Source organism: Actinospineispora eucalypti (assembly GCF_039543365.1).
GTDB classification, from domain to species: domain Bacteria; phylum Actinomycetota; class Actinomycetes; order Mycobacteriales; family Pseudonocardiaceae; genus Pseudonocardia; species Pseudonocardia eucalypti.
This window is the reverse complement of record NZ_BAABJP010000007.1, coordinates 453,975-508,660: the sequence shown is the minus strand read 5'-3', so window position 1 is coordinate 508,660 and position 54,686 is coordinate 453,975. Positions and strand designations below refer to the sequence as shown.

Genomic DNA, 54,686 nt, shown 5'->3' with positions numbered 1-54,686 from the left:
CCAGGCGCGCAGCGAGCGCGGGCTGACCGCCGAGGCGGCGGCCTCGCTGGACGACCCGGCCCGGCCGGCGGCATCCGCCATGGCCGGTCTGGCGGCCGCGCCGCCCGGAGCGCTGTCGGCGGGAACCCGGTCGGCGGGCGAGAGCGCCCAGCCACCGGCCTGGGACCCGCTCGGGGTGGCCCCGTTCGCCTGGGACCTGCCCGACCCGTCCCCCCAGCCCAGCGAGCCGCCCGCCCGCCGCCGGCGCCCGCTGGTCACGCTGGTCACCCTGGCGCTGGCCGTGCTCGGCGGCGTGATCACGGCATCCATCGCCTTCCCCCTGGCCGGCCCGGGCGGGTTCCGCCTGGTCGTCGGTGTGATGCTGGCCGTGGTCGCGCTCGGCCTGTTGGTCGGCGCGTTCCTGCACCAGGGGCGGGGCCTGCTGGTCGCCGCGCTGCCGCTCATGCTGGCCGGTTGGACCAGCGCGAACGCCCCGCTCGGGCCGCGTTGGGACGGCATGGGCGACCTGTCCGCCGCGCCCCGCTCGGCCACCGAGCTGCTGCCTCAGTACTCGCTGTCCATCGGCTCGGTCACCCTGGACCTGCGCCAGCTCAACGCGGGCGCGCCGGGGACGCCTTCGACCACGACCCCGCCTTCCCGCATGACCCCGCCGTCACCCTCGACCGCACTGACCCCTCCCGGTTCGCCGAGACCCGCCGCACCAGGGCCGGCGGTCCCGGCGGCACCGGCGGTTCCAGGGGTACCGGCCGCTCCGGGGGCGCTGGACCCCGAGGACGCTGAGCCCCTACGGACCTCGGTGAACGTGGAGGTCGGGGACGTGACCGTGCTGCTGCCGCCCAACATGGACGTCCGCGTGCACTGCCACACCGACCTCGGCTCGGTGGACTGCCTGGGCAACGAGGGACGCGAGGAGCGAGGCCCGACCGCGGACGCCGTGGTCGAAGAGGTGGCGGCGGTGCGGACGCCGGGCGCCCCCCGGCTGGAGCTGGACATCAACGTCGGTACCGGATCCGTGGAGGTGGAGCGTGACTGAGCCGCAACAGACCCCGGAGCGCACCGGCCGGCGCGCACCCGACGTGCTGAACCTGGTGGTGGGCGTGGTGAGCCTGACCATCGCCGTGCTGGCGCTGGCCGGATGGTCGCCCGCGCACCCGGTGTTCGACCCGCGCTGGCTGTTCTCCGCGCTGGCGGTGCTGCTCGGTGTACTGCTGCTCGGCTTCAGCGGCCGGCGGAACCGCCGGGCCGGTGTCTCCCGCGCGCGCCGAACTGGGCGCACGCCCAGCTAGCGCGTCCCGCGCCAGGACTAGGTCGAAAGACCCAGTCGCTCGTTGATCTCCAGCACCGAGCGCGCCTTGTTCAGCGCGTAGAAGTGCAGCCCGGGTGCGCCACCGCGCAGCAGCTCGTCGCACTGCTCGGTGGCGTACTCGATGCCCATCCGCACCGCCGCCTCGGCGTCGTCGCCGACCTGGTCCAGCCGCCCGGCCAGCCGGTCCGGGATGCGCGCCTGGCACAGCGCGGTGAACCGCCGGATGCCGGACACCGACACGATCGGCATCACGCCCGGCACGATCGGCGCCTCGATGCCGATCCGCCGGGCGTCGTCCACGAACCGGAAGTAGTCGTCGTTGTCGAAGAACAGCTGGGTGATCACCACGCGGGCACCCAGGTCGACCTTGCGCTTCAGGTGGCGCAGGTCGGACTCCCGGCTCTCCGCCCTGGGGTGCACCTCGGGGAAGCCGGCCACCGCCACCGAGAACTCCGGGTGCGCGTCCGCGACCAGCTCGTCGGCGTGCGCGAAGCCCTCCGGGTGCGGCGCCCACTCGACGCCGGGGGCCGGGTCCCCGCCCAGCGCGATGATGTTCCGCACCTGTGACTCACGCAGCCGGTCCAGCACCGATCGCACCTGCGCCCGGGACTGGTCGACCACGGTGAGGTGGCACATCACGTCCACCCCGAACTCCCGGTGCAGCGCGCTCACCAGGTCCACCGTCCGCTCGCGGGTGGACCCGCCCGCGCCGTAGGTCATCGAGCAGAACGCCGGGTTCAGGTCACCGACGATCGACTTGGCCTCTCGGCGCAACGCGGCCTCGCCCGCCTCGGTCTTCGGCGGCCAGAACTCCACCGAGAGCACTGGGGCGGGCGCGGAGTAGATCTCCTGGAGCGTTCTCATTCCCATTCGATGGTCCCCGGCGGCTTGCTGGTGACGTCGAGCACGACGCGATTGACCTCCGCTACCTCGTTGGTGATCCGGGTGGAGATGCGTTCGAGCACGTCATACGGCAGTCGCGTCCAGTCGGCGGTCATGGCGTCCTCCGAGCTGACCGGCCGCAGCACCACCGGGTGGCCGTAGCTGCGCCCGTCGCCCTGCACTCCGACGCTGCGCACGTCCGCCAGCAGCACCACCGGGCACTGCCAGATCGCCTTGTCCAGGCCGGCCGAGGTGAGCTCCTCGCGGGCGATCGCGTCGGCCGCGCGCAGCGTCTCCAGCCGTCCCGCGGTGACCTCGCCGATGATCCGGATGCCCAGGCCGGGACCGGGGAACGGCTGCCGGCCGACGATCGTCTCCGGCAGCCCCAGCTCCGCGCCGACCCGGCGCACCTCGTCCTTGAACAGCGTGCGCAGCGGCTCGACCAGCGCGAACTCGATGTCGTCGGGCAGCCCGCCCACGTTGTGGTGGCTCTTGATCGTGGCCGTCCCGGTGCCGCCACCGGACTCCACCACGTCCGGGTAGAGCGTGCCCTGCACGAGAAACCCGACATGCTCCGCCCGCGCCACCTCGGCGGTGGCGTTCTCGAACACCCGGATGAACTCCCGGCCGATGATCTTGCGCTTCTGTTCCGGCTCGGTCACCCCGGCCAGGGCGCCGAGGAACCGGTCCGCCGCGTCCACGGTGTGCAGCCGGGCGCCGGTGGCCGCCACGAAGTCCCGCTCCACCTGCTCCCGCTCGCCGGTGCGCAGCAGCCCGTGGTCGACGAACACGCAGGTCAGCCGGTCCCCGATGGCGCGCTGCACCAGTGCGGCGGCCACGGCGGAGTCCACCCCGCCGGACAGCGCGCAGATGGCGTGCCCGTCGCCGACCTGGGCGCGCACCGCGTCCACGGTGTCCTCGATGATCGACGCCGTGGTCCAGGACGGGGAGACGCCCGCCACGTCGCGCAGGAACCGGCGCAGCACCTCCTGGCCGTGCGGCGAGTGCCCGACCTCCGGGTGGTACTGCACGCCGGCCAGCCGGCGGTCCAGGTCCTCGAACGCGGCCACGGCGGCCCGCTCCGAGGAGGCGGTCACGGTGAACCCCTCCGGGGCGCGCACCACCGAGTCGCCGTGGCTCATCCAGACCGGGTGCCGGCCGGGCAAGCCCTGGTGCAGCCGGCCGGCCTCGGCGCTCACGGTCAGCTCGGTGCGGCCGTACTCGCGGGTGCCGTCCGGCGCCACCTCGCCGCCCAGCGCGCGGGCCATCGCCTGGAAGCCGTAGCACAGCCCGAGCACCGGGATGCCCACGTTGAACAGCTCCGGGTCCACGCTCGGCGCGCCCTCGGCGTACACGCTGGACGGACCGCCGGAGAGGATCAAGGCGGCCGGCTTGCGGGCCACGATGTCGGCCACCGGCGTGTCCGACGGAATGATCTCCGAGAAGACCTGCGCCTCACGCACCCGCCGCGCGATGAGCTGGGCGTACTGCGCCCCGAAATCTAAGACCAGAACGGTTGCCGGCTGCACCGCTTCACCGTACCCAGCCGCCCCGCCGGATCCAGCACCCGGCGCCGCCGCCCGTGACGAACACGACCGTCCCGGCGCGACGGCCCGCCCCGCCGGCGCGCCCAGTCGGAAGTTCACCCTTCAGAACGGTGGGTCGCGTCGAGTTCGGGAAATGGGCTCGGGGCCCGCCCGCACCCCGGCCCACGGCAAGCGGCTGTATGCGTGGCACCCTTCGTCACGCAGCGTCGCCAACCGCCGAGCCCGCGCGGGCAATTCCACGGCGGGTCCTCATCGAGTGCGACAGCATTCTGCTTCGATCTTGAAAAAACCAGACTCGTGTCGACCTCGAGGAACCGAGCGGGCCGAACCCGACCGACACCGGTCACACCCCGTAGCAAAGCCGGCGGCTCGGAACGGGAACCGCGCCAGGGCGACCACCGCGCCGCGATCCACGCCATCTTTCTCAGTGGCTGCTTACCGCGACGCGGAGGCCGAGGGCGACCAGTACGGTGCCGGTGACCGCCTCCAGCCGGCGGCGGATGCGCGGGCGCCGGAACCACTCGCCGGCGCGGGCCACGCCGGCGGCGAACGCCAGGTAGACGGCGGTGTCCAGGACGATCTGCAGCGCGGCCAGCCCGGCGGTGGTGGCGAACAGCGGGCGTTCGGCCGGCACGAACTGCGGGTAGAAGGCGACCATGAACACCGCCGCCTTCGGGTTGGCCATCTGCACCATCAGCCCCTCGCCGAACGCCCGCCAGCCACCACCGGCCGTCGGTTCCGGGCCCGCCTCGAGCGGGTCCGGAACCAGCCGACCCCGGCTCCGCCACGCCGCGAGCAGCGCCTTGCCGCCGAGGTACACCAGCACCGCGGCGCCGACCACCCGCAGCACCAGGTACGCCACCTCGGACGCGGCGACCAGCGCGGCCACCCCGGCGGCCGCCAGCAGCGCCCACAGGTACAGGCCGAGCTCCAGCCCGAGCACCACCGGAACGGTCGGCCGGAAGCCGCGCAGCGCGGCCCGGCGCAGCACCAGCGCGGTGGCCGGACCCGGCGAAGCGGCAATGATCAGGCAGGCGAACACGAACGCGGGCATGGAGGTGAGCAGGTCCACGTCCGGATGTCTACCCGTCCGGGCCGCTCAAGGCGAGGGAGTTAGCTGGGACAGCCGCTCCACGACCTCGGCCGGAGCGGGCATCTCGGCCACTTCGGCGGCCAGCCGGGCGGTCGCGGCGCGAACCGCGTCGTCGGCCAGCAGGTGCCGCGCCCGGGCGGCAATCTCGTCGGCGGAGACTCCAGGCCGGCCGCCGTGCCGGGTCGCGCGGGTTTCCCAGGAATGCCCCGCCGTGCCGGCCCGTTGATCACGTCCATGGAACTCGGCATCGTGCTGCCCCAACCCGCCTCGGACGCGCCCACCCCGGCGAACCTGGTGGAGACCACCATCGAGCAGGCCCGGCTGGCCGTCGGGCTGGGCGTCCGCTCGGCCTGGTTCGCCCAGCGGATGGACTTCGACGCGATCGCGCTGGCCGGCCTGGTCGGCCGGGAGTTGCCCGAGCTGACCGTGGGCACCTCGGTGGTGCCGATCATCGGACGGCACCCGCTGGTGGTCGCGGCGCAGACCCGCACCACCCAGGCGGCCACCGGCGGGCGGTTCCAGCTGGGCCTGGGCCTCGGCGCGCGGAACTTCCTCGAGCCGCTGTTCGGCGTGACCGAGCCGCGCACGATCACCCAGCTGCGCGAGTTCCTGACCGTGCTGGACCCGCTGTTGCGCACCGGTGAGGTGGATTTCGCCGGACAGACGCTGACCGCCCGCACGGCCTGGTCCGGCCACCTGCCCGGTGCGCAGCCGCCGCCGGTGCTGGTCGCCGCCATGGGACCGAAGGCGCTGCGGGTCACCGGCGAGCTGGCCGACGGCACGCTCCCCTATCTGGCCGGCCCGAAGACGCTGGCCGAACACGTGGTGCCCACGATCACCGAGGCCGCGTCGGCCGCCGGCCGGCCGGCGGCCAGGGTCGCCACACTGGTGGCCACCGTGGTCACCGACCGGGCCGAGGAGATCCGCGCGCGGGCCGTCCAGGAGATGGCGTTCTACGAGACCATCCCGTCCTACCGGGCGATGCTGGACCGCGAGGGTGTGGCGCGGGCCGGCGAGCTGGCCGCGATCGGCAGCGCCGAGCAGGTGGCCGAGCAGCTGCGCGCCTACCGGGACGCCGGCGCCACCGAGCTGGTGCTCAGCCAGACCACCCTGGGCAACACCGAGGAGCAGCTCCGCACCTGGCAGCTCGCCGAGCAGGCCCGGGACTGGTGACTCAGGACCCGGCGTGGGCGGCGCGCAGCGCCGCGAGGTCCAGCTTGACCATGCCGAGCATCGCCCGGGAAGCCCGGGCCGCCTTCTCCGGATCCGGGTCGGTGACCATGTCGATCAGCTCCGCCGGCCCCACCTGCCAGCAGACGCCGTAGCGGTCGCGCAACCAACCGCAGGCGGTGCCCTGCCCGCCGCCGTCGGTCAGCCGGTCCCAGTAGTAGTCGATCTCCGCCTGGTCCGCGCAGTCGATCTGGAACGAGACCGCCTCGTCAAACTTGAACTCGGGGCCGCCGTTCAACGCCACGAACCGCTGGCCGTTGATCTCGAACTCCACGGTGACCACCGTGCCCACCGGCCCCGGCCCGGCCTCGGTGTACCGGGCGACCCGGCCGACCTTGCCGTCCTTGAACACCGAGCAGTAGAACTCGGCGGCCTCCTCGGCCTTGCCGTCGAACCACAGGCAGGTGGTGAATCCCTTGATCATTGCCGTCTCCTCGCTCATCGGGGTCGATGCAGGTACCGACCAGGCGTCGCGAGAAAACTCATCGCGGGGTGTGGCGCAGCGCTCCTTTCGCGCGAAGGTCGGCGAGCGTGGGGTAGCCGTCCACGGCCATGATCAGGTCGGCCTCGGCCAGCAGCGAGCGGAGCACGTGCACGACACCGTCGGCGCCCTCCAGGGCCAGGCCGTAGACGTAGGGGCGGCCCACGCCGACGGCGGTGGCGCCCAGTGCCAACGCCTTGATCACGTCGGCGCCGGTGCGCACGCCGGAGTCGAAGAGCACGGGCAGGCCGTCGGCCGCTTCGACCACCTCCGGGAGCGCGTCCAGGGCGGCCAGCCCGCCGTTGGCCTGGCGTCCGCCGTGGTTGGAGCAGTAGATCCCGTCCACGCCGCCGTCCCTGGCCCGGCGCGCGTCCTCCGGGTGACAGATGCCCTTGAGGATCAGCGGAAGGTCGGTGAGCGACCGCAGCCAGGGCAGGTCGTCCCAGGTCAGCGGGTTCCCGAAGATCCCGACCCACTCCAGCACGGCGGCCCGGGGGTCCTCCTCGGGCGGTTTGGCCAGCCGGGCGCGGAAGACCGGGTCGGAGGTGTAGTTGGCCAGGCAGTGGCCGCGCAGCTGGGGGAAGTTGCTCGCCGCCAGGTCGCGCGGGCGCCAGCCGGTGACCCAGGTGTCCAGGGTGACCACGATCCCCTTGAACCCCGCTTCTTCCGCGCGGCGCACCAGGCTCTCGGCCAACGCCCGGTCGGTCGGGGTGTAGAGCTGGAAGAAGCCCGGGGTCTCCCCGAACTCCGCCGCGACCCGCTCCATCGGGTCCACGGTGAGCGTGGAGGCCACCATCGGCACGCCGGTGCGGGCGGCCGCGCGGGCGGTCGCCAGGTCGCCGTGCCCGTCCTGGGGGCACAGCCCGATGACGCCGACCGGGGCCATGAACAACGGGGTGGGCAGGCGCAGGCCGAACAGGTCCACGGACAGGTCCCGCTCCGCCGCGCCGACCATCATCCGGGGCACCAGCCCCCACCGCTGGAACGCCGTCACGTTGGCGCGCTGGGTGAACTCGTCCCCCGCGCCGCCGGCGATGTAGCTGAGCAGCGACGGAGCGAGCGCCGCCCGCGCCCGGGCCTCCAGCTCCTCGTAGGTCATCGGCATGCTCGGCAGCACCCCGGACAGCCCGCCCAGGTAGATCTCGATCTGGTAGTCCCCGAACCTCGGGCTCATCGCGGCTCCCCGTCGGCCACCAGTACTCCCTCGGCGAAACACGCGGCCACCGCCGCACCGTCCCCGGCGTTCCAGGCCTGCGCCACCGCGGCGACAATCTCTTCGGCCGTCATGACCCCACCGAACCGCCCGCGCGGCCGGCACGGAAGTCACCCGATTGTGAGCCTCGGCACTTACGGGCGGTCAGCGGTTTTACGCGGTGCATAATATTACGCAGCGCGTAAGCCTATCGGTCAACTCAACGAGGAGATGAGACGGATGAGTCGCCGGACGAGCGCCACATTGGCCGGTCTGAGCCGACGGGACCGCGCCATCCTGCGCGCGGTCGCCGAGGGTCGTTGCACGATCTCCGCCGCGTTCGGCGCCCCGCTGACCGTCGACGGCTACGCCATCTCCGACCAGTTCACCGTCGCGCGGCTCCGGAAGGCCGGCCTGATCACCACTCGGGGACCCCGCGCACTGCTCACCCACCAGGGACTGGAACTACTCCAAGCCGCCTGAGCAGCGCAACACGTTGAAGCGGAACTCGACCACACGTTCCGGCACAGGGAAACATTGCGGCGGCAGCTCCGATCAATAGTCCGTGAACTCGACCGACATCGACGACGAACCTCGCAGTGGCGCGATCCACTCGGTCTCGGCCGTGAGCGCCTCTTGGTGATGGCCGCTCAGAGCCTCGAATGCCCACCTCCGCCAGCTCATCGTCGAGCAGGCTCCACCATGGATGGACGTCCCCTGCCTGCACGGGCGCGCAACGTCAGGCCCCTCGCAGCACGACCGCCAGGAGCTCGGGCGCACTGAACTCTCGCGGGTAGGCCGTTTCGTGTTGCCTCAGAATTCCGAGCTCTTCCAACTGCCCGATCAGCTTGTGAGCGCGGGCATTGCTCACCCCCAGGTCGCGCGCGGCCTGCTTCGTGGTGAAGATCGGGCGCGCCAGTGCGAGGTCGACAAGTCGCATGGCGGTCTCGGCCCGCATCTTGCTCTCTCGGATTCGCCGCTTGAGCTCGGTCTGCACACCCAGTAGCTCCCTGAGCTGCTGGTCCGTCTGGCGCGCCGAGGCCGCGATTCCAGTGGCGAAGAACTGAAGCCAGGTATCCCAGTCGCCCGAAGTGCTCACGCCCATCAGCGCGTTGTAGTAGTCGGCGCGGCGCGCTTCGAACCACGGTGACACCGTCAGAATCGGCTGGTCGAGCACCCCGCTATACAGGAAGTGCAAGACGATCAACAGGCGACCAATGCGCCCGTTCCCATCGTTGAACGGGTGCAGCGTTTCCAGCTGGTAGTGAGCCATGCCGGCCGCGACTACCGGATCGATCTCCAGATGGTTGCACTCGTCAAACCACTTCACCCAGTCGCGGACCCTTCGATCGAGCTCGTCGCCCGGGGGATGCGGAACGAAGCGAGCGTCCCTCACCCGGCCTCCCCGGTTTCCGCCGATCACCACTTGGATAGTCCGGATGCGTCCCGCCTGCTCGGTGTCGGCATCGGTGCCACGTACGAGCAGACGATGCAGCTCTGTCAAGAGGTTGAGGGAGAGTGGCCGACCATCGCGCCGCCAGGCGTAGGCGTGCAGCGCCATACGCATGTAGTTAACGATCTCGCGCATGGTCGCGTCACCCTGCTCGACCTCCTCGTCTGCCGCCAGGACGGCCTCGAGCGGCGCGTATGTCCCCTCCAAGGCCGAGGTGCTCTGCGCCTCTCGGCGCAAGACAGGCAGGCTCAGGAGGTCCGGACTCGGCAGCTGACGCGCCGAACTGTCCAGCGCCCCTAGCGCCCCCCGGGCGTCTGCGATCGCGTTGTACGTCTGCGGCTTGAGTGACGGACAGTCAGCAGCAAGGGGGTGTGCGCAGAAGGCGATATGCTGCCAGGGGCCGTAGCGTGGATCGTTGCCCTGGATCGGCACCAGTCTGCCCGTAGGGCTACCAACGAACTCCGCTGCGTCCACAGTTTCAACTGTAGCGCTGGTTGTGTTGAAACCTGACAGCTGAATACGCCCCAGCTTCAACACTTTTACCACTCGATCGGGTGACGAGAGTGATCGAGCTCGCACAGGTGTTTGTTTGCCGCGATAGGCCAACCGGCATGGGCAACGCGCGGTCATCGCGTTCGGACTAGTTAGCCGGGTCCTCACGCACGGTCACGGCCATGCCGACGGTGGCGCGCTCGAGCCGCAACTCCGCATAACAGGTCCTTAGAACGGCAACAGCGATCGCGGCCTAAGCCCCCGTTAGCCTGGCGAGGTCGCCGTCGGTCACACGTTGAAGCGGAACTCGACTACGTCGCCGTCGGCCATCACGTAGTCCTTGCCCTCCATGCGGACCTTGCCGGCGGCTTTCGCGGCGGCCATGGTGCCGGCCGCGACCAGGTCGTCGTAGGACACGATCTCCGCCTTGATGAAGCCGCGTTCGAAGTCGGTGTGGATCACGCCGGCCGCCTGGGGGGCGGTGGCGCCGGCCTTGATGGTCCAGGCGCGGGACTCCTTGGGGCCGGCGGTCAGGTAGGTCTGCAGGCCCAGGGTGGCGAAGCCGGCGCGGGCCAGCGCGTGCAGTCCCGGCTCGTCCTGGCCGATGGACTCGAGCAGCTCGCGGGCCTCCTCCGGGTCCGACTCGGACAGCTCGAGCAGCTCGGCCTCCACCTTGGCGTCCAGGAACACCGCCTGCGCCGGGGCGACCATCTCGGTCAGCTCCTTGCGCCGCGTGGCGTCGGTGAGCACCGCCTCGTCGGCGTTGAACACGTAGAGGAACGGCTTGGTGGTGAGCAGGCCCAGCTCGCGCAGCGGCGCCCGGTCCACCCCGGCCGCGAACAGCGTCTTCCCGCCGTTGAGGATCTCCACCGCCCGTTCCGCGGCCTCCAGCACCGGCCGGCGGTCCTTCTGCATCCGGGCTTCCTTGGCGATCCGGGGAACCGCCTTCTCCAGCGTCTGCAGGTCGGCCAGGATCAGCTCGGTGGCGATCGTCTCCATGTCGGCGGCGGCGTCCACCCGGCCGTCCACGTGCACCACGTCCGCGTCCTCGAACACCCGGACCACCTGGCAGATCGCGTCCGACTCGCGGATGTTGGCCAGGAACTTGTTGCCCAGCCCGGCGCCCTCGGAGGCCCCCTTCACGATGCCCGCGATGTCCACGAAGGACACCACGGCCGGCACCACCTTGGCCGACTCGAACATCTCGGCCAGCTTGTCCAGCCTCGGGTCGGGCAGCGGGACCACGCCGACGTTCGGCTCGATGGTGGCGAACGGGTAGTTCGCGGCCAGCGCGTCGTTGTGGGTCAGCGCGTTGAACAGGGTGGACTTGCCCACGTTGGGCAGCCCGACGATGCCGAGGGTGAGGCTCACGACGAACCAGGGTAGTCGCCGGCCGGGCAGCCCCGGCCGACCGCCCGTCTACCCGGTAACACCGTTCACATTCGAACAGGGGATCGATCGGCGCGCCTGGGCAAAAACTGTCAGGGTCACCTGCACTCTGGTCCGCATGAGCTCCATCGCCACGGTGAACATGCTGTTGATCGGGCTGTTAGCCGGCGCCGCCATCGGCGCGGGTACAGCCTGGGCAATGCTGTCCGCCCGGCACCGGGTGCACACCGCCGAGGCGGCTCGGGCCCGGGCCGACGCCTCCGCCGCGCTGCGCTCGGAAGTGGCCGCGCTGCGGGTGGAACGGGACTCGCTGCTCAGCCGGCTGAACGAGCAGACCGAACACGCCGCGGCGGCCGAGCTGCGCGCCCGCCGCGCGGAGACCGAGGCGGTGGGCGCGAACGCCGCGCTGGACGCCGAGCGCACCGCCTCGATGGAGCGCGAGCGGCTGCTGGCCCGCCGGGACGCGGAGCTGAAGGAGTCCTTCCAGGCGCTCTCCGCCGACGCGCTGGCCCGCAACAACGAGGCCTTCGTGGCATTGGCCGAGGGTCGGCTCAAGGAGGTCACGGCGGCCCTCACCGCCAAGGCCCAGGGCGACGACACCGCCCGCCAGCACGCCATCAACGCGCTGCTCGACCCGATGACCAGCACGCTGCGCCGGGTCGAGGGCCAACTGCGCGACGTGGAGAAGGAACGCGAGTCCGCCTACTCCGGCCTGCGCGAGCAGATTTCGGTCATGCGCCAGGGCTCCGAGCGGCTGCACGAGGAGACCAAGCAGCTGGTGAACGCGCTGCGCGCGCCGCAGGTGCGGGGCCGGTGGGGCGAGCTGCAGCTGGAACGGATCGTGCAGCTGGCCGGCATGGTGGAGCACTGCGACTTCGACCAGCAGGTGGTAGCGGCCGCCGAGGACGGCGGGGTCCGGCCGGACATGGTGGTGCACCTGGCGGGCGGCAAGCAGATCGTGGTGGACGCCAAGGTGCCGTTCGCCGCCTACCTGGAGGCGGTGGAGTCCCGGGACCCGGACGTGCACTCCGACCGGCTGTCCGCGCACGCCCGCCAGCTGCGTTCGCACATCGACACGCTGGCTTCCAAGGCGTACTGGCAGGCGTTCGAGCCGAGCCCGGAGTTCGTGGTGCTGTTCGTGCCGGGCGACCCGTTCCTGGAGGCCGCGCTGCGCTCCGACCCCGCGCTGCTCGAGCACGCCTTCACCCACAACGTCATCGTGGCCACGCCCACCACCCTGATCGCGCTGCTGCGCACGGTCGCCTACGCGTGGCGGCAGGAGGCGCTGGCCGCCAACGCGGCGAAGGTGCACTCGCTGGGCCGCGAGCTGCACGGGCGGCTGGCCACCATGGGCACCCACGTGGCCAAGCTCGGCCGCAGCCTGGACTCGGCGGTGGACAGCTACAACAAGACGGTCAGCTCGCTGGAGGCGCGCGTGCTGGTCACCGCGCGCAAGCTGACAGATCTCAAGGTCAGCGACGAGGAGCTGCCCGCCCCTTCACAGGTGGAGCGCTCGCCCCGCCAGGTGCAGGCCCCTGAGCTGGTCGCATCGGCGGCCGACTCGCTGATCGCGCTGCACCAGCGCGAGCACCCGACCGGCCCACCGGACACGGCCGATGACGTGTCCGACGGCGGACGGGCTACCGTGACCGGGTGACGACGCGCCCGCCCGCGCCCCCCTCGCGCACCGGATGGCCGACCTATGAGCGGTCGATCCTGAGCAACGTGCTCGGCTTACCGGGTTACGCCGCGATCGCCATCGCGTTCGGCTTCACCGGCCTCGGGGTGTTCATCGACCTGAACCGCACGGGCGGCGACCTCGGCGCGATCTTCAAGGGCTGCTACTTCGCCGGCTGCGTGCTCGCGGTGTGCTGGGTGAAGCGGCGCGCGTTGTTCGGCCCGATGGTGCAGCCACCGCTGCTGATGGCGCTGGCCATTCCCAGCATCGTGCTGCTGTCGGGCGACAGCGGCGCCAACGGCTCCCCCGGGCTGGCCGACCACCTGCTCTCCATCGGCGCCCCACTGCTGCTCGGCTTCCCCACCATGGCGGTGACCACGGCGTTCGTCGTGGGCATCGGCATCATCCGGTACCTCCTGCAACGCCCCTCGCAGGCGCCGGCACCGCCAACCCGCCGCCCGGCCAACCGCCGGGGCGCGGCCTCGGCCCCGGGCGCCGGACGAGGTGCGGCGACCCCCGGCGAACGACGGGCCGCCGCGGCGACGGCCGACCGGCGTGGCGCGCCGGGCGAACGCCGAACCACCAGTGGCGTGCCCGGCGAACGCCGAACCACCAGCGGTGTGCCGGGCGAGCGCAAGGGCTCCGGGACGCCCGGCGAGCGGCGTGCCGGCACGACCGAGCGCAGGACCACCTCGGGCGTGCCCGGCGAGAGCCGTGACCAGCCGAAACGCTCCTCGAAGCAGCGCCCGACGAAGCAGGGCGGCGCGACCAGCGCCTCGGGCGAGCAGCGCGCGGCCGGCGGCCGCGAGCCGGGTGCCGACCGCAAGAGCAGCCGGTCCGCCCCGGACCGCGCCTCCGGGGACCGCCGGGCGGCCCGGGGCTCCTCGGCCGCCGGCCGCCAGCGCTCCGGCGAACCCCAGCCGCCCGAACCCCGCTCGGCCGACCGCACCGCCCGCCGCTCCTGACCGCCACCGTAGAGGGCAATTCTTAAGCCTTCCTTGTTACGGCACTGTTGGCGGCCGGGCCGCTTAGCATTGCCGGTCATGAACTCCCGCCGGCGGGACACCGAGGACCAGGTTCATCACCGGGTGGCGGCGCTCCGGCTCGAGCGCGGCCTGAGTCGCCATCAACTGGCCGAGGCCCTCGGCCTGCACCCCCGAACCATCGGCTACCTCGAGCAGGGCGAGTGGGAGCCCAGCCTGGCGGTCGCGTTGAAGATCGCGCGCCTGTTCGATCTTCCGGTCGAGGCCATCTTCAGCACCCCGTCCCGACCCCGGCTCCTCCCGGTCGCCACCCCTCCGGGGAATATCCCCGATGACGCCATGAGCACCGGGGGAGCCGGCTTGCGCGGTGTCGGCGGGGATGCCTCCCGCCGGGCCCGCCGATCGTTGACGGTGGGATTCCTGGCGTGCCTGTCCGCCATGCCCCTGGCGATGGCGTTTTTACCGGAATCGGACGGGAGACTGGTGAGCATTCTGGCCATGTTCGGCGGCTATGCGCTGTCCATTATGTTGGCCAACGCGATCCGTAAGCTCGGCGCCGGCCACGACGGCGCGTTGGACGAAATACAGCGACGGGTTCACGACCGGTACAACTCATACGCGTACCTGGTGCTGATACGCGCCTACTCGGTGGCTACCGTGGTCATTCTCCTCTTCTGCTGGGTGAAGTTCGAGTTGAGCGACGTCGCCAGCGGCGCGTCGGCCGTCGGCATCCCCCTGCTGTTCCTGGTTGTCTCGCTGCCCAGCCTGATCGTCGCCTGGTCCCTGCCCGACCTCGACCGATCGGCCACCGGACGGCGACCTTAAGATCGCCTTGTTATAGCGCTGTTGGAGAGCGGGGCTCATAACATTGCGAGTCATGAACTCCCGTCGGCGCGGCACCGAGGATCAGATTCATCAGAGGCTGGCCGCGCTGCGGCTCGAGCGGGGCGTGAGCCGCCTACAACTGGCCAAAGCCCTCGACCTGCACCCGCAGACCCTCGGTTATCTCGAGCGAGGCCACTACCAGCCCAGCCTCGCGGTCGCGCTGAAGATCGCCAGCTTGTTCCAGCTTCCGGTCGAAGCCATCTTCAGCAGCCCGGTTCCGTCCCAGCCGCTCCGCATGTCCGCCCCTCCGGGGAACGCCGGAGAAGGCGTCATGCCCACCGAGCGGGACCGACTCGTGCAGAGATTCCGCGCCGCCTGGGACCGCAGGGACGCCGAGCTGGCTGCCGGGCTGCGCGGTTTTGGCGGTCGCGCTTCCCACCGGACCCGGCGGTGGTTGGTGGTGGGGTTCCTGGTGTGCGTGGCCATGGTCCCCCTGGCGCGGCTATTGCCGGGAATTGCCGGGATGATGGGTGTCATCGGCATGTTCGCCGGGCTTCTGCTGGTTCTGATCGTGGCCAACGCCAGCGATATCGTCGGGGACCACCTCGACAGCGGCCTGGATGAGATCCAGATACGCGTCCAAGACAGCTACGATTCGCGCGCGTACCGGATGCTGACGAGCGGCTGCGCGGTGGCCTTTCTCATCCTCTTCAGTGTCGCGGAGTTCGCGCCACCCCTCGACTCCGACATCGTCCAAGCCGTCTGCTACCCCCTGTTCATGCTGGCCATGGGGCTGCCAACGATGATCGCCGGCTGGTCCTTGCCCGATCTCGACCAGCCGGCGGAGTAGGGCTCAGCCGGTTTGGGCGGTGCGGCGGGCGCGCAGTTCGCGGGGCAGGGAGAAGCTCAGCGTCTCCTCGGCGGTGGTGATCTCCTCGACGTCGGTCCAACCGCGCTCGGCCAGCCAGTCGATCACGCCGCGCACCAGGATCTCCGGCACGGAGGCGCCGCTGGTGATGCCCACCGTGCGCACCCCGGACAGCCACGCCTCGTCGATCTCCCGGGCGAAGTCGATGAGGTAGCTGGCCCCGGCGCCGGAGTTCAGCGCCACCTCCACCAGCCGCACGGAGTTCGACGAGTTGCGCGAGCCGACCACCAGCACCAGGTCGCAGTGCGGGGCCATCGCCTTCACCGCGACCTGCCGGTTCTGGGTGGCGTAGCAGATGTCGTCGCTGGGCGGGTCCTGCAGCGAGGGGAAGCGCTCGCGCAGCCGGCGCACCGTCTCCATGGTCTCGTCCACGGACAGCGTGGTCTGGGACAGCCAGATCACCTTCTCCGGGTCGCGGACGGTCACCTTGGCCACGTCGTCCGGGCCGTCCACCAGCTGCACGTGGTCCGGCGCCTCGCCCGCGGTGCCCTCCACCTCCTCGTGCCCGTGGTGGCCGACCAGCAGGATGTCGTAGTCCTCCCTGGCGAAGCGCTTGGCCTCGTGGTGCACCTTGGTGACCAGCGGGCAGGTCGCGTCGATGGTGCGCAGGCTGCGCGACGCCGCCTGGGCGTGCACGGCCGGCGCGACGCCGTGCGCGGAGAACACCACCAGGGCGCCCTCCGGGACCTCGTCGGCCTCGTTGACGAAGATCGCGCCGCGCTCCCGCAGCGTCTCCACGACGTGCCGGTTGTGCACGATCTCCTTCCGCACGTAAACCGGGGCGCCGTGCGTCTCCAGCGCCTTCTCCACGGCGACGACGGCGCGGTCCACCCCGGCGCAGTAGCCTCGGGGCGCGGCCAGCAGGACTCGTTTGTCTGCTTCAGACATGCTTCCAGCGTAGGCGCTCTACCGTGGTGGCATGCGCCTACTGTGGTGTCCGCTGCGCAACGACGAGGCAGAACGAGTAAGAATGCAGGGTATGAAACCGCTGCCCATGCCGATCAGGATCGCCGCCGGCCTGGTGGTCACCGCGCTGGAAGAGGCCCAGGAGCTGCCGCGGAAGATCACCGAGTTCCCGGTGACCGCGGTGAGCCAGGCGCTGCAGGCCTCCATGCGGCTCCAGCAGCGGGTGACCGAGCTGGCCATCAAGGGCGACCGCGCGCTGGGTTCGCTGCGGCCGGTGCCCGAGGCCCCGGAGTGGGCGCGGTTCGACGAGGACGAGGACGACGCGGGCGATTCGCGGTTCTTCGGCTCGGAGCACGGCCGGCCGAACGGGCTGGCCAACGGCCTGCGCGCGCCGCTGTCCACGCCGCCCAAGGTGACCCCGGTGCGGATCCTGCCCGATCCGGACGAGGACGACGCGGCCGAGGCGCTGCCCTCCCCGCGCCCCCCGACCGAGGCATCCGACCTGCCCGCTGTGCAGCCGGACGCCAAGCCCGCCTCCAAGCCGACCGCACCCGCCCGGGCCGAGCGTCGGAAGGCCGAGCGCCAAAAGGCCGACCCCAGCAAGACCGAGCCCAGCAAGACCGAGCCCAGCAAGACCGAGCCCAGCAAGGTCGGGCGCCAGAAGGTCGAGCCGGAGAAGGCGGCCAAGGCGGAGAAGTCCGCCGGCGGGCCGTCCGGGCTGGAGGAGTACGAGCAGTGGAGCCTGCCGCAGCTGCGCGCCCGGTTCCGCAACCTGACCCTGCCGCAGCTGGAGGCGCTGCTGGCCTGGGAGACCGGGCACCAGGACCGGCCGCCCTACGTGACCATGCTGAGCAACCGGATCGCCAGCGTCAGCGGTCGGTGACCAAGCCGAAGAACCCGCCGAGCACGCCGGAGCAGCCCTGGCCGGTCCGCACGGTCGCCCGCAAGGTGGCCGGCTGGATCGACCGGCTGGGCACGGTCTGGGTGGAGGGGCAGCTCACCCAGGTCAACGCCCGCCCGGGCACCGGGACCGCGTTCCTGGTGCTGCGTGACCCGGCGGCGGACGTTTCCCTGACCCTGACCTGCCCGATCGGCCTGGTGCGCGACTCGGCCGCACCGGTCACCGAGGGCAGCCGGGTCATCGTGCACGGCAAGCCCACGTTCTTCCTCTCCCGGGGCACGTTCAGCCTGCGGGTGGACGAGATCCGTTCGGTGGGCATCGGCGAGTTGCTGGCCCGGATCGAACGGCTGCGCAAGCTGCTCGCCGCCGAGGGCCTCTTCGACCCGGCGCGCAAGCGGCGCCCGCCGTTCCTGCCCCGGCAGGTCGGACTGATCACCGGGCGGTCCAGCGCCGCCGAGCACGACGTGGTGAGTAACGCTCGTCACCGTTGGCCGGCCGCCCGGTTCCGCATCTGCCACACCGCGACCCAGGGCGCGCTGGCCGTGCCGGCGATCATCGACGCGCTGGAGGCCCTGGACCGGGACCCGGAGACCGATGTCATCGTGATCGCCCGGGGCGGCGGCAGCGTGGAGGATCTGCTGCCGTTCTCCGACGAGGCGCTGTGCCGGGCGGTCGCCGCCGCGCGCACACCGGTGATCTCGGCGATCGGCCACGAACCGGACACTCCCCTGCTCGATCACGTCGCTGACCTGCGCTGTTCCACGCCGACGGCGGCCGGGCGGACGATCGTGCCCGACCTGGCCGAGGAGACCGCGCGAATCGCCGGGCTGCGCGACCGGGCACGCCGCGCACTGTCCGGCTGGGTGGACCGGGAACGGCGGCTGCTGGACAACCTGCGCGGCCGCCCGGTGCTCGCCCAGCCCTACCGCGAGCTGGACCGGCGCGCCGACGAGCTCGCCGCGTTGCGCCAGGTGATGCGGAACCACACGTTGCGCGCGCTCGCCGAGCGGGCCACCGACCTCAGCCATCTGCAATCGCGCTTGACGAGCCTCGGACCAGCGGCCACCCTGGCGCGTGGGTACGCGATAGCGCAGGTCATCACCGATGACGACAGATCACCGGTGCTGCGCTCGGTGGCCGAGGCGCCGGTCGGCACCCGGCTGCGTATCCGGCTCACCGACGGAGCGGTCTCCTCGGTGGTGGACCAGACCGACCCGCGCTGACCGGGGGTCGGCGAGCGGAGGACGCGATGGCGGTTGCGCACACCCCACCGGGGCCCGCCGCGTCCACCTTCCTGCCGCTCACCCTGTCGGCGATCCGCGCCGCCGGAGAGGACGCGCTGGCCAGCCACGCGATCAGCGCCGAGCGGGCGGCGGCGGACAGCTGGCAGGCGCTGCTCGGGGACTGCGCCTGCGCCCACCGCTGGGTGCTGCCGGACCGGTTGCGCCTGCTCTCCGCCGCCGCCGGCGAGTACGCGGCCGGCGAGTGGTGGCGCCCGCACGGCGCCCGGGTCGCCGAGTTCGAGCAGTGGGTGGCCGAGGCGATCGACGAGGGCGACGGCGAGGACTTCGCGGAGGCCTGCGCCGGGTACGACGCCGCGCTGGCCCGCGCGCTGGTGGCCGCGAGCGGCCGCCCGGCCGGGCTGCCCTCCGCCGCCGGCGCCCCGTCCGGCACGATGGCCGAGTGAGCACCGAGACCGACATCGAGAAACTCGGCTACGAGCAGGCGCGCGACGAACTCGCCGAGGTGGTCCGCGCGCTCGAGGTCGGCGGGTTGAGCCTGGACGACGCCCTGGCCCTGTGGGAGCGCGGCGAGCGGCTGGCCAAGCACTGCGAGCGCCAGCTGGCGGGGGCGCGCGACCGGGTGGACGCGGTCCTCAACGAGCAGTCCGAACCGGAACGGTAGCGAGCGCGGAACGCGCTCGCCGAGAGCGCGCGCACAGTTCGGCGCGCGCGGGGACGCAGGTCAGCCGGTGCGGGGCAGCGGCGCGGCGGCGGTGACCGCCGAGGCCAGCGCCTGGAACTCCTCGGGCGTGCCGGAGCCGGTGACCAGCCAGCGCGCGCCGTCGACCACCCGGGTCCACGCCTGCTCGCCGTTGTGTCCCGGGTAGCCGACCCATTGCCCGCCGGCAGCGGTGACCGGTGCGGCCGGCCCGCGCGGCGGCCCGGCCGTCTCGTCGGTGACCAGCGCACCTTCCTCCGAGGCGGCGGTGGTCTGCACCAGCCGCATGTACCGGCCGCCGGCGGTCAGCCAGCTGACCCGTATCGCACTCGCCCCGCCGGGGGCGGGCCGCTGGTCCACCGAGGTGACCCGCCAGCCGGCCGGGGTGGCCGGCTCACGCACCGGGAACGACACCCGGCGGGCGGCGGCCTGCAGCGGCGGGTGCGGGTTCACCTGCACCCGGGCGGCCGGGCCGTTCGGGTCCACGCTGGGTCCCAGCGGGCTGAACGAACAACTCCGCCCGAGGAACGCCAGGAACCCGACCAGCGGCAGGAGCAGCAACAGCGAGAGGACCATGTCACGGGGCCGGGCGCCCAGCGGGCTCTGCCGTTTGGCGGGTTGGCCGGCGGGCTGGCGCTCGGCCTCCGACGGGTCGGGCGGATCGGGTGCGCTGCTCATCACGTCGGAGTATTCCCCACATGCCCGGCGGTCCCGGCGCCCCGGTCTGCGAGGATCTAGGGCATGAACACTCCACAGGCAGACCGGCAGCCCACGCAGCGGCGGCGCGAGGCCCCCGATCGCAACCTGGCTCTGGAGTTGGTGCGGGTCACCGAGGCGGCCGCGATGGCGGCCGGCCGGTGGGTCGGCCGGGGCGACAAGAACGGTGGCGACCAGGCCGCCGTGGACGCCATGCGCAAGCTCATCTCCAGCGTCTCGATGGGCGGCGTCGTGGTCATCGGGGAGGGCGAGAAGGACGAGGCCCCGATGCTCTACAACGGCGAGGAGGTGGGCAACGGGGACGGCCCGCAGTGCGACGTCGCGGTGGACCCGATCGACGGCACCACGCTGATGGCCAAGGGCATGTCGAACGCGCTGGCCGTGCTCGCGGTGTCCGAGCGGGGCGCGATGTTCGACCCCTCCGCGGTGTTCTACATGGAGAAGCTGGTCGTCGGCCCCGAGGCCGCCGAGGCGATCGACCTCACCGCGCCGGTGGCGGAGAACGTGCGCCGGGTGGCCAAGGCCCGGTCCATCGACGTCAACGACGTGACGGTGTGCATCCTGGACCGGCCCCGCCACGAGGGCCTGGTGCATGAGGTCCGGGCGACCGGTGCGCGTATCCAGTTCATCACCGACGGGGACGTGGCCGGCGCGATCTCGGCCGCCCGGCTGGGCACCGGTGTGGACATGCTGCTGGGCATCGGCGGCACGCCGGAGGGCATCATCGCCGCGTCCGCGCTCAAGTGCATGGGCGGCGCCATCCAGGCCCGGTTGTGGCCGCGCGACGACGCCGAGCGGAAAAAGGCGCTGGACGCCGGGCACGACCTCGAGCGGGTGCTGCACACCGACGACCTGGTCTCCGGGGACAACGTGTTCTTCTGCGCCACCGGGATCACCAACGGCGACCTGCTGAAGGGCGTGCACTACACCCCCGGCGGGTGCACCACCCAGTCCATCGTGATGCGGTCCAAGTCCGGCACGGTGCGAATGATCGACGGCTACCACCGCCTGACCAAGCTGCGCGCCTACTCCTCGGTGAACTACGACATCGAGGACGAGGGCGCGCCGCCGCTGCCGTGATCCCGCCCGATCAGGCCACCGTTTCACCCAATTGGGGGTCAATCGGTCGTGGTCGCATCCGTCACGCGTCCCATGCGTCATCTCTGGTGTACCGCTCCCCCGCGATGTCGGCGGGCGCTTCACCGGGATAGAGGGACCCCATGCTCAACCGGACGGTGCTCGCCGTTCTGCTGCTCGCGGTGATGACCTCGTCGGTCATCACCGGCTCGATCCTGCAGGCGCAGGAGGGACTGGCCGAGCAGTTGGCGGCGGCCGAGGCGGCGAAACGCGCGCCGGGCAACTCCGCGCCACCGCAGGCACCGCCGCTGCCGCGTCCCTCGGGCCAGCCCGAGCCGCCACAGAACCCGCTGGTCCTGACGCCCCCGCCACCTCCCCCACCGCCTCCGCCACCCCCGCCCAAGCCGGTCGCGGGCACGCCCTGCATGAGCAACGTGCGCGCCTGCGTGAAGCTGTCGACGAAGAAGGCCTGGCTGATCTCGGGCGGCAAGGTGCTGCTCGGCCCGGTGCCGATCACCAGCGGCAAGTCCGGCGAGCGCACCCCGGTCGGCATGCACCGGGTGATGTGGAAGGACGCCGACCACAAGAGCCGGGAGTTCGACGACGCGCCGATGCCCTGGTCGGTGTTCTTCGCCGCCGGCGGCATCGCGTTCCACACCGGCAGCCTGCGCGCGGAGTCCAGCGGCTGCATCCACCTGTCCGACGGCGTGGCCAAGCGCTTCTTCAACACGCTGTCCGTCGGCGACCCGGTCCAGGTGCTGCGCTAACCGATCACTCACACACACCCTTTGGCGCGTGTGCCGGCGGGGTGGCGGGCCGACCGGACCCCGGAGGCCGTGGCGGTGTGATGATCCCCCGGGCGCGTCCCCTCCGGCCGTTAGGGAGACTGGGGGCATGGCGGAATTTCGGATCGAGCACGACACGATGGGCGAGGTGCGGGTACCGGCGGACGCGCTGTGGCGCGCCCAGACGCAACGCGCGGTGGAAAACTTCCCGATCTCCGGGCGCGGCCTGGAACGCGCCCAGATCCGGGCGTTGGGCCTGGTCAAAGCCGCCTGCGCGCGGGTGAACGGGAACTCCGGGACGCTGACCGCCGACCTCGCCGAGGCCATCGCGGCCGCCGCCGACGAGGTGGCCGGGGGCAAGCACGACGCGAACTTCCCGGTGGACGTGTTCCAGACCGGTTCGGGCACCTCGTCCAACATGAACGCCAACGAGGTGATCGCCACGCTGGCCGCCGAGCGACTGGGCCGGGACGTGCACCCGAACGATCACGTGAACGCCTCCCAGTCGTCCAACGACGTGTTCCCCACCACCATCCACCTCGCCGCGGCGGAAGCGGTGTGGAACGACGTGGTCCCGGCGCTGGAGTACCTGGCCGAGGCGCTGCGGGCGCGCGCCGAGGAGTGGCAGGACGTGGTGAAGGCCGGCCGCACCCACCTGATGGACGCGGTGCCGGTGACCCTGGGCCAGGAGGCCGGTGGCTGGGCCACCCAGGTGGAGCACGCGGCGGGCCGGCTGGTCGGCGCGATGCCCCGGCTGGCCGAGCTGCCCATCGGCGGGACCGCGGTGGGCACCGGGCTCAACGCGCCGACCGGCTTCGGCGCCGACGTGGTGGCCCAGCTGCGCGACGCGACCGGCCTGGACGTCCTCACCGAGGCGGCCGACCACATCGCCGCGCAGGCCTCCCGGGACGGCCTGGTCGAGGCCTCCGGCGCACTGCGCGCGGCGGCGGTGTCGCTGTTCAAGGTGGCCAACGACATCCGCTGGCTGGGTTCGGGGCCGCGCACCGGCCTGGCCGAGCTGCACCTGCCGGACCTGCAGCCGGGCAGCTCGATCATGCCCGGCAAGGTCAACCCGGTGATCTGCGAGGCGACCATGATGGTGGCCGCCCAGGTGATCGGCAACGACGCCTGCGTGGCGTTCTCCGGGGCGCAGGGCAACTTCGAGCTCAACGTGATGATGCCGGTGATGGCCCGCAACGTGCTGGAGTCGGCGCGGCTGCTGGCCAATGTGGCCCGGCTGCTGGCGGACAAGGTGGTGGCCGGCGCGGTGGCCGACGAGCACCGGATGCGCGAGCTGGCCGAGTCGTCCCCGTCCGTGGTCACCCCGCTGAACCGCTACCTGGGCTACGAGGAGGCCGCGTCCATCGCCAAGCAGGCGCTGAAGGAGCGCCGGACCATCCGCGAGGTGGTGCTGGAGCGCGGACACGTGGCGGACGGCAAACTCACCGCCGACCAACTGGACACCGCACTGGACGTCCTGGCCATGGCCCAAGGCAACCGCTCCTAACCCCCAACAACGTTCCTGATTCAGTGACTTCAGCACACTGGTTCAGTCACTTCAGCAGGCTTGTTCAGCGACGGGCCGCATGGGGTGGGCGCCGTGCGTGAGTTGATCTACGTCGAAGCCCGGCCGGGTGGAGTGGCGGGCGGCTGGCAGGACGCGCCGGCGGTGTTGGCCGACCCGCCGCTCAGACCGGTGTTCCGGCGCGCCTGATCATCCGCCCAACCTGGCCGCCGTGCGTTCGTCGGCCGGGGTGTAGGTGGTGAGCCGGTGCGAGCCGCGCTGGCCCAGCCACAGGTGGGTGAACTCGAAGTGCAGCGGGCCGGCCTCGGGGTGCAGGAACCGCTTGGTCTGGTTGCGCATCGGGCGCACCTCGTGCTGGGTCCACAGCTGCTCGAACTCGCCCGACTCCCGCCGCAACCGCTTGACCAGCGCCTTCCACGCCGGCTCGCCGACGTGGTCGGCCATCTGCGCGCGGAACTCGGCCACCGCCACTGGCATCCGGTCCGCCCAGTCCGGCATCCGGACCCGCCAGCTCGGGTTGGTGAAGCACTGCAGCAGTGCGTTGCGGTCCTCGAACGGCAGGTCGTCCACGCCCATCAGCCAGTTGTAGGCGCGGTTGTGGGCCAGGATGTCGGTGCGCGCGTTGTGCACCGCCGCCGGATAGGGCTCCAGCTTGGCCAGGATGGCGTGCACCGAGGGTTCCACGGAGGCGCATTCCTTGCGCATCGGCGGCTCGGGCGCGCCGGCCAGGGCGAACAGGTGCGTGCGCTCGTAGGGGTCCAGCCGGAGCGTGCCGGCGATGGCGCCGAGCACCTGCTCCGAGGCGCGGATGTCCCGGCCCTGCTCGAGCCAAGTGTACCAGGTGACCCCGACGCCGGCCAGCTGCGCGACCTCCTCGCGGCGCAGCCCCGGCGTGCGGCGGCGCCCGATCGCCGGCAGCCCGACCTGGTCCGGGGTGAGCCGCTCACGGCGGCTGCGCAGGAAACCGGCCAGCTCCTGGCGGCGTATAGCGGTGTCCATGGGACCACTCTGCTACGGGCCGGAACCTGTTACCAGGTAGTGGCTGGTACCTGGATAAACACTTACTGGTACCAGTGTCGCGGCGCCCGGATCGTGGTGTTGTGACGATCTCACTCCTCCCTCGGCAAGTTTCGGCACGGACGCTCACCACGGCGGGCCTGTTCACCGTGCTGATGGGCGCCGCGCTGGCGCCCATCGACCTGTTCATCGTCAACGTCGCGCTGCCCACCATCCAGGCCGACCTGCGCGCCTCGAACGCCACCCTGGAGTGGGTGGTGGCCGGCTACGGCATCGGGTTCGCGCTGCTGCTGGTCCTCGGCGGGCGGTTGGGCGACGCGTTCGGCCGGCGCCGGCTGTTCTCCGTCGGACTGGCCGCGTTCAGCTTGACCTCCCTGGTCTGCGGGCTGGCCCCGAACGCGTTGACGCTGGTGGTGGCGCGCGCGGCGCAGGGAGCGGCGGCCGCGCTGCTGGTGCCGCAGGTGCTTTCCATCATTCAGGCCGGCACCGCCGGCGAACGCCGCGCGCGGGTGCTCGGCTACTACGGCGCCACCGGCGGTATCTCGATGGTGATCGGTCAGCTGCTCGGCGGCGTGCTGGTCTCGGCCGACCTGGCCGGCCTCGGCTGGCGCCCGATCTTCCTGGTCAACGTGCCGATCGGGCTACTGGCGATGTGGCTGGCCCGGCGAACCCTGAACGAGTCCCGCGCGACCGACCCGGTCGGCCTGGACCTGCTCGGCACACCCCTGCTCGGCGCCACGCTGCTCGCCCTGCTGGTCCCGCTGATGGAGGGGCACGGGCTGGGCTGGCCGTGGTGGTGCTGGGCGCTGCTCGCCGCGTTCCCGGTGCTGCTGGTGGGGTTCTTCCAGGTGGAACGGCGGGTCGAGGCGCGGGGCGGGGCTCCGCTGCTGCCGCCCTCGGTGCTGCGCATGGCGCCGATGCGGCACGGCCTGTTCATCGCGGTGCCGTTCTTCGCCGGGTTCGGCGGCTTCATGTTCGTGTACGCGTTGCTGCTGCAGAACGGGCTGCGGCTGAGCCCGCTCGGCTCCGGCCTCGCGCTGACCCCGACGGCGGTGGCCTTCCTGGTGACCACGCTGCTGGTGGCCCGCCTGGTCAACCGGTTCGGCCGCCGGGTCATGGTCGCCGCGTCACTGGTGCTGGTGCTGTCGCTGCTGGTACTGATCGGCACGGTGCTGTCCACGTGGCCGGCGCTGACCGTGTGGCACCTGGTCCCCGGCACCCTGCTGTTCGGGATCGGCCAGGGGCTCGCCGCGCCGACCCTGTTCCGGTCCATCCTCTCCCGCGTGCCCGCCGACCGCGCCGGCGTGGGCAGCGGCGTGCTCACCACCACCCAGCAGACCTCACTGGCCCTGGGCGTGGCCACCTTCGGCACCCTGTTCGCCGTGCTCAGCGCTCCCGGTGGAGTGGCGTTCGCCCACGCCCTGACGGTGGTCTCCACCATCCAGATCCTCACCAGCATCCTCATCGGCGCCCTGGCCCTCCGCCTCCCCGACCCCCGCGAGTCGGGGATCTAGGCACGGCGAGTCGGGACTTGGGGTACCGCGAGTCGGGGATCCAGGTACGGCGAGTCGGGGACCTGGGTACGGCGAGTCGGGGATCTAGGTACGCGTTGGGTGAGCCGCCGAGCCCGCCCCGCTCGACCACGACGACGAAGTCAAGACGCGAAACCCGCCGCAACCTCGTACCCAGTTCCCCGACTCGCCGTACCCCAAGTCCCGACTCGCCGGGGGGTGGGAAGTGTCGGGGGGTGGTGTCAGGATCGGGAGCGTGTGGTTCGCGGAGGTGGTGGCGGGGTCGGGGGCGGTGGCGGGCACCCGGTCGCGGAAGGCCAAGGTGGAGGCGCTGGCGGGATTGCTGCGCGCGCTCGAGGCCGACGAGATCGAACCCGCCGTGGCCTGGCTGGCCGGCGAGCCGAGGCAGGGGCGGCTGGGCACCGGTTGGCGGACCTTGCTGGCCCTCCGGGTAGCCCCGTCCACCACGCCGAAACTCGAGGTCACCGAGGTGGACGCGGCACTGGACAGGTTGGCCACCACCACCGGCCAGGGCTCGGCCAGAAGACGCGCCGAGCTTCTGACCGGCCTCTGGTCCGCCGCCACACAGGACGAACAGCACTTCCTGCTCCGCCTGCTCACCGGCGAGCTGCGCCAGGGCGCGCTGGAGGGCGTGCTCACCGAGGCGGTGGCGGCCGCCGCCGGCACCCCGCCCGACCTCACCCGGCGCGCGCTGATGCTCTCCGGGTCGCTGCCGGTGACCGCTCGCGCGGCGCTCACCCTCGGTTCACGGGCACTCGAGGCGTTCCGCCTCGAGGTGGGCCGGGGCCTGCGGCCCATGCTGGCCTCCCCGGCCGAGTCGCTGGACACCGCGCTGGCCGAACTGGGCGGCGCCGCCAACACCACCGTCGAGTACAAGCTGGACGGCGCGCGCATCCAGGTCCACCGGGACGGCGACGACATACGGGTGTTCACCCGCAGCCTGCGGGACATCACCGCCAAGGTGCCCGAACTCGTCCAGCTGGCCAAGGAACTGAACTGCCGGTCGGTGGTACTGGACGGCGAGTCGCTGGCGCTCACCGACGACGGCCGTCCGAGGCCGTTCCAGGAGAGTATGAGCAACGCCAGCTCCGGCCTGCTGCGACCAAAGTTCTTCGACTGCCTGCACCTGGACGGCACCGACCTGCTGGACGCGCCGCTGCGCGAGCGCCTCGACGCGCTGCAAAAGTGCGCCGGGGAACACCGGATGCCCGGCCTGGTCTCCCCCACCGGCGAGGACGCCGCCGCGCTGCTGGACCGGGCGATCGGCGAGGGGCACGAGGGCGTCATGGTCAAGGCGCTGGACGCTCCTTACGCGGCCGGGCGGCGCGGGCGGTCCTGGCAGAAGGTCAAGCCGGTGCACACGCTGGACCTGGTGGTGCTGGCCGTGGAATGGGGCTACGGGCGGCGCACCGGCAAGCTGTCCAACATCCACCTCGGCGCCCGGGACCCGGACGGCGGATCGCCGGTGATGGTGGGCAAGACGTTCAAGGGCATGACCGACCAGCTGCTGGAATGGCAGACCAGGGAGTTCAAGGAACACGCACTCAGCGACGACGGGCACGTGGTCACCCTGCCGCCGGAGTTCGTGGTGGAGATCGAGCTGGACGGGGTGCAGGCCAGCACCCGCTACCCGGGCGGCGTGGCGCTGCGGTTCGCCCGGGTGCAGCGCTATCGGCCGGACAAGACCCCGGCCGAGGCGGACACCATCGACGCCGTCCGCGCCCTGCTTCCATAGTGTTCCCGCACGCGCCGAACTTAGCGCGCGCCCAGCAGCGCGTTCCGCGCTATCTCCCGCACGCGCCAAACTGGGCGCGCGCTCAGCAGCGCGTTCCGCGCTAACCTCGCTACCTGTGCGCTTCCTGCCCGGGCACGACGCCCATTCCCGCGACCTGACCTACGCCGACGTGTTCCTGGTGCCCCGGCGGTCCCGGGTGGCCTCCCGGTTCGACGTGGACCTGGCCACCGTGGACGGCTCCGGTGCCCAGGTGCCGATCGTCGCGGCGAACATGACGGCGGTGGCCGGGCGGCGGATGGCCGAGACGCTGGCCCGGCGCGGCGCGCTCACCGTGCTGCCCCAGGATGTGGCGCCGGAGGCGGTGGCGGACATCGTGGCCTGGGTGAAGTCCCGGCACACCGTGTGGGACACCCCGCTGGTGCTGACCGCCGACCGGGCGGTGGCGGACGCGCTGAACCTGTTGCCCAAGCGGGCGCACGACGCCGTCGTGGTGGTCGACGACGGCGGGCGTCCGCTGGGCACGGTGGACGAAGCGGCGTGCGCCGGGGTGGACCGGTTCACCCGGCTGGCCGACGTACTGGCCCCGGACCCACTGACCCTGCCACTGGCCACCGAACCGACGGCGGTGTTCGACGCGCTGGCCCACCGGCCGGAGCACGTGGCGCTCGGCCTGGACGGGGACGGCCAGCTGGCCGGCATCCTGACCCAGCTGGGCGCACTGCGCGCGGACATCTACCGGCCGACCGTCGATTCCGACAACAAGCTGCGGGTGGCCGCCGCGATCGGCGTCAACGGAGACGTCCCGGCCAAGGCGAAAGCCCTGGTCAAGGCCGGCGTGGACCTGCTCGTGGTAGACACCGCGCACGGTCACCAGGAGAAGATGCACAGCGCACTGGCCGCCGTGCGGGACACGGTCGGCGAGGACATGACGGTGGCGGCGGGGAACGTGGTCACCGCCGAGGGCGTGCGCGACCTGGTGAACGCCGGGGCGGACATCGTCAAGGTGGGCGTCGGCCCGGGGGCGATGTGCACCACCCGGATGATGACCGGCGTGGGCCGCCCGCAGTTCTCCGCCGTGGCCGAGTGCGCGGCGGCGGCCCGCGAGCTGGGCCGGCACGTGTGGGCGGACGGCGGGGTCCGGCACCCGAGGGACGTGGCGCTGGCGCTGGCCGCCGGCGCGTCGGCGGTGATGATCGGTTCGTGGTTCGCGGGCAGCTACGAGTCGCCCGGTGATCTGCTGCGGGACCAGTCCGGACGGCTGTACAAGGAGTCCTTCGGCATGGCCTCCAAGCGCGCGGTGACCGCCCGGTCCCGGGGCGAGGACGCCTTCGAGCGCGCCCGCCGGGAGCTGTTCGAGGAGGGCATCTCCAGCGGCCGGATGCTGCTCGACCCGCTGCGCCCCGGGGTGGAGGACCTGCTGGACGAGATCTGCTCCGGCGTGCGCTCCGCCTGCACCTACGAAGGCGCGCACACCATCGAGGAACTGCACGCCAATGCCGTGCTCGGCGTGCAGTCCCCCTCCGGCTTCGCCGAGGGCGAGCCCCGGCCGTGAAACGGCCGCTGGGGCCGCGCGGCCAGTTAGCCGCGCGGCGGAAACACCACCCGTGAGTGGCGAGTGTGGCTATAGCCACACTCGCCACTCACGGGTCGCTACGCCACATCCACCTCGAGCATCTCGGTCACCAGTGCGGCGATCGCGGAGCGCTCCGACCGCGTGAGGGTGACGTGCGCGAACAGCGGGTGGCCCTTGAGCTTCTCGATCACCGCCGCGACGCCGTCGTGCCGGCCGACCCGCAGGTTGTCCCGCTGCGCCACGTCGTGCGTGAGCACCACCCGTGACCCGGTGCCCAGCCGGGACAGCACGGTGAGCAGCACGTTGCGCTCCAGCGACTGCGCCTCGTCCACGATCACGAACGCATCGTGCAGGGAGCGGCCCCGGATGTGGGTCAAGGGCAGCACCTCGAGCATGCCCCGGGCCAGCACCTCCTCCACCACTTCGGAGGACACCAGGGCGCCGAGCGTGTCGAACACCGCCTGCGCCCAGGGCGCCATCTTCTCGCTCTCACTGCCCGGCAGGTAGCCCAGCTCCTGGCCGCCGACCGCGTACACCGGCCGGAACACCACCACCTTGCGGTGCTGCTGGCGCTCCAGCACGGCCTCCAGCCCGGCGCACAGGGCCAGCGCGGACTTGCCGGTGCCGGCCCGTCCGCCCAGCGACACGATGCCCACCTCGGAGTCGAGCAGCAGGTCCAGCGCGATCCGCTGCTCGGCGGACCGGCCGTGCAGCCCGAACGCCTCCCGGTCCCCGCGCACCAGGCGCACCCGCTTGTCCGGACCGACCCGGCCGAGCGCGGCGGTGCCCGCGCCGACCATCTTCAGCCCGGTGTGGCAGGGCAGCTCGCGCACCCACTCCAGCTCGGTGCCGGCCACGTCCACCACGCCGTCCCGGAACAGCGTGTCCACCACCTCGGAGGAGGTCACCTCGACGTCAGCCAGCCCGGTCCACCCGGAGGGCACCACGTCCTGGCCCCGGTACTCGTCCGCGACCAGGCCCACGGCGGCCGCCTTCACCCGCAGCGGCATGTCCTTGGTGACCAGCACGACGCGGCCCGCCAGCTCGTGTGACAGGTTCAGCGCGCAGGCCAGTATCCGGCTGTCGTTGCCGTCCGTGCGGAACCCGGAGGGGAGCACCTCGGGGTCGGTGTGGTTGAGCTCCACCCGCACCGTTCCGCCGCGCTCCCCGACCGGCACCGGAGTGTCCAGCCGCCCGTGCCTTATTCGCAGGTCATCGAGCAGGCGCAGCGCCTCGCGGGCGAACCAGCCAAGTTCCGGATGATGCCGTTTACCCTCCAGTTCGGAGATGACGACCAACGGAAGCACCACGTCGTGCTCGTCGAATCGGGTGATGGCCCAGGGGTCGGACAACAGGACCGAGGTGTCCAAGACGTAGCAGCGGTTCGCGGGCCCGGTCGCACCGCTGGTGGCGGCGTTCGGGGTGGCGCTTGAGGCGGGGCGTCGTGCGGTCACGGCTACTCCCTCGCGGGCACGGCACCGCACCCGCACTGGTGGTGGGCCGGCCGGCCCTGTCCGGACGTGGCCTCAGGCTGGTAACAACTCGGCGTTGTCACCAAGCGCCCTCCACCACGGCCGCGAGGGCCGGGTGCCGGCCCCCCGTGCTCGTGACAGCCACGATCAGGGCCTCCCGGGCGGTCCGCATCGGATACGGAGCCGCCGACATGCACGCTACCGGCGCCAGATGGGTTCTGGTCAACACTTTCCGTAATTCATCCGGCGCAATAACCGCTCTGGGCTACCGTTCGTCGCTCTCTGTCAACCACACGACGAATTCAAGATCGGCAAAAATCACCCAGCGTTTACGCGGTGGACAGCTCGGCGCGCAACAACGACGGGGTAAGGGGCTCGTCCAGCAGCCGGCGGAACCGGTCGGTCGACGGCTGGCCGGCCGGCCGGGCGTCCAGCCACGCGCGCAGCAGGGGCGGTCCCGCCACATAGGTCGCGGTGTAGGCCCGCCACAGTGGGTGGCCGATGAACCGGAGCATCCGGCGCGCCCTCGGCTCGGGCACCAGCAACCAGCGGCGCAGGTAGTTCACGACCGCGTCAGCGTCGGCCCGGCCGCGGTGAAGCATCAGCGCCGCGTCCAGCCGCACCGGGGCGAGCGCGTCGACGGCGCCGGCCACCCGCTGGGCCAGCTCGCCGTCCAGCCGGAACCCGAGCCCGGCCAGCACGCCCTCGACCCAGCTCCCCCACTCCGCGCCGACCAGCGCCGGCAGGGCCAGCTCGGCCAGCCCCTCGGAGATCAGGCACTGCGGGGTGTTCAACAGGAACAGCGTGTGCTCTTGCTGGCCCTGTGAGGCCACCAGGACGGCCTCCCGGCGGCATCGCTCCGTGTGGTGCCCCGGATACGCCTCGTGCGCCACAAGGCGCGCCAGGGCCGGCGCGCGGCGGGCCTGCTCGGCGTCCAGCGCCACCCGGGAGCGGAAGCCGCCCGCGTAGTGGTTGAACCCGCTCCACGGCCGGTCGATGGCCAGCTCGTAGAACACCGCCTCGCCGGGCGGCAGTCCCAGCCGCGCCGAGGTCAGCGCCCGCAGCTCGGCCGACAGCGCCTGCATCGCCGGCCCGACCAGGGAAGAGGGCATCTCCTCGCGTTTGCGCTGGACGGCCATTCGCGCCGCCAGCGGCCCGCCGGCGGGCAGCACCTCGGCCAGCTCGGCGTGCGCGGCCAGGTAGCGCTCCTGGTCCCCCGGCCGCACCGAGGAGGCCGGCAGGTCGAAGTACGCGCGCAGCTCCTCGGCGTAGCCCACCGGCCGGCCGTCGGCCCGGGCCATGGCGCACTCCAGCGCGGCCAACTGCCGGTCCAGGAACTCCCGGCGGGCCGGGACCAACCCACTTCCGGGTAGTTCTGCCCGCAGCAGCGCGGCCCGTTTGGCAAGCTCTCCGGCATGTGGCGGGGGCTCATCGGCAACGCGGCGGCGCACCGCCGCCGGGCCGGTGTACGCATCCACCAGGCCGGGCAGCACTCGCCCGCAGCGCAGCCCGAGCAGCACGTACTCCCTGGCCACCGCCTCGGCGGCGGGAACCGCGCCCTGCTCCACGATCGCCGGATGCTAGTGCCGAAGGCACTGGGAGATGTAGTCGGCCGCACCCCTGCCCGGCGTTACGCCGGCACCGGCTCAGGTCAACCGTTGCGCTCACCAAGCGGCGCGATTCCCAAAACCCAGCTGAGAGCACCTCGCGAGCTACTAGTCTGTACGGGTGAGTCATGGCGACGCAGAGTGAGAAACTCTCCGCCATACCCGTCAAAGTGCCAGCTCAAAACTCACCCAAACGGAGGCATAACCTCCGCAAAACCCGTCAAGTCACACGATAGTGGTACGCGGTTTTGATCGAGGCCGAGTCGGCAGTAGTTTCGTCCCAGTCAGCGCGGGCTCCCCAAGCATCCATCGCTGGCGTCGTGAAGGGGGCCGTCGTCTAACGGCGTCGGTAGACTCGATCAGGAGATGAACACTGTGCTGAAGAAGGCTGGAATCGTGGTTGCGGCCACGACCGCGGGCCTGTTGGCCCTGAGCCCGCTGGCTTTCGCGGGTGACTACGACGGTGACCACGACGGTGACCACGACGGCAAGAAGAGCCACCACCACAGCAAGAAGGTCGCCTGCGAGCAGGACAACAGTGTCGAGAACGGCGACAACGAGCAGCGTGGCCTGGTGAACGTGAACGCCACCAGCGTTCAGGTGCCGATCCAGGCTTGCAACAACTCCGTCATCGAGGGCGTGCTCGGCATCCTGTCGAAGGACCTGTCCAACGAGGACAGCCACGGCTGAGTCCGACCCATGCGATCGCGGCACTAGCGGCGATCGACTGATCGGATAGCAAGACCAGACCCCGGTGGCGGGCCGTAATGGCTCGCCACCGGGGTTTTTTATTTCCCGGGTAATTGAACCGCATGGTCCATCCCATTTGGTAACGCTAGTTGCGCCGACCGTGAGCAAACCGCCGATAAGCGGTACCCGCTGGCCGGCCGCGCTGTGGCGGTGCCGTTTATCGATCCGTGCCGAAGTAATTCGAAAAGTGACCAAGCCGGCTTTCGTTCCCTCAGCGGAACGGCTATATTGGTCAATGTCAGCGAGGGCTCCCCAATCATCGCTGACGAAACATGGTGGCGTCGGACGGTGCCGCCGCAGAACAGGAGAGTTAACAGTGCTGAAGAAGGCTGGAATCGTGGCCGTCGCCGCGACCGCGGGCCTGCTGGCCCTGAGCCCGTTCGCTTTTGCGGACAACGACCAGAAGGGGCTCATCAACCTGAACGGCACCGCCGTGCAGGTGCCGATCCAGGCTTGCAACAACTCCGTCGTTGAGGGCGTTGTCGGCGTCCTGGCCAAGGACCTCTCGAACGAGGACGAGCACAACGGCGAGTGCGACCAGGAGAACAGCGCGGAGAACTGATCTCCCCGCTTTTGCCAGAGAAGGGGCGTCGGGCCATCGGCCTGGCGCCCTTTTTCGCGAGCGCGGCAGGTGCACACTCTGCGTTGACGCCAATGGGCACTGGCCACCCGATCGTGCGAGACTGTGGCACAAGTGACTACTATCCGCAGATTTTAACGTGCAAATTCGAGCTAGGATCTTCAACCTATTCAGCGGCCTGAGTTGATGTCCAAATAGGTGTAGTCTTCGGCGCGTTCAACCGCGCGCATCGTCGGTGGCGCTCCCCATATCTCCGCCGACATGCTGCTACATGAGCAGGAGAGTAATTGTGCTGAAGAAGCTTGGAATCGTCGCGGCGACCGCCGCCGCCGGTATGCTCGCCGCCGGCGCCGTGGCCTTCGCCAGCGAGGACCACGACGGCTACACCCTGGACGGCTACGAGTACGAGCACCCGGAGAAGCACTGCAACAAGCAGATCCTCACCGGCGCCATCGGCGACCCGCTGTCCAGCGGCCTGTCGAACGACGACGACAACGACGGCGACTGCGACCAGGACACCTGATCAGCTGAGCCAATCGCGAGGAAAGGGCGTCGAACAACGAGGTTCGGCGCCCTTTTCATTACCCTTTTTAGGCGAATCAGGAGCCGAATCGCCGGTGCCGGACCCCGTAGTCGCGCAACGCGCGCAGGAAATCCACCCGGCGGAACTCCGGCCAGTAGGCCTCGCAGAACCAGAACTCCGAGTGCGCCGACTGCCAGAGCAGGAACCCGGACAGCCGTTGCTCGCCGGAGGTCCGGATGACCAGGTCCGGGTCCGGCTGGCCGGAGGTGTAGAGGTGCTCGGCGATGTGGTCCACATCCAGCACCTCGGCCAGCTCCTCGATCGAGGTACCGGTCTCCGCGTGGCTGAGCAGCAGCTTGCGCACCGCGTCGGCGATCTCCCGCCGGCCGCCGTAGCCGACCGCGATGTTGACCTGCATGCCTTCTCGCTGCTCGGTGCGGCCGGCGGCGCCGGTCAACCGGCCGGTGGTCTCCTCGGGCAACAGGTCCAGCGCGCCCACCACCCGGACCCGCCACGGCCGCCCCGGGGCGCTGAGCTCGTCGACCACGTCCCCGATGATGTCCAGCAGGGGCCGCAGCTCCTGGTCGGGCCGGTTCAGGTTGTCCGTCGAGAGCAGCCACAGGGTGACGATCTCCACATCCATCTCCCGGCACCAGCCGAGCAGGTCGGTGATCCGGGAGGCACCCTCCCGGTGCCCGTCGGTCACGTCGAGCAGCCCGGCCTCCCGCGCCCACCGGCGGTTGCCGTCCAGGATCACCCCGACATGCCGGGGGCGCTGGGCGGTGAGCAGCTGCCGACGCAGCCTTCGCTCATAAACCGAATACAGCACGTTGCGCAGGCTCACGGGGGATGAGGGTACGCCGAACCCGGACCTGCGCCCCCCTCGTGTGCCGTACCCTTTTCCTTGTGACCAGTGGGACCTCCACCGACACCCGGACCATCCCACCGCCCCGACCGCTGCTGCGCGGCCGGTTACACCAGACGTCCTTCGTGCTGGCCATGGCCGCGGGCGCGACGCTGGTCACCGCCGCCGCGACCACCAGTGGCGCGGTGGCCGTGGTCAGCACGGCGATCTACGCCGCCTCGGTGCTCGGCCTATTCGGCGTCAGTGCGCTGTACCACCGCTGGCCCTGGGCCTCCGAGCGCGGCCGGGCGTGGATGCGCCGCCTGGACCACTCGATGATCTTCATCTTCATCGCCGGTACCTACACCCCGGTGTGCGCCATGGCGCTGGCCGGGACCACCCGCACCGTGGTGCTCGCCGTGGTCTGGGCCGGGGCGCTCGGCGGGGTGGCGCTGCAGATGATCTGGCCCAACGCCCCCCGCTGGGTCGGCGTGCCGATCTACCTCGCGCTCGGCTGGGTGGCCGTGTTCGTGCTGCCCGACCTGTTGCGCGAGGTCGGCGTGGCCGCGTTCGTGCTGCTGGTGGCCGGCGGGCTGCTCTACACGCTGGGCGCGGTCTGCTACGCGATCCGCCGGCCGGACCCGTGGCCCACCGTGTTCGGCTTCCACGAGTTCTTCCACGCGGCCACCGTGCTGGCCGCGCTGTGCCACTACATCGCCATCTGGTTCGTGCTCGCGTCTACTTACTAGTGTCGGTCGGGCCCTGGGCGCGCAGCTCGTCCACCTTGGCCATCGCCGCGCGCAGGTCGGCCAGCCAGTCGTCGGCGTGCTCGCCGACCAGCCTCACCGCCCAGGCCAGGGCGTCCGAGCGGGACCGGGCCACGCCGGCGTCCACCAGCGTGTCCAGCACGATCCGCTCCGGCTGGCGCAGCCGGGTCATCACCGGGACGGAGAGCGTGGTGAACAGCTCCTCGGTGTCGCCGAGCCGTGCGCCCCAGGCCACCTTGCGCCGGTAGCGGTGCTCGGCCTGCCGGGCGATGTCGATGCGCTGCTCCCGGGTCTCCTCGCGGAACCGGCTGATCCGCCCGGCAACGGCGGCGGACCGCTCCGCCCGGCCGGCGTCGTCATCGGCGAACTCCTCCGCCAGCTCGGGCAGCTGGCCGATCACCAGGATCTCCTCCCGGTCCACCCGTACCTCGGGCGCGCCGGTGTACCAGCCGTCCGGCAACCGGCCCCGCAACCAGGCCGCCGCGTCCTCCGCCCTCGGCAGATCGGCCTGCTGCCAGCCGCCCCGGCCCGGCCCCCGGCCGGAGCCCGGCCAGCCTCGATGCGCTCGTCCCACCATGACGACCTCCCTGTGTCTGATTACAACATTACACGCATACACGGAGGACTTCCGAAGAGAAATTGTCCGGGTGGTCCGGCATGCTGAGGGCATGGCGAGTTGGGCCGAGCTGCAGGCGTCGGTGCCGGAGTTTGCCGCCGGTGTCCGAGGCATCTTCGACAAGGGCAGACACAAGACGATGGCCACCGTTCGGGCCGACGGTTCGCCCCGGATCAGCGGCATAGAGGCGGAGTTCGTGGACGGCGAGCTGACCTTCGGCTCGATGGCCGGCTCGAACAAGGGCGCCGACCTGCGGCGAGACCCGAGGCTGGCGATCCACAGCCCGTCGCTGGACCCGCCGGAGGACGTCCCGGAGAGCTGGCAGGGTGACGCGAAGATCACCGGGAAGGCCGTGCTCACCCACGAGGTCACCGAGGGCGAAGCCCCCGGCCCCCGCTTCCGGGTGGACATCGAGGAAGCGGTTCGGGTGCGGGTCGGCGAGCCGGCCGACCACCTGCTGATCGAGGTCTGGCGGCCGGACTCCGGGCTGCGGCGGATCGCCCGGCGCTGAGTTCAGGCCACCGAACTTCATCCTCCCCGGCCAATGACACGATGCACCCATGCGCTACGCCGAACATGTCATGGAACTGGTGGGCAACACCCCACTGGTGAAGCTCACCCGGGTCACCGACGGGCTGCGCCCGCTGGTGCTGGCCAAGGTCGAGTACCTCAACCCGGGCGGCAGCGTGAAGGACCGCATCGCGCTGCGCATGGTGGACGCGGCCGAGGCCAGCGGGGCGCTGCGTCCCGGTGGCACCATCGTGGAGCCCACCTCCGGCAACACCGGCATCGGCCTAGCCATGCTCGCCCAGCGCCGCGGCTACAAGTGCGTGTTCGTCTGCCCGGACAAGGTCAGTGAGGACAAGCGCAACGTGCTGCGCGCCTACGGCGCCGAGGTGGTGGTCTGCCCCACCGCCGTGGCCCCGGAGCACCCGGACTCCTACTACTCCACCTCGGACCGGCTGGCCAAGGAGATCGAGGGCGCCTGGAAGCCGGACCAGTACGCCAACCCGAACAACCCGGCCAGCCACTACGCCAGCACCGGCCCGGAGATCTGGGAACAGACCGAGGGCAAGATCACCCATTTCGTCGCCGGCATCGGCACCGGGGGCACCATCAGCGGCACCGGCCGCTACCTCAAGGAGGTCTCCGGCGGGCGGGTGCGGGTGATCGGCGCCGACCCGGACGGCTCGGTCTACTCCGGCGGCACCGGCCGGCCCTATCTGGTCGAGGGCGTCGGCGAGGACTTCTGGCCGACCACCTACGACCGGGACATCTGCGACGAGATCATCGCGGTGCGGGACGCCGACTCCTTCGACATGACCAGGCGCCTGGCCAAGGAGGAGGCGCTGTTGGTCGGCGGTTCCTGCGGGATGGCGGCCTTCGCCGCCGTGCGGGTGGCCGCGTCACTGTCCGGCGAGGATGCGGAGGACGCGGTGGTGGTCACCCTGCTGCCGGACGGCGGGCGGGGTTACCTGGCCAAGGTGTTCGACGACTCGTGGATGGCCACATACGGCTTCCTGTCCCTGGAGAACGCCGGCGCCACGGTCGGGGACGTGCTGCGGGGCAAGGACGGCCGGCTGCCCCAGCTGGTGCACGGCCACCCCAACGAGACGGTCGCCGACGTGGCCGGCTACCTGCGCGAGTTCGGCGTCTCCCAACTGCCCATCGTGTCCGCCGAACCGCCGGTGATGGCGGCCGAGGTGGTCGGCGCGGTCAACGAGCGGGAGCTGCTGGACGCGTTGTTCACCGGCCGGGCCAAGCTCGCCGACCGAGTGGAGCAGCACATGTCCAAGCCGCTGCCCACCATCGGCGCCGGCGAGCCGGTCACCGCGGCCGTGGAAGCACTCTCCCACGCCGACGGCGCACTGGTCCTGGTGGACGGCAAGCCGGCCGGCGTAATCACCCGGCACGACCTCCTGTCCTTTCTCTCCGGCGAGTCCTAACCCCACCAACCCGATTCAGTGGGTTTGGCAGGGTGATTCAGTGGGTTTGGCAGGCTGATTCAGTGGGTTTGGCAGGGTGATTCAGTGGGTTTGGCAGGGTGATTCAGTCGGTTTGGCAGGGTGATTCAGTCGAGGGCGGCGAGCAGGTCCTCGATCAGGTCCTCGGCGTCCTCGATGCCGACCGACAGCCGGACCAGGTTGGCCGGCACCTGCAGCGGCGACCCGGCCGTAGACGCGTGCGTCATGCGGCCGGGGTGCTCGATCAGCGACTCCACCCCGCCCAGGGACTCCGCGAGGGTGAACAACCGGGTCGCGCCGCACACCCGCAGCGCCTCCGTGTCATCGTCCGCCGACGTTCCGACCTGGAACGACACCATCCCGCCGAACCGGCGCATCTGCTTGGCCGCCACCTCGTGCCCGGGGTGCTCCGCCAGGCCCGGGTAGAGCACCCGGGTCACCTTCCGGTGGCCCACCAGGGCCGCCGCCACCCGCTCGGCGTTGTCGCAGTGCCGCTCCATGCGCACCGCCAGCGTCTTCGCCCCGCGCAGCGTCAGCCAGGCGTCGAACGGGCCGGGCACCGAGCCGACCGTGTTCTGGGTGAACGCCAGCCCCTGAGCCAGCTCCTCGTCGTCGGTGACCAGTGCGCCGCCCACCACGTCGGAGTGCCCGCCGACGTACTTCGTGGTGGAGTGCAGCACCACGTCCGCACCGAGCGCGAGCGGCGTCTGCAGGTAGGGCGAGGCGAAGGTGTTGTCCACCACCAGCCGGGCGCCCGCCGTGCGGGCCAGGTCGGCCAGGCCGGCGACGTCAGCGATGCCGAGCAGCGGGTTGGTCGGCGTCTCGCACCAGATCATGCGGGTGTTCGGGCGCACCGCGGCGCGCGCCGCGTCCAGGTCGGCGAGGTCGACCGGGTCGTAGGAAAGGCCCCACCGCGTGAGCACCTTGTCCACCAGCCGGAACGTGCCGCCGTAGGCGTCGTGCGGGATCAGCAGGTGGTCCCCGGGGCGCAGTGCGACACGCAGCAGCGTGTCGGTCGCCGCCATGCCGGAGGCGAAGGCGAAGCCGTGCCGGCCGCCCTCCAGCGCGGCCAGGCACTCCGCCAGTGCGGTCCGGGTGGGGTTCGCGGTGCGCGAGTACTCGTAGCCGCCCCGGGTGCCACCCACGCCGTCCTGGGCGTAGGTGGAGGTGGCGTAGATCGGCGGGATGACCGAACCGGTGGTCGGGTCGGGGTCCTGGCCGGCGTGGATCGCGCGCGTGGAGAAGCCGTTCACACAGCGACGGTACGCCCCGCCGCTCCGGGCCGGCGTCACGGCCCGCGGGAGTGGGCGCGCCGCGACCCAACCTGCCAAAGTGACTGAACCGGGCTGCCAAAGCGACTGAATCAGCCTGCCAAACTGACTGAATCAGCCTGCCAAAGTGACTGAATCAGCCTGCTGAACCGACTGAATCAGGCGGGGGTTAGGGGCGGTAGGGGAGGCGGAGGTCGGGGGCGGGCGCGGCGGGGGTGGGGTCGGATTCCGGGGCGACGGGCAGGTCGTTCGCCTCGATGCAGCCGCCGACCAGCTCGTAGCCGCCGGGGCGGGCCTCGTAGTGCCCCGGGTCCGCGCAGCCGGCCCGCTGCACGGTGACCACCGCGATGGTCGCCATGGCGGCGGCCACGAGCAATGAGACCGCGACGGACCAACGGGTGTCGCCGATGCTCGGCCCCGCCATGCGTTCCTCCAGAAATCCCCCGGTTGCCTTCGAGGCTACTCGGTGGCCACCCGGCGCTAATGCGAGGATGCCCTCATGGTGGATGTTTCCGACGTTCGCGCCGCCGCGAAGGTGCTGCACGGCGTAACCCGGCGCACCCCGATGGCCCATTCCCGCGCGCTGAGCGACGCGGTGGGCGGCCCGGTCACGCTCAAGTGCGAGAACCTGCAGCGCACCGGTTCGTTCAAGATCAGGGGCGCCTACGTGCGCATGCACGGCCTGAGCGAGGGCGAACGGGCCGCCGGAGTGGTCGCGGCCAGCGCGGGCAACCACGCGCAGGGCGTGGCCCTGGGCGCCCGGCTGCTCGGCATGCCGGCTTCGGTGTTCATGCCGGTGCGCGCGGCGCTGCCCAAGGTGGCGGCCACCCGGGGCTACGGCGCCGAGGTACACCTGGTCGGCGCGGTGCTCGCGGAAACCCTGGCCGCCGCCGACGAGTTCGCCGAACGGACCGGCGCGCGGCTGATCCACCCGTTCGACCACCCGGACGTGATCGCCGGCCAGGGCACGGTCGGCCTGGAGCTCCACGAGCAGTGCCCGGAGGCGCGCACCGTGCTGGTGCCCACCGGGGGCGGCGGCCTGCTGGCCGGCGTGGCGGCCGCGCTGGGCGAGCTTTCCCCGGCGACGCGGGTGATCGGCGTGCAGGCGGAGAACATGGCGGCCTGGCCGGGCTCGCTCGAGCAAGCCCGGCCGGTGACCATCGATGCCCGGTCCACCATCGCCGACGGGATCGCGGTCGGCCGCCCCGGCGACGCCCCGTTCCGGGTGGTTCACCAGCGGGTCCAGGAGATCCTCACGGTCAGCGAGGACTCACTGTCCAAGGCGCTGCTGCACTGCCTGGAGCGGGCCAAGCTGGTGGTCGAGCCGGCCGGCGCGGCCGGGGTCGCCGCGCTGCTGGACGACCCCGAGCGGTTCGAGCCGCCGGTGGTGTGTGTGCTGTCCGGCGGCAACGTTGACCCGCTGCTGATGCTGCACGTGATCCAGCACGGCATGACCGCCGCCGGGCGCTACCTGAGTACCCGGGTGCGGCTGGCCGACCAGCCGGGAGCGCTGGCCGAACTGCTCACCCTGATCGGCGAGCTCGGCTGCAATATCCTGGACGTGGAGCACACCCGCATCTCCGGCGCCCTCGCGCTCGGCGAGGTGGACGTGGCGCTGCGCATGGAAACCAGGGGTCCGCGGCACCGCATCGAGGTAATCGAGAAGCTCCGCGCCTCAGGTCACCAGGTCGAACCGGCTTAGCCCGGCGCCCAGGCGAACGCTGGCGGCATTCTCCCTCGCTTGCGTGCCGCGGCACGCGGCGCTCGGTGCGGCCTTGCCAGCCTTCGCCTGGCCTGCCGGGCCTAGCCCCGGAACGGCTCCGCGCCTTCGAGAGTCACCTTCATGGTGCTGCCGTCGGGGAGCTGGTACTGGCGGGTCTCGCCGACCTTGGCCCCCAGGATGGCGGCGCCCAGCGGGGAGTTCGGCGAGTAGACCTCCAGGTCGCCGTGGCGGCCCTCTTCCCGGGAGCCGAGCAGGAAGGTCTCGGTCTCGTCGTCATCGTCGTAACGGACGGTGAGGACCATGCCGGGCTGCGCGACGTCGCTCTCCTTGGGCGCCTGACCCACCTTGGCGGTGCGCAGCAGCTCCTGCAGCTGGCGGATCCGGGCCTCCTGCTGGCCCTGCTCCTCGCGCGCGGCGTGGTAGCCACCGTTCTCCTTGAGGTCGCCCTCTTCGCGCCGCGCGTTGATCTCTGCCGCGATGACCGGCCGATTTGCGATCAGCTCATCCAGTTCGTGCTTGAGCCGGTCGTAGGCATCCTGGGTCAACCAGGTCACCTGAATCTCGGTCACGGTCATCACTCCTCCAGCCTTCCGGACTAGCGTTCTGCAGTCGGTCCAACCAACCGGGCCGTCCGCCCCAGGGCCAGAAGCCCTGAGAAGTAAAAACACGACCCGCCACCGGGCCGTGCGGTCGATACGGTAACACGCAGACGAACCGCTCGGCGCAGTCTTTCGACGAACGGTCGACCTCCCGGAGAAGTTCCCGCATCTCGTAATGATGCTGGTCGTTGGTACGCCGCACGCCTCAGGTGATCTTCCCACCCGTCACAGTCGAACCATCGGGAAGAATCCGCGACGGCCGGTCGTTCGGACTTGTCGGTGGGGACGGGACAATAGGACTCGGCACCCCGGGTTTTCAGACGAGGAAGGCAACATGGCCGAGGCCCTACGCATGATGACTGTGCACGCGCACCCCGACGACGAGTCGAGCAAGGGCGCGGCGACCTGCGCCCGCTACGTCGCGGAGGGTAACCAGGTCATGGTCGTGACCTGCACCGGAGGCGAGCGCGGCAGCGTGCTGAACCCGGCCATGGACCGGCCGGACGTGCTGTCCAACATGACCGAGATCCGGCGCGCCGAGATGGCCGAGGCCGCCCGTCTGCTCGGCGTGGAGCACCGCTGGCTGGGCTTCGTGGACTCCGGGCTGCCCGAGGGCGACCCGAAGCCGCCGCTGCCCGAGGACTGCTTCGCCGTCGGTGACCTGGGGGAACAGACCGGAGAGCTGGTCAAGCTGATCCGCGAGTTCCGGCCGCACGTGCTGGTCACCTACGACGAGAACGGTGGCTACCCGCACCCCGACCACATCCGCTGCCACGAGATCTCGGTGGCCGCGTTCGACGCGGCGGGCGACCCGGACCGGTACCCGGGCGTCGGCGAGCCGTGGCAGCCGCTGAAGCTGTACTACTCGCACGGCTTCTCCAGGGCGCGCGTGCTGACCTTCCACAACGCTATGCTGGAGGCCGGGCTGGAGTCGCCGTACACCGAGTGGATCAAGAACTGGGAGAAGGGCGCGCCGGATGCGGGCGACCGGGTGACCACCAAGGTGGAGTGCGCGGAGTACTTCCCGGTGCGGGACGCAGCGCTCAAGGCGCACGCGACCCAGATCGACCCGAACCACCGGTGGTTCGCGGTTCCCATGGAGATGCAGCAGCGGTTGTGGCCGACCGAGGACTACGAGCTGGTGCGCTCGCTGGTCGGCGAGGCCACCCCGGAGGACGACCTGTTCGCCGGCGTACGGGAGCGGGTAAACGCATGAATCACCTGATCGTGTGGCTGGCCCAGGATCCGCCGGCGCCCCCGCAGGGGCCGGAGTTCGGCGGCTCCTCGCCCGTCGGGCTGGTCGTCATCCTGGCGCTGGCGGTGGCCCTGGTGTTCCTCATCCGGTCGATGAACAAACACCTGCGCAAGATCCCGGCCTCGTTCGACGAGCAGCCCTCGGAATCCACCCGGTCGGGCGAAGCGAAGGACCAAAAAGACTAGCCTCGCGAGCATGCCCAATCGGCTCGCCGACTCGACCAGTCCCTACCTGCTGCAGCACGCGGATAACCCCATCGAATGGTGGCCGTGGTCCGAGGAGGCGTTCGAGGAGGCGCGGCGGCGGGACGTCCCGGTGCTGCTGTCCGTCGGCTACGCCGCCTGCCACTGGTGCCACGTGATGGCGCACGAGTCCTTCGAGGACGAAACCACCGCCGCCCAGGTGAACGCGGACTTCGTGGCGATCAAGGTGGACCGCGAGGAGCGCCCGGACATCGACGCGGTCTACATGACCGCCACCCAGGCGATGACCGGCTCCGGCGGCTGGCCGATGACCTGCTTCCTCACCCCGGCCGGCGAGCCCTTCCAGTGCGGTACCTACTACCCGCCGACCCCGCGCGGCGGCATGCCCGGGTTCCGCCAGCTGCTGGCCGCGGTGACCAGGGCGTGGCGGGAGGACGGCGAGCGGGTCCGGGAGGCCGCCGGGCAGATCGCCACCCGGCTGGCCGACACGGCCAACGCCACCCTCCCCCCGGCCCCGCTGGGCACCGAGTCGCTGGAGACGGCGGTGGGCATGCTGGCCGGGGACTTCGACGCGGCGCACGGCGGTTTCGGCGGCGCGCCCAAGTTCCCGCCGTCGATGACGCTGGAGTTCCTGCTGCGCCACCACGAGCGCACCGGTTACGCCGAGGCGCTGCGCCTGGTCGAGGTGACCGGCGAGCGGATGGCCCGGGGCGGCCTGTACGACCAGCTCGGCGGGGGTTTCGCCCGCTACAGCGTGGACGCCCGCTGGGTGGTGCCGCACTTCGAGAAGATGCTCTACGACAACGCTCAGCTGCTGCGCGCCTATGCGCACCTGGCCCGGCGTACCAACGACCCGGGGATCCGAGGGCTGGCCACCCGGGTTGCCGAGGAGACCGTGGAGTTCATGCTCCGGGACCTGCGCACCGCGGCGGGCGGGCTGGCCTCCGCGCTGGACGCCGACACCGACGGCGTGGAGGGCCTCACCTACGCCTGGACGCCGGCGCAGCTGCGCGAGGTGCTGGGCGACGACGACGGCGGATGGGCCGCCCGGCTGCTCGAGGTCACCGACGCCGGCACCTTCGAGCACGGTTCCTCCACCCTGCAGCTGCTGGCCGACCCGGACGACCCGGCGCGCTGGTCGCGGGTGCGCGCGGCGCTGCTGGCGGCGCGCGACCGCCGCCCGCAACCGGCCCGGGACGACAAGGTGGTCACCGCGTGGAACGGGCTGGCCATCACCGCCCTGGCCGAGGCCGGCGGCGCACTGGACCGGCCCGACTGGGTGGTGGCGGCGGCGGACGCCGCGCGGCTGCTGCTGGACGTGCACCTGGTCGACGGGCGGCTACGCCGGTCGTCGCGGGACGGCGTGGCCGGGGCGGCCGCCGGGGTGCTGGAGGACTACGCCTGCCTGGCCGACGGCCTGCTCGCGCTGCACCAGGCCACCGGCGAGGCGCGGTGGCTGGACGCCGCCACCGGGCTGCTGGACACCGCCCTGGACCGGTTCGCCGACCCGGCCTCCCCCGGCGGCTACTTCGACACCGCCGACGACGCGGAGGCCCTGCTGCACCGGCCCCGCGACGTGACCGACGGGGCGACGCCGAGCGGGGCCTCCGCGCTGGCCGGGGCGCTGTTGTCCGCCTCGGTGCTGTGCGCACCGGACCGGGCCGGCCGGTACGCGGAGGCCAGTGCGGCGGCGGTGACGGCCGTGGGCACCCTGGCCGGCCGGCATGCCCGGTTCGCCGGCAACTGGCTTTCCGTGGCCGAGGCGGCCGCCAGGGGGCCGCTACAGGTGGCCGTGGTCGGCGGGCCCAACGACGAACGCTTCCTTGCTCTGCGCACATATACGCAACGCACCGCGCCCGGCGGGACGGTCGTGGTGGCCGGCGCGCCGGACGCCCCGGGGGTGCCGCTGCTCGCCGACCGCCCGCTGGTGGACGGCGCGCCCGCCGCCTACGTCTGCCGGGGATTCGTCTGCGACCGGCCGGCCACCACCGAGGCCGAACTGGCCGCCGCACTCGCCTGAGCGACGCCGCGAGCACTTGTCGCTACCCGGCAGTAGGGTTGTCTTTGACAACCGTGTCTACGAGCCTGTCGGTGGACTCCCGTCGGATGCGGACGGTGGTCAGCGTGGTGGCTGGCAAGGCGGAGGAGGGAGCCATAGCGGAGCTATGGTGACCGACGACAACGCCGCCAGGCGCCGCGCTGGCGCCGTTCCGCGCCGACAGCGGAGTTCGCCGACAGGCTCTTCAAGGAGGCGTCATGCCCGAAGCCGTGATCGTCGCCGCCGCCCGGTCCCCGATCGGACGCGCGTTCAAGGGCTCGCTGGTGGACATCCGGCCGGACGATCTGACCGCGCAGCTGGTGCGCGCCGCGCTGGACCAGGTACCCGAGCTGGACCCGAGCCGGGTGGAGGACCTGATCCTGGGCTGCGGCCTGCCCGGCGGTGAGTCCGGGTTCAACATGGGCCGCGCGGTCGCCGTGCTGCTCGGCTACGACAAGCTGCCCGGCACCACCATCACCCGCTACTGCTCCTCCTCCCTGCAGACCACCCGGATGGCCATGCACGCGATCCGGGCCGGCGAGGGCCACGCGTTCATCTCGGCCGGCGTGGAGACCGTGTCCCGGTTCACCAAGGGCAACTCCGACTCGCTGCCGGACACGCACAACCCGCTGTTCGCGGACGCCGAGGCGCGCAGCCAGAAGCTCACCGAGGGCGGCGTCGACCAGTGGCTCGACCCGCGCGAGAGCGACCAGCTGCCCGACGTGTACATCGCGATGGGCCAGACCGCGGAGAACGTGGCCCGCTACTCCGGCGTGAGCCGCGAGGACATGGACCACTTCGGCGTCCGCTCGCAGAACCTGGCTGAGAAGGCCATCGCCAACGGCTTCTTCGCCCGGGAGATCACCCCGGTCACCCTGCCGGACGGCCGGGTGGTGGCCCAGGACGACGGCCCGCGCGCCGGCGTCACCTACGAAGCGGTGTCCGGGCTCAAGCCCGTGTTCCGGCCGGACGGGCGGATCACCGCCGGCAACTGCTGCCCGCTCAACGACGGCGCCGCCGCACTGGTGGTGACCTCGGACACGCTGGCCGCCGAGCTGGGCATCACGCCGCTGGCCCGGGTGGTCGCCACCGGGGTGTCCGGCCTGTCCCCGGAGATCATGGGGCTGGGACCGATCGAGGCCTCCCGGCAGGCGCTGGCCCGCGCCGGCATGACCATCGACGACATCGACCTGGTGGAGATCAACGAGGCGTTCGCCGCCCAGGTGATCCCGTCCGCCCGCGAGCTGGGCATCGACCCGTTCGGCGACAAGCTGAACGTGAACGGCGGCGCCATCGCCCTGGGCCACCCGTTCGGCATGACCGGCGCACGCATCACCAACACCCTGATCAACGGCCTGCGCACCCACGACAAGAGCATCGGCCTGGAAACCATGTGCGTCGGCGGCGGCCAAGGCATGGCCATGATCCTCGAGCGGCTCAGCTAGGCGGGTAAGTCCGCCCGGCGGGATGGTGTGGCGCCCAAAATACGGACGCCGGGGGCGCCTCGGTGAGGAGGCACCCCCGGCGTCGCCGACCGGGGAGGGGGGACCCGGCGGTCTCCACCCACGCGGCCACTGTCCGGCCGCGAGGAAGTTAGTCCCCGCGCAGGTAACTGATCAGGCGCAGGATCTCGATGTACAGCCACACCAGGGTAGTCATCAAGCCGAACGCGATGTACCAGGCGTACTTGGCCGGCACGCCGGCCCGGATGGCCTGATCGGCCTGGTCGAAGTCGAGCAGCAGGCTGAACGCGGCCACACCGATCACGACCAGGCTGAAGATGATCGCCAGCGGGCCGCCGTCACGCAGCCCCAGGTTGGCGCCGAACAGGCTGGCGACGAAGTTCGCCAGCATCAGCACCAACACGCCGACCATGGCGCCCATCAGCCACTTGGTGAACTTGGGCGTGACCTTCACCGCGCCGGTCTTGTAGACCACCAGCATGCCGACGAACACGCCGGCGGTGCCGATGACGGCCTGCGTCCCAATTCCGGGATACAGCCTCTCCGTCAGGCCGGTGATACCGCCGAGCGCCACGCCCATGGCCGCGGAGTAGGTGAGCACGAGCGCCTTGTTGGAGCTCTGCTTGAAGATGACGATCAGCGAGATGACGAAACCGACGATGAACGCCGGAAGGACCACCCAGGCGAAGGACGGCCCGGCAAGCGCGGTGAGCACACCCGCGATCAGCGCCACGGCGGCGGTGATGGCGGTCTTGGTCACTACGTCGTCGACGGTGATGGGCCGCTCGGTGGGCGGGGCGCCCTCCAGGCCGGCGGGGCTGGACATCTGCCGGTAAGCGGCCGTGGCTCCGGCCGCGCCGCCAAGTCGGTCGTCGAATCCGGCGTATCCACCCTGCCCCCCAGGCAGGTTGCGGAACGCCGGGTTGCTGCTGGTGCGCACCGTAGGTCCTCCTCAGGCACCCAAGTTTTATCCCGGGGCCGTTGGTGTCCGATCACGGCCCTCACCCTTCACAACGCACCGGGTGGTTCTCAGGTTCCCTGGTTACCGGAATGTGTTTCTCAGGCAACCTCGGCGTGGTGCGTGGCGTCGAGCACAGTGCCGAGCTCCGCCGGCGACGCGTTGCCACCGGTGACAACCACTCCCACTCGCCGTCCGGCCAACCGGGAGCGCAGCGCCAGCAGGCCGGCCAGGGAGGCCGCGCCGGCGCCTTCGGCCAGTGTATGCGCGTGGGTGAGCAGCAGCAGCTGAGCGGCGCGCACCTGCTCGTCGGAAACCAGCACGAAGTCGTCGAGGCCGCCGCGCAGCACGGCCTGGGTGGTGGCGTAGCCGGCGCCGATGGCCAGGCCCTCGATGGTGGTCCGGTTCGGCCGCTCCACCAGTGAGCCGGAACGCCACGAGTCGTGCGCGGCCGGCGAGGAGGACGCCTGCACGCCGATCACCCGGCAGTTCGGCGCGACCGCCGCCGCGACCAGGCAGGCGGCCGCCGCGCCGCTGCCGCCGCCCACCGGCACCAGCAGGTACTCCAGGTCCGGCGAAGCGGTCAGCAGCTCCAGGTAGAGGGTGCCCACCCCGGCGATCAGCGCCGGCTCGTCGGCGGGGTGCACGAACCGCGCGCCGTCCCGGGCCGCCAGGGCGCGGGCGTGCGCGCCGGCCTGCTCCATGCAGGTTCCGTGCAGCACCACCTCGGCGCCCCACGCCCGCAGCGCGCGCACCTTGGTCGGGTTGGCCGGCTCGGGCAGCACGATCCGGCAGCGCGCGCCGAAACGGCGGGCGGCGAAGGCCAGCGACTGGCCGTGGTTCCCGGTGGACGCGGAAACCACGTCACAGCCCAGACCGGACAGCAGGTTCAACCCGCCGCGCACCTTGAACGCGCCGGTGGGCTGCACCTCCTCGTGCTTGAGCACCACCCGGGCGCCGGTGACCTCGTCCAGCGCCGGCGCGGCCCAGGCCGGCGTCGGCTGGAGGTGGTCGGTGAGCACGGCGGCGGCGTTGCGCACCGCCGCGAGGTCAACCCCGATGTCCATGGTTCCCAGGGTGGCGGCGATCGTCCCATCAATCCAGTGCCACTTTTCTAGCTGTTTCATAGATAGCATCGATATGTGCTGAACCTGACCAGGCTCCAGGTGCTCGCCGCGGTCGCCGAGCACGGCTCGATCACCGCCGCCGCCGCCGCGCTGCACTACGCCCAGCCCTCGGTGAGCCACCACCTGGCCCGGTTGGAGGCCGAGACCGGCGCGGTGCTCGTCCAGCGGGTCGGCCGGGGCGTGCGGCTGACCGAGGCCGGGCGGCTGCTCGCCGCGCGGGCCGGGGAGATCCTCGGCCGGGTCCAGGCGGCCGGCGACGAGCTGGCCGCGCACACCGGGCTGCGCGCCGGCCGGGTGCGGCTGGCCGCCTTCCCCTCCGCCCTCGGCACCCTGGTGCCGACCGCCGCCGCGCGGCTGCGCGCCGCGCACCCCGAGCTGGGCGTCGAGCTGTCCGAGGTGGAGCCGCCGGAGGCGCTGGAGCTGTTGCGCGCCGGAGCGGTGGACGCCGCCGTGATCTTCCGCTACGCCACCGAGCCCGACCAGGAGGACCTCCGGCTGGACCGCCTGGACGACGAGCCGGTGCACCTGGTCGGGCCGACCGGCGCGGACTGGCCGGCCGAGCTGGCCGAGCACGCCGAGGCCGACTGGATCGCCGGCTGCGAGCGCTGCCGCAACCACCTGGTCCAGCTGTGCGCGGACGCCGGGTTCACCCCGCGCATCCGGTTCACCACCGACGACTACGTCGCGGCGCAGGCACTGGTCGCCGCCGGGCTGGGGGTGACCGTGCTGCCCGACCTGGCGCTGCGCGCCTACCGGCGCCCCGGGGTGCGCACCCGCGAGCTGCCCGGGGCGCGCCGGCAGATCATGCTCGCCCGCTACGGACGGCCGCCGGACCCGCCGGCGGTGCGGGCCCTGGCGGCGGCGCTCACGACGCCCGGCGCTCCAGCTGGACGCCCCCGAAGGTGACCTCCCTGGTCATCGGGCGGGCCAGCATGTCGTGCGGGAAGCCCAGCTCGACGGCGGTGGCCCGATGCAGCCGGTCGCGCTGCGCGTCGGTGAACCGGACGTCCAGCGCCCCGAGGTTGTCCGCCAGCTGGGCCGGCGTGCGCGCGCCGATGATCGGCGACACCACCGCCGAGTTCAGCAGCGTCCAGGCCAGCGCCACCTGGGCCGGCGTCACGCCCAGCTCGGCGGCCACCTCCTTGACCACGTCCGCGATGACCAGGCCGCGCTCGGTCAGCGCGCCGTTGGCGGCGGCCACGTTCTTCCGGGTGCCGGTGGGGCTGGCCGCACCCTCGCCGATCTCCAGGTCCGCCCGGCCGTACTTACCGGTGAGCACCCCACTGGCCAGCGGGGACCACGGCACCACGCCCAGCCCCAGCTCGGCGGCCATCGGGATCAGCTCCCGCTCCACCGTCCGCTCGATCAGGCTGTACTCGATCTGCAGCGCGACCAGCGGCGACCAGCCCCGCAGGTCGGCCAGCGTCTGCATGCGGGCCACCTGCCAGGCCGGCGTGTCCGAGATTCCCGCGTAGAGCACCTTGCCGGCGCGCACCAGGTCGTCGAACGCGCGCATCACCTCCTCCACCGGGGTGGTGAAGTCCCAGATGTGCAGGTAGAGCAGGTCGATGTAGTCGGTGTCCAGCCGGCGCAGGCTGTCCTCCACCGAGCGGACCATGCTCTTGCGGTGGTTTCCGCCGGAGTTGGGGTCCCCAGGGCGGGTGGTCAGGGTGTACTTGGTGGCGATCACCAGGCGGTCCCGGATGCCCTTGGCGAACTCGCCGACGAACTGCTCCGAGGTGCCGTTGGTGTACTGGTTGGCCGTGTCGACGAAGTTGCCGCCCCGGTCCCGGTAGGCGTCGAAGATCTGCCGGGCCTCGTCCTTCTCCGAGCCCCAGCCCCAGTCCGCGCCGAACGTCATCGTGCCCAGGGCCAACGGGGAGACTCGCAGGCCGGACCGGCCAAGCGTGCGGTAGATGTCCAAGTTCATGCCCCCAGGCTGCGCCGCCCGGCGAAGATCGGTAAGGGAAGGCTTTTCCTGGGATTGCGGGTCCTACGTAGTCTGGAGTTCGTGGAGACCCGGGAGCTCGGCGCATTCCTGCGTACCCGACGGGAGCGGCTCGCGCCGAGCGAGGAGCACGGGCGCCGGCGGGCCCGCCGCACCCCGGGGCTGCGCCGCGAGGAGGTCGCCGAGCTGGCCGGGGTGAGCGTGGACTACGTGGTCCGGCTGGAGCAGGGCCGGGGCCTGCGCCCCTCCCCGGAGGTGCTCGAGGCGCTGGCCAGGGCGTTGCGCCTGACCGAGGACGAGCGCGCCTACCTGTTCGCCCTGGCCGAGCAGCGCCCGGCGCACCCGCCCCGGCGCGCCGGCCGCGCGCCGGAGTCGCTGGCCAAGCTGGTGAACGACCTTTCCCCGCTGCCCTGCATGCTGGTGGACCACCGGTTCGACATCCTGGCCTGGAACCCGGAGATGGCCGGACTGTTGATGCTGGACCTGGCCGAGGTGCCGGCGTCGCGGCGCAACACCATGTGGCTATGCATGCTCGAACCCGGGCTGCGCGAGTTCTACATGGACCGCGAGCGGATCGTCCGGGAGGGCATCGCCGACCTGCGCGCGGCCTGGGCCAGCTACCCGGACGACCGGTCCCTGGGCTCGCTGATCGAGGAGCTGACCACGAGCAGCGCGGAGTTCGCCCGGCTGTGGGACCGCCGGGACGTGAAAGTGAACGGCCGGGGGCGCAAGCGGTTGCGCCACACCGTGGTCGGCCCGCTGACCGTGGACTACGAGGTCCTCGCCCCGCTGCAGGACCTGGACCAGCGACTGGTCATCTACCGCGCCGCCGACCCGGCCTCCCGGATTGCTTTGGACGAGATCGCCCGCACAGCCCGCCGCCCCCTCGAGCTGACGGCTCCGTAACCGTTGCGTCCCGGCCGATGCCGGTTCTAAAGATTCGCTTGGACGGGCGCGGCGAGGTGTTCCTGAGACTCGAGTGACGCCCGTTGCGTTTGGTGCCCGATCGCCGACCGGCTTGCGCCGAGTGCTGGCTGAGCCCGGTCTCTTTCATGATCGAACCGGACTGGGCCAGCGTTCGCCGCCGAGCGGCAGTGGAATCACCCGCAAAGCATGATCAACAGGGACTGAGCTGCCACTCGCCGCGAGCCGCGGCCAACCCAACGCAACGGGCGTCACACAAGCCCCAGAAGCACCAGAGCCGCGCCCGTCCAAGCGGTCTTTGGAACCGGCACCGCCACGAACTAGCCGTCCGGGTCGAGCAAACCCCGCTGGTAGGCGCGGACCAGCCGGCGCGGCACGAGATGCCGCTTGCCGTTGATCACCACCGGCACCAGGTCCGGCGGCGTGGCACGCCAGGCCGACCGGCGGGTGCGGGTGTTGGACCGCGAGGTGCGGCGCTTCGGCACGGCCATCAGGCTGGCCCTCCCCGGCCCGGGCGGCCGGCCCGGTCGCCGTAGCGGCGGCGGAACTTCTCCACCCGACCCTCGGAGTCCAGCACCCGGCCGCGCCCGGTCCAGAACGGGTGCGAGTAGCTGGAGATGTCCACCACCAGCAGCGGGTAGGTCCGGCCGTCCGCCCAGGTGATGGTCCGCTCCGAGGTGGCCGTGGAGCGGGTCAGGAAGGCGTCCCCGGTCAAGCTGTCCTGGAACACCACCGGTCGGTACTCGGGGTGGATGTCCTTCTTCACTTCTCGTCCTCTCCGCGCAGGAGTTGGGCGGGGTCCGCCAGCACGGCGTCCCCGCAGGGGTCGGTGTGGAACCAGCCGAACGGGTCGGGAAGGCGCCGCCAGGCCGCCTCCCCGGCGGCCACCTCGGCGTCGGTGAGCAGTGCGCCGCGCAACGCCTCGGTGATCTCCAACGGGTCCGCGCCGCAGGTCAGCACGGTGAGCTCCTGGATCCGGTCGCCGTAGCGGGGGTGCCAGCGCAGCGCGGCGGCGGCGCGCCGCTCCGGGTCGGCATCGGCCCAGGCCTTGGCCTCGGCGGCCCGGCCGGTGGCGGCGGCCAGCCAGTCGTCCACGTAGCCGATCTGCATCCCGCCGCCGGCCGACTCCACCCAGAGCACCGCGTCCGGCCGGGTGGCCAGCCAGATCCGCCCCCGGGCCCGCACCACGCCGTCCAGCAGCACGCCCATCGCCTCGTGCAGCCGGTCCGGGTGGAACGGCCGGCGGGCGTTGAACAGGACCAGCTCCACCCCGCAGTCCGGCCGCAACGGCGGCTGGCCGCGCAGCAGCACGGCGTGCGGCCCGTCCGGGCGGCCCCGGCGCGCCGTCTCCGGCACTCGGCCCAGCGGGTCGGCCGGGTCGAGCGAGGCCAGGTCGATGCGGGGCGCCAGCGGGGCGAGCCGGGCCAGCACCGCGTTCGCCCTGGCCCGCTGCCACAGCTCGGCGAGCTCGCCGGCGTAGACGATCAGGTCGGCGAACTCGGCCTGGGCCACCACCAGCTGCGCGATGGTCCGCTCGTCGTCCGGCAGCGCGGCCAGGCCGCGGTCGGGGACCTCGTCCTCGCTGGTCGCATCGGTCAGCCAGGCGGCCGGCTCGAGCACCGTGACCACTCCGGCCAGCCGCACGTCGTCGGCCACCGGCGCGTCCTCGACCAGCACGTGCAGCAACGCCCAGCAGACCTGCTCCGGCTCGATCACCGGGTCCAGGTGCAGCACCACCCGGCCCACCTCGGGGCGCCGGGCCAGCTTGCGGATCAGCGGCAGCACGTCCTCGCGCAGCGTGCAGGACACGCAGCCGTGCGCCAGTTCCAGCGCCGCGGTGTGGTCGGCGACCACGTTGCCCGGTGGCAACCCGTGCACCCGCAACCGCCGGCGCACCACCCCGGAAGCCACCTCGGCCAGGTCGTGGTGCAGCACAGCGGTGCCCGGCTCGCCGAGCAGCCGGTCCACCACCTCGGCCACTCCATCCCTGGTGACGCCGCTGACCAAGATCAGCTCGGTATCCACGCAACCCTCCGTCCGGCCTCTGCTAGCCTCGAGTCTAGATGAAAACGAAAGTCGTTATCGAAGGAGGTCGACCAGGATGGCCCAGACCGACGCGCGGCCGCTGGTGAAGCTGCGCTCCACCGGCGGAACCGGGTTCACCTACGTCACCCGGAAGAACCGCCGCACCCACCCCGACCGCCTGGTGCTGCGCAAGTACGACCCGGTACTGCGCCGGCACGTCGAGTTCCGCGAGGAGCGCTGATCGATGGCCCGCAAGCCCGTGAGACCGGCCCGCCGCAAGCGCAATCCCCTGCTCGCCCGGGAGATCGAGGCCGTGGACTGGAAGGACGTGGCGCTGCTGCGCACCTTCATCTCCGACCGGGGCAAGATCCGCGCCCGCCGGGTCACCGGCCTCACCCCGCGCCAGCAGCGCCAGGTGGCGGTGGCCATCCGCAACGCCCGCGAGATGGCGCTGCTCCCCTACTCGTCGTAGAAAGGACCCCCGATGTCCCGGCGCTGCCAGCTGACCGGCCGCGAACCCCGGTTCGGCAAGACCGTGTCCCACTCCCACCGGCGCACCTCCCGCCGGTGGGACCCGAACGTGCAGACCCGCCGCTACTGGGTGCCCGCCGAGGGCCGGTACGTCCGGCTGCGGCTGTCGGTGAAGGCGATCAAGACGGTGGACCGGGACGGCATCGAAGCGGTGCTCGCCCGACTGCGAGCCCAGGGGGTGCGGGTCTGACATGGCGAAACGCAGCAAGATCGTCCGCAACCGGCGCCGCGCCGAGCTGGTCGCCCGGTACGCCGAGCGGCGGGCCGAGCTCACGGCGATCATCGCCAGCCCACGCGCGGACGCGACCGA

Annotated in this window: 59 protein-coding genes (2 of these 59 cut by a window edge); 35 read left to right on the top strand and 24 right to left on the bottom strand. The window is 71.7% G+C overall.

The window, feature by feature from the left end:
• Window positions 1–1,033: the 3' portion of a PspC domain-containing protein gene (locus ABEB12_RS09955; RefSeq protein ID WP_185066556.1), read on the top strand. It extends 422 nt beyond the left edge of the window; the window shows 1,033 of its 1,455 coding nt (coding positions 423–1,455); its start codon lies off the left edge, out of view; it ends in the stop codon at window positions 1,031–1,033.
• Entirely contained in the window at window positions 1,026–1,286 is a 261-nt protein-coding gene (locus tag ABEB12_RS09950) for a hypothetical protein (RefSeq protein ID WP_185066557.1), read from the top strand. The genes ABEB12_RS09955 and ABEB12_RS09950 overlap by 8 nt, the downstream gene beginning before the upstream one ends.
• A gap of 17 nt (window positions 1,287–1,303) precedes the next feature.
• On the opposite strand, the gene ABEB12_RS09945 is transcribed toward ABEB12_RS09950, so the two are convergent.
• The 4 genes from ABEB12_RS09945 to ABEB12_RS09930 all read right to left on the bottom strand — a co-directional run bounded on the left by ABEB12_RS09945 (window position 1,304) and on the right by ABEB12_RS09930 (window position 5,089).
• Entirely contained in the window at window positions 1,304–2,170 is an 867-nt protein-coding gene (locus ABEB12_RS09945) for a methylenetetrahydrofolate reductase (protein ID WP_185066558.1), read from the bottom strand.
• Window positions 2,167–3,717: a glutamine-hydrolyzing GMP synthase gene (guaA, locus tag ABEB12_RS09940; RefSeq protein WP_185066559.1), complete on the bottom strand. Its 1,551-nt coding sequence runs from the start codon at window positions 3,715–3,717 to the stop codon at window positions 2,167–2,169. Before guaA ends, ABEB12_RS09945 begins: the two co-directional genes overlap by 4 nt.
• 442 nt (window positions 3,718–4,159) lie before the next feature.
• A complete protein-coding gene (locus ABEB12_RS09935) occupies window positions 4,160–4,807 on the bottom strand; it encodes a LysE family transporter (RefSeq protein WP_185066560.1) in 648 nt (215 codons plus the stop codon).
• 27 nt (window positions 4,808–4,834) lie between these two features.
• Window positions 4,835–5,089, bottom strand: a complete 255-nt coding sequence (locus ABEB12_RS09930) for a nucleotide disphospho-sugar-binding domain-containing protein (RefSeq protein ID WP_185066758.1) — start codon at window positions 5,087–5,089, stop codon at window positions 4,835–4,837.
• Between ABEB12_RS09930 and ABEB12_RS09925 the strand changes: the two genes are divergently transcribed.
• A complete protein-coding gene (locus tag ABEB12_RS09925) occupies window positions 5,063–6,001 on the top strand; it encodes a TIGR03564 family F420-dependent LLM class oxidoreductase (protein WP_221499077.1) in 939 nt (312 codons plus the stop codon). The two genes, ABEB12_RS09930 and ABEB12_RS09925, sit on opposite strands and share 27 nt — an antisense overlap.
• Window position 6,002: 1 nt before the next feature.
• Here the strand turns inward: ABEB12_RS09925 and ABEB12_RS09920 are convergent, their stop codons facing one another.
• Together ABEB12_RS09920 and ABEB12_RS09915 are read right to left on the bottom strand one after the other, a co-directional pair.
• A complete protein-coding gene (locus tag ABEB12_RS09920) occupies window positions 6,003–6,482 on the bottom strand; it encodes a VOC family protein (RefSeq protein WP_185066562.1) in 480 nt (159 codons plus the stop codon).
• A gap of 58 nt (window positions 6,483–6,540) precedes the next feature.
• The gene (locus ABEB12_RS09915; protein ID WP_185066563.1) at window positions 6,541–7,713 is read right to left on the bottom strand and encodes an alpha-hydroxy-acid oxidizing protein; all 1,173 of its coding nucleotides are present in this window, start codon (window positions 7,711–7,713) and stop codon (window positions 6,541–6,543) included.
• A 258-nt stretch (window positions 7,714–7,971) separates the two neighbouring features.
• Here ABEB12_RS09915 and ABEB12_RS09910 point away from each other — a divergent pair, with 258 nt between their 5' ends.
• The gene (locus ABEB12_RS09910; RefSeq protein WP_185066564.1) at window positions 7,972–8,214 is read left to right on the top strand and encodes a hypothetical protein; all 243 of its coding nucleotides are present in this window, start codon (window positions 7,972–7,974) and stop codon (window positions 8,212–8,214) included.
• 256 nt (window positions 8,215–8,470) lie between these two features.
• Here the strand turns inward: ABEB12_RS09910 and ABEB12_RS09905 are convergent, their stop codons facing one another.
• Together ABEB12_RS09905 and ychF are read right to left on the bottom strand one after the other, a co-directional pair.
• Entirely contained in the window at window positions 8,471–9,658 is a 1,188-nt protein-coding gene (locus ABEB12_RS09905) for a Fic family protein (RefSeq protein WP_221499078.1), read from the bottom strand.
• Between the two features lie 306 nt (window positions 9,659–9,964).
• The gene (ychF, locus tag ABEB12_RS09900; protein WP_185066566.1) at window positions 9,965–11,047 is read right to left on the bottom strand and encodes a redox-regulated ATPase YchF; all 1,083 of its coding nucleotides are present in this window, start codon (window positions 11,045–11,047) and stop codon (window positions 9,965–9,967) included.
• Window positions 11,048–11,183: 136 nt separating this feature from the next.
• On the opposite strand from ychF, the gene ABEB12_RS09895 reads away from it, so the two are divergent.
• The 4 genes from ABEB12_RS09895 (at window position 11,184) to ABEB12_RS09880 (ending at window position 15,401) form a co-directional block, all read left to right on the top strand.
• Window positions 11,184–12,722 carry a DNA recombination protein RmuC gene (locus ABEB12_RS09895; RefSeq protein ID WP_221499079.1) on the top strand — a complete coding sequence of 513 codons (1,539 nt, stop codon included), beginning with the start codon at window positions 11,184–11,186 and terminating at the stop codon, window positions 12,720–12,722.
• Window positions 12,719–13,708, top strand: a complete 990-nt coding sequence (locus tag ABEB12_RS09890; RefSeq protein WP_185066567.1) for a DUF6542 domain-containing protein — start codon at window positions 12,719–12,721, stop codon at window positions 13,706–13,708. Before ABEB12_RS09895 ends, ABEB12_RS09890 begins: the two co-directional genes overlap by 4 nt.
• Before the next feature lie 78 nt (window positions 13,709–13,786).
• Window positions 13,787–14,551 carry a helix-turn-helix transcriptional regulator gene (locus ABEB12_RS42080; protein WP_221499080.1) on the top strand — a complete coding sequence of 255 codons (765 nt, stop codon included), beginning with the start codon at window positions 13,787–13,789 and terminating at the stop codon, window positions 14,549–14,551.
• Window positions 14,552–14,603: 52 nt separating this feature from the next.
• Window positions 14,604–15,401, top strand: a complete 798-nt coding sequence (locus ABEB12_RS09880; RefSeq protein ID WP_185066568.1) for a helix-turn-helix domain-containing protein — start codon at window positions 14,604–14,606, stop codon at window positions 15,399–15,401.
• A gap of 3 nt (window positions 15,402–15,404) precedes the next feature.
• On the opposite strand, the gene ABEB12_RS09875 is transcribed toward ABEB12_RS09880, so the two are convergent.
• On the bottom strand, window positions 15,405–16,367 hold the full coding sequence (locus tag ABEB12_RS09875; RefSeq protein WP_185066569.1) for a 4-hydroxy-3-methylbut-2-enyl diphosphate reductase: 963 nt from the start codon (window positions 16,365–16,367) through the stop codon (window positions 15,405–15,407).
• A gap of 91 nt (window positions 16,368–16,458) precedes the next feature.
• Here ABEB12_RS09875 and ABEB12_RS09870 point away from each other — a divergent pair, with 91 nt between their 5' ends.
• Genes ABEB12_RS09870 through ABEB12_RS09855 form a run of 4 tightly spaced genes read left to right on the top strand, consistent with a single transcriptional unit; the run spans window position 16,459 to window position 19,191 of the window.
• A complete protein-coding gene (locus tag ABEB12_RS09870) occupies window positions 16,459–17,268 on the top strand; it encodes a lipid droplet-associated protein (protein ID WP_345702700.1) in 810 nt (269 codons plus the stop codon).
• Window positions 17,265–18,509: an exodeoxyribonuclease VII large subunit gene (xseA, locus tag ABEB12_RS09865; RefSeq protein WP_185066571.1), complete on the top strand. Its 1,245-nt coding sequence runs from the start codon at window positions 17,265–17,267 to the stop codon at window positions 18,507–18,509. The genes ABEB12_RS09870 and xseA overlap by 4 nt, the downstream gene beginning before the upstream one ends.
• Window positions 18,510–18,535: 26 nt before the next feature.
• Window positions 18,536–18,973, top strand: coding sequence for a hypothetical protein (locus ABEB12_RS09860; RefSeq protein WP_185066572.1), 438 nt, complete (start codon window positions 18,536–18,538; stop codon window positions 18,971–18,973).
• Entirely contained in the window at window positions 18,970–19,191 is a 222-nt protein-coding gene (locus tag ABEB12_RS09855) for an exodeoxyribonuclease VII small subunit (protein ID WP_185066573.1), read from the top strand. The genes ABEB12_RS09860 and ABEB12_RS09855 overlap by 4 nt, the downstream gene beginning before the upstream one ends.
• 60 nt (window positions 19,192–19,251) lie before the next feature.
• Here ABEB12_RS09855 and ABEB12_RS09850 read toward each other — a convergent pair whose 3' ends face one another.
• A complete protein-coding gene (locus ABEB12_RS09850) occupies window positions 19,252–19,905 on the bottom strand; it encodes a DUF4245 family protein (protein WP_185066574.1) in 654 nt (217 codons plus the stop codon).
• A gap of 63 nt (window positions 19,906–19,968) precedes the next feature.
• On the opposite strand from ABEB12_RS09850, the gene glpX reads away from it, so the two are divergent.
• From glpX to ABEB12_RS09835, 3 genes are all read left to right on the top strand, one after another.
• Window positions 19,969–21,024: a class II fructose-bisphosphatase gene (glpX, locus tag ABEB12_RS09845; RefSeq protein ID WP_185066575.1), complete on the top strand. Its 1,056-nt coding sequence runs from the start codon at window positions 19,969–19,971 to the stop codon at window positions 21,022–21,024.
• Between the two features lie 140 nt (window positions 21,025–21,164).
• Window positions 21,165–21,788: a L,D-transpeptidase gene (locus ABEB12_RS09840; protein ID WP_345702699.1), complete on the top strand. Its 624-nt coding sequence runs from the start codon at window positions 21,165–21,167 to the stop codon at window positions 21,786–21,788.
• Between the two features lie 127 nt (window positions 21,789–21,915).
• Complete coding sequence (locus ABEB12_RS09835) at window positions 21,916–23,313, top strand: aspartate ammonia-lyase (RefSeq protein WP_185066576.1); 1,398 nt, start codon at window positions 21,916–21,918, stop codon at window positions 23,311–23,313.
• A gap of 207 nt (window positions 23,314–23,520) precedes the next feature.
• Here the strand turns inward: ABEB12_RS09835 and ABEB12_RS09830 are convergent, their stop codons facing one another.
• A complete protein-coding gene (locus ABEB12_RS09830; RefSeq protein WP_185066577.1) occupies window positions 23,521–24,330 on the bottom strand; it encodes an MmyB family transcriptional regulator in 810 nt (269 codons plus the stop codon).
• Between the two features lie 101 nt (window positions 24,331–24,431).
• Between ABEB12_RS09830 and ABEB12_RS09825 the strand changes: the two genes are divergently transcribed.
• The 3 genes from ABEB12_RS09825 to ABEB12_RS09815 all read left to right on the top strand — a co-directional run bounded on the left by ABEB12_RS09825 (window position 24,432) and on the right by ABEB12_RS09815 (window position 29,167).
• Complete coding sequence (locus ABEB12_RS09825; protein ID WP_345702698.1) at window positions 24,432–25,862, top strand: MFS transporter; 1,431 nt, start codon at window positions 24,432–24,434, stop codon at window positions 25,860–25,862.
• A gap of 253 nt (window positions 25,863–26,115) precedes the next feature.
• Window positions 26,116–27,615 carry an ATP-dependent DNA ligase gene (locus tag ABEB12_RS09820; RefSeq protein WP_185066578.1) on the top strand — a complete coding sequence of 500 codons (1,500 nt, stop codon included), beginning with the start codon at window positions 26,116–26,118 and terminating at the stop codon, window positions 27,613–27,615.
• A gap of 115 nt (window positions 27,616–27,730) precedes the next feature.
• Complete coding sequence (locus tag ABEB12_RS09815; protein WP_185066579.1) at window positions 27,731–29,167, top strand: GuaB1 family IMP dehydrogenase-related protein; 1,437 nt, start codon at window positions 27,731–27,733, stop codon at window positions 29,165–29,167.
• A 98-nt stretch (window positions 29,168–29,265) separates the two neighbouring features.
• Here the strand turns inward: ABEB12_RS09815 and ABEB12_RS09810 are convergent, their stop codons facing one another.
• Both ABEB12_RS09810 and ABEB12_RS09805 read right to left on the bottom strand, forming a co-directional pair.
• The gene (locus tag ABEB12_RS09810; protein WP_185066580.1) at window positions 29,266–30,642 is read right to left on the bottom strand and encodes a PhoH family protein; all 1,377 of its coding nucleotides are present in this window, start codon (window positions 30,640–30,642) and stop codon (window positions 29,266–29,268) included.
• A 347-nt stretch (window positions 30,643–30,989) separates the two neighbouring features.
• Window positions 30,990–32,228, bottom strand: a complete 1,239-nt coding sequence (locus tag ABEB12_RS09805; protein ID WP_185066581.1) for a DUF885 domain-containing protein — start codon at window positions 32,226–32,228, stop codon at window positions 30,990–30,992.
• Between the two features lie 405 nt (window positions 32,229–32,633).
• Between ABEB12_RS09805 and ABEB12_RS09800 the strand changes: the two genes are divergently transcribed.
• The 3 genes from ABEB12_RS09800 to ABEB12_RS09790 all read left to right on the top strand — a co-directional run bounded on the left by ABEB12_RS09800 (window position 32,634) and on the right by ABEB12_RS09790 (window position 34,120).
• Window positions 32,634–32,957 carry a hypothetical protein gene (locus tag ABEB12_RS09800; protein WP_185066582.1) on the top strand — a complete coding sequence of 108 codons (324 nt, stop codon included), beginning with the start codon at window positions 32,634–32,636 and terminating at the stop codon, window positions 32,955–32,957.
• Between the two features lie 397 nt (window positions 32,958–33,354).
• A complete protein-coding gene (locus ABEB12_RS09795; protein ID WP_185066583.1) occupies window positions 33,355–33,579 on the top strand; it encodes a hypothetical protein in 225 nt (74 codons plus the stop codon).
• Between the two features lie 307 nt (window positions 33,580–33,886).
• Window positions 33,887–34,120, top strand: a complete 234-nt coding sequence (locus ABEB12_RS09790) for a hypothetical protein (protein ID WP_185066584.1) — start codon at window positions 33,887–33,889, stop codon at window positions 34,118–34,120.
• 76 nt (window positions 34,121–34,196) lie between these two features.
• Here ABEB12_RS09790 and ABEB12_RS09785 read toward each other — a convergent pair whose 3' ends face one another.
• A complete protein-coding gene (locus ABEB12_RS09785) occupies window positions 34,197–34,958 on the bottom strand; it encodes an isoprenyl transferase (protein ID WP_185066740.1) in 762 nt (253 codons plus the stop codon).
• A 68-nt stretch (window positions 34,959–35,026) separates the two neighbouring features.
• Here ABEB12_RS09785 and trhA point away from each other — a divergent pair, with 68 nt between their 5' ends.
• Window positions 35,027–35,713: a PAQR family membrane homeostasis protein TrhA gene (gene trhA / locus ABEB12_RS09780; protein WP_345702696.1), complete on the top strand. Its 687-nt coding sequence runs from the start codon at window positions 35,027–35,029 to the stop codon at window positions 35,711–35,713.
• On the opposite strand, the gene ABEB12_RS09775 is transcribed toward trhA, so the two are convergent.
• A complete protein-coding gene (locus ABEB12_RS09775) occupies window positions 35,703–36,308 on the bottom strand; it encodes a hypothetical protein (RefSeq protein WP_185066586.1) in 606 nt (201 codons plus the stop codon). The two genes, trhA and ABEB12_RS09775, sit on opposite strands and share 11 nt — an antisense overlap.
• 91 nt (window positions 36,309–36,399) lie before the next feature.
• On the opposite strand from ABEB12_RS09775, the gene ABEB12_RS09770 reads away from it, so the two are divergent.
• The gene (locus ABEB12_RS09770; RefSeq protein ID WP_185066587.1) at window positions 36,400–36,858 is read left to right on the top strand and encodes a pyridoxamine 5'-phosphate oxidase family protein; all 459 of its coding nucleotides are present in this window, start codon (window positions 36,400–36,402) and stop codon (window positions 36,856–36,858) included.
• 49 nt (window positions 36,859–36,907) lie between these two features.
• On the top strand, window positions 36,908–38,293 hold the full coding sequence (locus ABEB12_RS09765) for a cystathionine beta-synthase (RefSeq protein WP_185066588.1): 1,386 nt from the start codon (window positions 36,908–36,910) through the stop codon (window positions 38,291–38,293).
• Window positions 38,294–38,418: 125 nt separating this feature from the next.
• On the opposite strand, the gene ABEB12_RS09760 is transcribed toward ABEB12_RS09765, so the two are convergent.
• Entirely contained in the window at window positions 38,419–39,564 is a 1,146-nt protein-coding gene (locus ABEB12_RS09760) for a cystathionine gamma-synthase (protein WP_185066589.1), read from the bottom strand.
• 187 nt (window positions 39,565–39,751) lie between these two features.
• Entirely contained in the window at window positions 39,752–40,006 is a 255-nt protein-coding gene (locus tag ABEB12_RS09755) for a hypothetical protein (RefSeq protein ID WP_185066590.1), read from the bottom strand.
• A gap of 75 nt (window positions 40,007–40,081) precedes the next feature.
• Between ABEB12_RS09755 and ilvA the strand changes: the two genes are divergently transcribed.
• A complete protein-coding gene (gene ilvA / locus ABEB12_RS09750) occupies window positions 40,082–41,284 on the top strand; it encodes a threonine ammonia-lyase (RefSeq protein ID WP_185066591.1) in 1,203 nt (400 codons plus the stop codon).
• A gap of 101 nt (window positions 41,285–41,385) precedes the next feature.
• Here the strand turns inward: ilvA and greA are convergent, their stop codons facing one another.
• Entirely contained in the window at window positions 41,386–41,874 is a 489-nt protein-coding gene (gene greA, locus ABEB12_RS09745; RefSeq protein ID WP_185066592.1) for a transcription elongation factor GreA, read from the bottom strand.
• 364 nt (window positions 41,875–42,238) lie between these two features.
• Here greA and mca point away from each other — a divergent pair, with 364 nt between their 5' ends.
• From mca to ABEB12_RS09725, 4 genes are all read left to right on the top strand, one after another.
• Window positions 42,239–43,120, top strand: coding sequence for a mycothiol conjugate amidase Mca (gene mca, locus ABEB12_RS09740; RefSeq protein ID WP_185066593.1), 882 nt, complete (start codon window positions 42,239–42,241; stop codon window positions 43,118–43,120).
• Window positions 43,117–43,344: a hypothetical protein gene (locus ABEB12_RS09735; RefSeq protein ID WP_185066594.1), complete on the top strand. Its 228-nt coding sequence runs from the start codon at window positions 43,117–43,119 to the stop codon at window positions 43,342–43,344. The genes mca and ABEB12_RS09735 overlap by 4 nt, the downstream gene beginning before the upstream one ends.
• A gap of 10 nt (window positions 43,345–43,354) precedes the next feature.
• Window positions 43,355–45,382 (top strand): DUF255 domain-containing protein, encoded by a 2,028-nt coding sequence (locus tag ABEB12_RS09730; protein ID WP_185066595.1) that lies wholly within the window; start codon window positions 43,355–43,357, stop codon window positions 45,380–45,382.
• A 236-nt stretch (window positions 45,383–45,618) separates the two neighbouring features.
• The gene (locus ABEB12_RS09725) at window positions 45,619–46,845 is read left to right on the top strand and encodes an acetyl-CoA C-acetyltransferase (protein WP_185066596.1); all 1,227 of its coding nucleotides are present in this window, start codon (window positions 45,619–45,621) and stop codon (window positions 46,843–46,845) included.
• 148 nt (window positions 46,846–46,993) lie between these two features.
• Here ABEB12_RS09725 and ABEB12_RS09720 read toward each other — a convergent pair whose 3' ends face one another.
• The gene (locus ABEB12_RS09720) at window positions 46,994–47,803 is read right to left on the bottom strand and encodes a Bax inhibitor-1/YccA family membrane protein (RefSeq protein WP_185066597.1); all 810 of its coding nucleotides are present in this window, start codon (window positions 47,801–47,803) and stop codon (window positions 46,994–46,996) included.
• A 119-nt stretch (window positions 47,804–47,922) separates the two neighbouring features.
• Window positions 47,923–48,888 carry a pyridoxal-phosphate dependent enzyme gene (locus tag ABEB12_RS09715; protein WP_185066598.1) on the bottom strand — a complete coding sequence of 322 codons (966 nt, stop codon included), beginning with the start codon at window positions 48,886–48,888 and terminating at the stop codon, window positions 47,923–47,925.
• Window positions 48,889–48,963: 75 nt separating this feature from the next.
• On the opposite strand from ABEB12_RS09715, the gene ABEB12_RS09710 reads away from it, so the two are divergent.
• The gene (locus tag ABEB12_RS09710; RefSeq protein ID WP_185066599.1) at window positions 48,964–49,854 is read left to right on the top strand and encodes a LysR substrate-binding domain-containing protein; all 891 of its coding nucleotides are present in this window, start codon (window positions 48,964–48,966) and stop codon (window positions 49,852–49,854) included.
• On the opposite strand, the gene ABEB12_RS09705 is transcribed toward ABEB12_RS09710, so the two are convergent.
• Window positions 49,814–50,878, bottom strand: a complete 1,065-nt coding sequence (locus ABEB12_RS09705; RefSeq protein WP_185066600.1) for an aldo/keto reductase — start codon at window positions 50,876–50,878, stop codon at window positions 49,814–49,816. The two genes, ABEB12_RS09710 and ABEB12_RS09705, sit on opposite strands and share 41 nt — an antisense overlap.
• Window positions 50,879–50,959: 81 nt before the next feature.
• On the opposite strand from ABEB12_RS09705, the gene ABEB12_RS09700 reads away from it, so the two are divergent.
• Entirely contained in the window at window positions 50,960–51,802 is an 843-nt protein-coding gene (locus ABEB12_RS09700) for a helix-turn-helix domain-containing protein (RefSeq protein ID WP_345702695.1), read from the top strand.
• Window positions 51,803–52,140: 338 nt separating this feature from the next.
• On the opposite strand, the gene rpmF is transcribed toward ABEB12_RS09700, so the two are convergent.
• Genes rpmF through mrf form a run of 3 tightly spaced genes read right to left on the bottom strand, consistent with a single transcriptional unit; the run spans window position 52,141 to window position 53,845 of the window.
• Window positions 52,141–52,311 carry a 50S ribosomal protein L32 gene (gene rpmF / locus ABEB12_RS09695; protein ID WP_185066601.1) on the bottom strand — a complete coding sequence of 57 codons (171 nt, stop codon included), beginning with the start codon at window positions 52,309–52,311 and terminating at the stop codon, window positions 52,141–52,143.
• Window positions 52,311–52,586 (bottom strand): type B 50S ribosomal protein L31, encoded by a 276-nt coding sequence (locus ABEB12_RS09690; protein ID WP_185066602.1) that lies wholly within the window; start codon window positions 52,584–52,586, stop codon window positions 52,311–52,313. Before ABEB12_RS09690 ends, rpmF begins: the two co-directional genes overlap by 1 nt.
• A complete protein-coding gene (gene mrf, locus ABEB12_RS09685; protein ID WP_345702694.1) occupies window positions 52,583–53,845 on the bottom strand; it encodes a ribosome hibernation factor-recruiting GTPase MRF in 1,263 nt (420 codons plus the stop codon). The genes ABEB12_RS09690 and mrf overlap by 4 nt, the downstream gene beginning before the upstream one ends.
• Before the next feature lie 76 nt (window positions 53,846–53,921).
• On the opposite strand from mrf, the gene rpmG reads away from it, so the two are divergent.
• The 4 genes in view from rpmG to rpsN are tightly spaced (at most 12 nt apart) and all read left to right on the top strand, a layout consistent with a single transcriptional unit that may run on beyond the window.
• Window positions 53,922–54,086 (top strand): 50S ribosomal protein L33, encoded by a 165-nt coding sequence (rpmG, locus tag ABEB12_RS09680; protein WP_185066603.1) that lies wholly within the window; start codon window positions 53,922–53,924, stop codon window positions 54,084–54,086.
• Window positions 54,087–54,089: 3 nt separating this feature from the next.
• Entirely contained in the window at window positions 54,090–54,317 is a 228-nt protein-coding gene (gene rpsR / locus ABEB12_RS09675; protein ID WP_185066604.1) for a 30S ribosomal protein S18, read from the top strand.
• 12 nt (window positions 54,318–54,329) lie between these two features.
• Entirely contained in the window at window positions 54,330–54,566 is a 237-nt protein-coding gene (gene rpmB / locus ABEB12_RS09670) for a 50S ribosomal protein L28 (protein WP_185066605.1), read from the top strand.
• 1 nt (window position 54,567) lies between these two features.
• Window positions 54,568–54,686: the 5' portion of a 30S ribosomal protein S14 gene (gene rpsN / locus ABEB12_RS09665; protein WP_185066606.1), read on the top strand. It continues 187 nt past the right edge of the window; only the first 119 of its 306 coding nucleotides appear in the window; its start codon is at window positions 54,568–54,570; its stop codon lies off the right edge, out of view.

What these genes read in the sequence shown, in the direction of transcription:
- ABEB12_RS09945 (WP_185066558.1), bottom strand. Translation starts at nt 2,170, where the DNA reads ATGAGAACGCTCCAGGAGATCTACTCCGCGCCCGCCCCAGTGCTCTCG.
- ABEB12_RS09925 (WP_221499077.1), top strand. Translation starts at nt 5,063, where the DNA reads ATGGAACTCGGCATCGTGCTGCCCCAACCCGCCTCGGACGCGCCCACC.
- ABEB12_RS09920 (WP_185066562.1), bottom strand. Translation starts at nt 6,482, where the DNA reads ATGATCAAGGGATTCACCACCTGCCTGTGGTTCGACGGCAAGGCCGAG.
- ABEB12_RS09915 (WP_185066563.1), bottom strand. Translation starts at nt 7,713, where the DNA reads ATGAGCCCGAGGTTCGGGGACTACCAGATCGAGATCTACCTGGGCGGG.
- ABEB12_RS09910 (WP_185066564.1), top strand. Translation starts at nt 7,972, where the DNA reads ATGAGTCGCCGGACGAGCGCCACATTGGCCGGTCTGAGCCGACGGGAC.
- ABEB12_RS09895 (WP_221499079.1), top strand. Translation starts at nt 11,184, where the DNA reads ATGAGCTCCATCGCCACGGTGAACATGCTGTTGATCGGGCTGTTAGCC.
- ABEB12_RS42080 (WP_221499080.1), top strand. Translation starts at nt 13,787, where the DNA reads ATGAACTCCCGCCGGCGGGACACCGAGGACCAGGTTCATCACCGGGTG.
- ABEB12_RS09880 (WP_185066568.1), top strand. Translation starts at nt 14,604, where the DNA reads ATGAACTCCCGTCGGCGCGGCACCGAGGATCAGATTCATCAGAGGCTG.
- ABEB12_RS09875 (WP_185066569.1), bottom strand. Translation starts at nt 16,367, where the DNA reads ATGTCTGAAGCAGACAAACGAGTCCTGCTGGCCGCGCCCCGAGGCTAC.
- ABEB12_RS09870 (WP_345702700.1), top strand. Translation starts at nt 16,459, where the DNA reads ATGAAACCGCTGCCCATGCCGATCAGGATCGCCGCCGGCCTGGTGGTC.
- ABEB12_RS09860 (WP_185066572.1), top strand. Translation starts at nt 18,536, where the DNA reads ATGGCGGTTGCGCACACCCCACCGGGGCCCGCCGCGTCCACCTTCCTG.
- ABEB12_RS09850 (WP_185066574.1), bottom strand. Translation starts at nt 19,905, where the DNA reads ATGAGCAGCGCACCCGATCCGCCCGACCCGTCGGAGGCCGAGCGCCAG.
- glpX (WP_185066575.1), top strand. Translation starts at nt 19,969, where the DNA reads ATGAACACTCCACAGGCAGACCGGCAGCCCACGCAGCGGCGGCGCGAG.
- ABEB12_RS09840 (WP_345702699.1), top strand. Translation starts at nt 21,165, where the DNA reads ATGCTCAACCGGACGGTGCTCGCCGTTCTGCTGCTCGCGGTGATGACC.
- ABEB12_RS09835 (WP_185066576.1), top strand. Translation starts at nt 21,916, where the DNA reads ATGGCGGAATTTCGGATCGAGCACGACACGATGGGCGAGGTGCGGGTA.
- ABEB12_RS09830 (WP_185066577.1), bottom strand. Translation starts at nt 24,330, where the DNA reads ATGGACACCGCTATACGCCGCCAGGAGCTGGCCGGTTTCCTGCGCAGC.
- ABEB12_RS09800 (WP_185066582.1), top strand. Translation starts at nt 32,634, where the DNA reads ATGAACACTGTGCTGAAGAAGGCTGGAATCGTGGTTGCGGCCACGACC.
- ABEB12_RS09775 (WP_185066586.1), bottom strand. Translation starts at nt 36,308, where the DNA reads ATGGTGGGACGAGCGCATCGAGGCTGGCCGGGCTCCGGCCGGGGGCCG.
- ABEB12_RS09770 (WP_185066587.1), top strand. Translation starts at nt 36,400, where the DNA reads ATGGCGAGTTGGGCCGAGCTGCAGGCGTCGGTGCCGGAGTTTGCCGCC.
- ABEB12_RS09765 (WP_185066588.1), top strand. Translation starts at nt 36,908, where the DNA reads ATGCGCTACGCCGAACATGTCATGGAACTGGTGGGCAACACCCCACTG.
- ABEB12_RS09755 (WP_185066590.1), bottom strand. Translation starts at nt 40,006, where the DNA reads ATGGCGGGGCCGAGCATCGGCGACACCCGTTGGTCCGTCGCGGTCTCA.
- ilvA (WP_185066591.1), top strand. Translation starts at nt 40,082, where the DNA reads ATGGTGGATGTTTCCGACGTTCGCGCCGCCGCGAAGGTGCTGCACGGC.
- mca (WP_185066593.1), top strand. Translation starts at nt 42,239, where the DNA reads ATGGCCGAGGCCCTACGCATGATGACTGTGCACGCGCACCCCGACGAC.
- ABEB12_RS09735 (WP_185066594.1), top strand. Translation starts at nt 43,117, where the DNA reads ATGAATCACCTGATCGTGTGGCTGGCCCAGGATCCGCCGGCGCCCCCG.
- ABEB12_RS09730 (WP_185066595.1), top strand. Translation starts at nt 43,355, where the DNA reads ATGCCCAATCGGCTCGCCGACTCGACCAGTCCCTACCTGCTGCAGCAC.
- ABEB12_RS09725 (WP_185066596.1), top strand. Translation starts at nt 45,619, where the DNA reads ATGCCCGAAGCCGTGATCGTCGCCGCCGCCCGGTCCCCGATCGGACGC.
- ABEB12_RS09715 (WP_185066598.1), bottom strand. Translation starts at nt 48,888, where the DNA reads ATGGACATCGGGGTTGACCTCGCGGCGGTGCGCAACGCCGCCGCCGTG.
- ABEB12_RS09705 (WP_185066600.1), bottom strand. Translation starts at nt 50,878, where the DNA reads ATGAACTTGGACATCTACCGCACGCTTGGCCGGTCCGGCCTGCGAGTC.
- rpmF (WP_185066601.1), bottom strand. Translation starts at nt 52,311, where the DNA reads ATGGCCGTGCCGAAGCGCCGCACCTCGCGGTCCAACACCCGCACCCGC.
- rpmG (WP_185066603.1), top strand. Translation starts at nt 53,922, where the DNA reads ATGGCCCAGACCGACGCGCGGCCGCTGGTGAAGCTGCGCTCCACCGGC.
- rpsR (WP_185066604.1), top strand. Translation starts at nt 54,090, where the DNA reads ATGGCCCGCAAGCCCGTGAGACCGGCCCGCCGCAAGCGCAATCCCCTG.
- rpmB (WP_185066605.1), top strand. Translation starts at nt 54,330, where the DNA reads ATGTCCCGGCGCTGCCAGCTGACCGGCCGCGAACCCCGGTTCGGCAAG.